Here is a 56953-nt window from a genome sequence, read left to right on the forward strand (position 1 = left end):
ATCGCCATGGTACGGATGTTCTGTGCACCGATGGAGTGCTGCGTCCAGCCAAGTGCATACAGGAACGACGCGGTTTTGTCTTTCGCGCTGGTTTCGGCGATAAGCTCGCACACCTTCAGGAAGTCCGCCTTCGGCGTACCGCAGATGTTTTCGACAACTTCCGGCGTGTAGCGGGAAACGTGTTCTTTCAGCAGGTTCCACACGCAGCGCGGGTGTTGCAGGGTGGTGTCGCGCTTCGCAAAGCCTTTCTCGTCCAGCTCGTAGTTCCAGCTGGTTTTGTCGTATTTGCGTTTCTCGGCATCGTAACCGCTGAACAGGCCATCTTCGAAGTGGTAATCCTCACGCACGATCAGGCTGGCGTTGGTATAGGCTTCGGTGTATTCGCGGTTATATTTTTCGTTGGTCATCAGGTACAGCAATACGCCTGACAGGAAAGTGATGTCAGTACCTGAACGAATAGGGGTGTAGAAATCCGCCACTGACGCAGTACGCGTAAAGCGGGGATCGATCACAATCAGTTTCGCACCGTTGTGGATTTTGGCTTCCATCGCCCAGCGGAACCCGACAGGGTGCGCTTCAGCGGCGTTACCGCCCATCACCACAATGAGGTTGGCGTTCTTGATGTCGACCCAGTGGTTGGTCATCGCACCGCGACCAAATGTTGGAGCAAGACTTGCTACCGTTGGTCCGTGTCAGACACGCGCCTGGTTGTCGACCGCGAGCATACCGAGTGCGCGCGTAAATTTCTGGGTTAAATAACCGGTTTCGTTGCTGGAAGCAGAGGCACACAGCATCCCGGTGGAAAGCCAGCGGTTGACCGTGACGCCGTCGGCGTTCTTCTCGACAAAGTTGGCATCGCGGTCTTCTTTAATATGTTTTGCGATGCGGTCGAACGCCTCTTCCCAGCTGATTTGCTGCCACTTGTCTGAGCCTGGCGCGCGGTATTCCGGGAATTTCAGGCGGCTTTCGGAGTGGATAAAGTCCACCAGACCAGCCCCTTTCGGGCACAACGCTCCACGGTTGACCGGATGGTCCGGGTCGCCTTCGATGTGGAAGATAGACGCTTTGGCATTTTTTGCACCGTCGCCGAGGCTATACATCAACAGCCCACAGCCGACGGAGCAGTACGTACAGGTATTACGGGTTTCACGGGTCCGCAGCAGTTTATACTGCCGCGTTTCCGCCAGCGCTACGCCGGGCGCGAAGCCCAGTGCCGCTGCCGTTGTGCCTGCCATACCGCCAGCGCAGATCTTAAAGAACTGCCTTCTGCTGACCTGCATGGGTCACTCCTTGTTTCGACATTGCTTACATATGTAGTTTTAACTTCGCGGTTGAGAATTGACCGCAAAGGAGAAAAATTTGCGTTAATCCCTCAATTCCACGAGGGATATCATCAGAATACCACAATGTCGGTACGACTGTTCCAATGGCGTTAAAACAAAGTGAACGTATTATCACCCTGTTGACTATAAAGTGTGATATTAATCACATTATTAACCCCGCATGTTAAAGGGGTGTAGCATGCGTTTTGTTGCACCTCTCACAAGTGAGTAGGTAAACTTGATGCTGAAAAGTTGATCCATACTATGCGTAAGCCCTGTTGTTTGTGATGCAATAGCAGGCTCACCTCCGTGGTTGTTCAGGAATACCGTCGTGTCTAAACAAAACCGTGTTACCCACCCGTCACCCCTGCCTGCGGGCGTTGTGGAACGGGTGGTACACAGACCGCCCCACATTACCCATGCCACGCCCGATTTTCTGGCGGAAGAGGTGCCCGTTGCGCTCGTTTACAACGGTATCTCGCACGTGGTGATGATGGCTTCGCCGAAAGATCTTGAGCTGTTCGCCATCGGTTTTTCCCTCTCGGAAGGCATCATCGACCATCCGCAGGAGATCTACGGCATGGACGTGGTGAAGGCGTGTAACGGCCTTGAAGTGCAAATCGAGCTTTCCAGCCGCCGCTTTATGGGGTTAAAAGAGCGTCGACGCGCGCTGGCCGGACGCACCGGCTGCGGCGTGTGTGGTGTTGAGCAGCTCAACGATATCGGCAAGCCCGTTACGCCACTGCCGTTTACCCAGACGTTTAACCTCGCCAACCTCGATAAGGCACTGGAACACCTCAACGATGTACAGCCCATCGGTCAGCTGAGCGGCTGTACGCACGCGGCGGCGTGGGTTCTGCCATCGGGCGACATTATCGGTGGTCACGAAGACGTGGGCCGCCACGTGGCGCTGGATAAGTTGCTCGGTCGCCGCGCGCGTGAAAGTGACGTCTGGCAGCAGGGGGCAGCGCTCGTTTCCAGCCGCGCCAGCTACGAGATGGTGCAGAAAGCCGCCATGTGCGGCGTGGAAATTCTGTTTGCGGTCTCAGCGGCAACGACGCTGGCGGTGGAAGTGGCAGAGCGCTGCAACCTGACGCTGGTGGGGTTCTGCAAGCCTGGAAGGGCGACGATTTACACGCACTCACAGCGACTAATTGTTGATCAGTAATTTTGAAAGAGAATAGCAAATCCTTCCGCTTTTAGTTGATCGGGATGAGGTCTAGTATTTATCTCATCAAGGCACGGTGCCTTACCTAAACAACTTAATGAAAGGGTTTATCTCATGAAAAGCATCAAAACTTTTGTCGCTGTAATCGCTCTGGCTGCTTCTTTCGGTTCTTTCGCTGCGCAGACAGTAACCGCTTCCGCCTCTACGCTGGACGGTGCAGAAGCAAAAATTGCTGCACAGGCTCAGGAAGCAGGTGCATCATCGTACAAAATTACCCAGGCATTCACCGGTAACCGCGTACACATGACCGCTGAACTGAATAAATAGGTCTTGTAGCCACTGTCCCTTGCTCTTCGGAGCAGGGACAGGTTGTTCTTCTGCTCCCTTCTGATTTCTCCTCCCTGCCAAAACAGTCATATCCTCCTGGATAATCCTGATTAACAAAATAAATAAAAGTAAAAATCCTGTTTCTGATGTAACTTTTGTTTAAAAAACAATAATCTTATAAATAAGTCAAATGAATGGTCTGGCCAGTTGATTTCATATATTCCTTTAGTGAATGATTTTGGTGGCTGCAATCTTTATTTTGAAGGTTTACATATATAATAATTATTATTGATCTTGAGATTTAAGGAATTCCTCAGGCGCTAATCCTAAAAGATTTTTGGGCTATTGATCTGAACTATCTGTAATGCTATTTTCCAAAATAATGCTTTGTAGCACTCCCTCAGGCCAAATATTAATTATTTGGCATATTTTGTATTTCACTTTTATAAGGAAATTAAATGAACGCGATGTTCAAAAAAGGAATGCTGGCGTCCGCGCTGGCTGTCGTGGCGTCCTCTGCTATGGCCGCTTCAAGTGTTGATATTCAGGTGACCGGTAAAATCGTTCCCGCTTCCTGTACGCCTGCATTTATTAGCGGTGGTGGTATTGCTGATTATGGCACGATAAGTGTGTCTTCACTGAATTCCACGTCGGCTACACCTTTGGCAGATGTGAAAATTATTCCTATTTCTATTACCTGCGAAGAGCCCACGCGCATTGCAGTAACGTTTAATGATGCCCATGCGGACTCAGGACCAACTCAAGTTTTGCCGACCAATTTTATTGATACGGAATTTGGCAGAGAGGCGTACCAAACCGCAGGGCTGGGTATGTACAATGGTAAGAAAATTGGTGCCTATTCATTAGCGATTCAGATGACGAAAGGCGCTGTCACGAACGACGCTGGCGATGAACTGTATCCTACCGCATCGCGCGATAACGGAACAACGTGGGCAACCACAGGCGGAGAGCGCTATTTAAAAGTTAGCACAGACAAAAGCGAATTATATTCCTTCAGTGACACCTTGGGCGGCACGCCTGTCGCACAAACCAACGTTAACTTTAACGTAGGTGTCGCCGCGATGATTAACCCAACTAACGATTTAAATATCACGGATGAAGCCACGCTTGACGGCTTAACCAACGTTGAGTTGGTTTATCTGTAATCGCTCCTCACGCATTTTGAAATACCTGACACCTCACTCCGGTGGGGTGTCATTTATCGATATTAATGGACTAATATTATGCTGCTTTTCAAGAGAACGCTGATCTGTGCCTGCCTGCTGGCCTCATTCAACGGTATGGCTGCCGGGATGGTGCCGGATACCTCGCTGCTTATTGTCAATGAAGACAAGCAGGGAGCCAGCATGGATGTCAAAAACACCGATGCTGAAGCACAGCTGCTGTACACCAAAATTATAGATCTCCCGGATGACCCAAAACCTGGCCTGATTGCCACGCAGCCGGTTGTGCGAGTAGATGCGGGTAAAACCCAGCGCGTACGCTTTGTCCTGAAAAGCAGCGCTGAGCCGCTGAAGGTGGAACATTTCAAGCGCGTTATTTTTACCGCCATCCCGCAGCGTGAAAAAAACAAAGTTAAAGTGGTGTTTAGCCAAAATCTTCCCGTCATTATTCACCCGGCAGGTCTGGCGGTAAATATTGAGCCCTGGAAGGCCCTCACCTGGCAGATTAACAATGGCAACGTGACGGTGGAGAACACTACGCCTTATGTGGTCCGCATGGAGCAAAAGGTAAAATTAATGGCGTCGGGTACGGTCGCGAAATTGAATAAGACTTATATTCTTCCTGGCGAAAAAATGACGGCCAGCGCGTCAGCCAAAATATCAGCATCCGAAAAACAAATCGAAATCTATCCGGCAACGCGCTATGGCTATAAGGCAAGTAGTTATATTGCCGACCTTAAGCAATAAAATCACTTAACGGTACATGGAGTAGTTATGTTAAACGGTTCCTGTAAAAAGGGAATGCTCGTGTTTTGCCTTAGCGCGTTGGCATTTAATATTCGGGCTGAAATCTCCTCTACGGCAAATGAATCAATGGAGCTGGCGCGAGCCATATTTGATGGTGATGCGTTAAAAAATAACGGGCTTGATCCGGCCATTGCGGATTACTATTCCCTTGCTCCCCGTTTTACCCCTGGCTACCATAATGTGACGGTTAATATTAACGGTAAGCCGCGCAATATTATGCCGGTGAAATTTGATGAAGAAGGAACGCCCTGTATTGATAAAGAGTTTCTGGAAAACGCGGGTCTGATTAAACAGATTAAAAGAGGGGCCTGCCCGAAGATTCATCAATACTGGTCCGGGTCAACGATTCAGACATCACCAGATATTGAAGAAATATCGGTGGTCGTTCCGCCGGAAGCGGTAGACCCTGATTACGGCCGCCAGTTCGCAGAGGTAAGCGGCGGACGTGCAGCCATGCTGAATTACTCCATGTTCGGCACCCATAATCAATATGATGGTGACAACGCCGACCGTTTCCAGTCGACCTTTGAAATGGGCTTTAACGCCGGCGACTGGATTGTACGCAGCACGCAGTTTATTAGCGACGGCAGCGATCAGGGTTTTGACGTCGAGTCTCTCTACACCTATGCCCAACGTACCTTTACCGATTACGGCGTCATGGTGCAGGGCGGTCAGATTAACGTCGCCAACAGCCGCTTCAGTATCCCGAGTATTTACGGGGTCCAGATGATGCCGGATACCGCACTCGCTTCCCAGACGGGTACAGGTGTCGAAGTCAGCGGTATTGCCCGTAATCCGCAGGCGCGCGTCGATATCCGCCAGGGCGGACAGCTCATCTACTCCACGTTGGTTCCCGCCGGGCCGTTTAACTTAGATGATGTGCCGCTGGCTAATCTTAATACCGACCTTAACGTAACCGTCACTGAGACTGACGGCAGCGAAAACCGGTTCACCGTCTCGGCAAGTACGTTCCGCAGTAATCATGTGGGGCGCGCACCGGGCTTTACGCTGGCTGCGGGTCGTGTGGAAGATATGGATTCGCGGTTCGAAAACCCGTGGGTAGTTTCAGCCAACAACGGCTGGTCTCTCAACAAGCGGATGAATTTCCTCGCCGGCATGGTCATGGCGGATAACCACTATTACGGCTTCTCCGGCAACCTGGATACCGTGCCCATGCAGAACCTGTATGCCTCGCTGGGTTTTCTGGCGTCAATCGACAACCAGACGCAAACCGACGGCAACAAAACGACGCTGGATTTAGGGTATGCCCTGCCATGGGGCATTGGACTTTCACTGGGCGGCAGCTACGGCACCCCTGATTATCGCGAGATGACGGAACTCTACGGTGACGATGACGATATGTCGCAAACCAAATACGACTCTACCGTCGGCATCAACTGGTCAAACGCGACGCTCGGCCGCTTCTCTCTAAGCTATTACCGCAATGAGAGCTGGAACAGCGAATACGACAGCCGCCGGTTTATCTCGTCGTGGTCACAAACCTTTAAATACTTCAACGTGAGCGTGAACTGGGAGTCGGATGTCAGCCGAAACGACAGTAGCGATAACGACCAGTTTTACGTCAACGTGTCGATCCCGCTGGGGCGGTCCGGGGTGACGACCAGCTCCTGGTATCGCGAGAGTGAAGGTAAGAGCTCCTACGGCACGCGGGCGATGGGCTCGCTCAACGCTGAGAACCAGTACATGGTTGGGGTCACTCAGGACCAGGATGAAAACACCACCAGTTGGGATAGTTCGTTGAACAGTAATCTGCATTACACCAACCTGGCGTTGGCCGCAGGGGGAGATAACGACAACAATACCAACTACTCTGCATCGTTAAGCGGTGGCATTGTCGCCCACAGCGACGGGGTGACCTTCTCGCCTTACCGCGTTAGCGATACCTATGCCATTGCCAGACTGGATAAACCGGTGGCCGGTATCGAGATTGACACCACGCGCGGCGCGGTATGGACGGACAAATGGGGCCGGGCAATTATTCCTGCGCTGACGCCGTTCCGTGAAAGCTCGATTGAGATCAACACGGAAAGTCTGCCAGGCAATCTGGACGTGAGAAACGGTCGAACGGCGATCAAAGCGTCTCACGGCGCCGTGGCGAAGTGGGAGTTTGCGACGTTAAGCCAGCGCCGCGTGCTGCTCAATATTCAACGTGCGGACGGCACGCCGCTGCCGGAAGGGGTCTCGATTGTAGACGCCGCAGGGGAGTATGTGACGAGCGCACCCGAAGATGGCGTGATCTTCCTGAACGATATCTCCGCCAGCCAGCAGCTGTATGCGAAGCTGGATGAAGGGCGTTGCAAGCTGACGTATACCCTGCCAGAGGCGGAACCAAATAAATTCTATGAAGAGGTGACAGGGAAATGTCTCTGAACAACGTTCGTCAATACGCGCTGATGCTTGTGTTGCTCTGCGGCGCATCGGGCCTTCCGGGGATGGCGAAGGCCGCTGAGGAAGACTGTGACATGATGTCGGCTGTGAAGAAAGTCGATTACGGGCGCTACCGTAAGGAGGATATGCGGAAGGCCTCCACTGAGCATGTGGGTAAGGTCTATAACGGTTATGCCTCGGTCACGCGCGAGTTTCAGGTTTCCGTCCTGTGCCCCGATGCGCGCAAAATGCGCATTTCCGTTGACGGTGCTGCCCGACAGAACATGGCGTATCGCTTTACGGACAGCGGCGCAATGAAAATCGAATTCAGGAATGGGCGCGTTGACGGGAGTCCGGTGCAACTGGCTGCGGTCGATATTGGTGCGGTTGCCGTTCAGGGTGGCGCATCACAGGTTACGCTGAAGCCTGAAAAAGCCCTGGCTGCGGTTAACGGCACGGAAGTGGTGGGCGAGCAGTTTACCGCCACCATGATGATTACGACCTATCTTTCTGACGAAGCATTTGGTGTTACCAACACCACGGATTTTAACGAGATGCTTACTCTTAACCTCGATACACTTCCTGCGCGATAACCTCTATGATGCCCGACAGACCTGTTCTGTCGGGCATTCTTCTTAGTGGAGTCCCGCCAGACGCAGCAGCGCCGTTACCACCGCTGCCGCTACGATCACCACAATTAAAGGCATCTTCCGCCAGGCCAGAAACACCGCAAACGCCACGCCCAGCACCCGCGCCATCCCGGCGAAATGTTCCCCTTCATAAAACGTGGTCGCCAGCGCCACCGAAAACAGCAACACCGTTGCCGCATCGGAAAGCAGGGCCTGTGATCGCTCGGAAAGCGCCAGCCGGTTGCCCAGTTTTGCCCCGCCGAGGCGCATCAAATACGTTCCCAGAGAAAGAACGGCGATGCCGAGAACAAAGACCGTCATGTTTCCCATTATTTTTTCCTCGCGGCAAGGCCGAGTAAAGAGAGCAGCACCGGCAGGCCCACCGGGGCAAACGGCACGGCGGCCAGCGACAATACGGCACCGCTGCAGGCGCGGATTAGCGTGGTGCGGTTTTTAAAAGCAGGCACCACTAACGCCAGCAAAATGGCGGGAAATACCGCATCCAGCCCAATGGTTTCCGGGTCTGGCAACAGTTTGCCGACCATGGCACCCAGCAGCGCGCCCAGCGGCCAGATGATTGCCACGCCCAAACCGCACAGCCAGTAGGCCGCTTTACGCTGTTCTGGGGTTTTCTGCGACAGGCCAAAGACCACGCTTTCATCGTTCATGATGTGGCAGCCCAAAAAGCTCAGGCCGCGTTTGCCCACCAGTTCCCGCACCGTCACGCCAAATGGCACGTGGCGGGCGTTCACCAGTAATCCGGCTGCCGCTGCGGCCAGCGGGTTCCCACCGCTCGCCACGATGCCGATAAACATAAATTCCGATGCGCCCGCCAGCACGGTAAGGGAGAGCACAAACGGCACCCACAGCGGGAAACCGTAGGCCATCGCCAGCGAGCCGTAGGACATCCCGACCACGCCCACCGCGAGGCAAACCAGGATGATTGCTTTGATCGTGTCGCCTTTCAGGCAGGAGAGATGATGCTTCATACAATTTTAGCCATATCGAACGTGTATCCATTATAATGAACGCAACAGAGACGTTTTTCAAGACGAACGATTCGTTCGATTTATAGAACAAAAAGGGCCGTTTTATGACGCAGCCAATCAGCGTGATCGCCAAAAGCCTGGTGCGAGAACGCCTGCGAACCGGGCTTTCACTGGCGGAAATTGCCCGTCGTGCCGGAATAGCAAAGTCCACGCTTTCTCAGCTGGAGTCCGGTAACGGTAACCCGAGCCTGGAGACGCTGTGGTCGCTTTGCGTGGCGCTGGATATCCCTTTCGCCCGCCTGCTGGAACCACAGCAGACGACAACACAGGTCATCCGCCGTGGAGAGGGAACGAAGGTCGTTGCCGGGCAGGCTAACTACGAAGCTATTTTGCTGGCGGCGTGTCCGCCGGGCGCGCGGCGCGACATCTATCTGCTGCTCACCCAGCCGGGCGCAGACCGTATATCCCAGCCGCATCCGCCGGGGTCCGTTGAACATATTATTGTGACGCAGGGGCGCGCGTTAGTCGGCCTGATCGACGCAGCGGAAGAGCTCGGCCCGGGGGATTACATCTGTTATCCCGCCGATCTGCCGCATATCTTTAAGGCGCTGGAGCCGGATACGCACGCGCTACTGGTGGCGGAACAGAACTAACAGAGATACGGAAACTCATGTCGCTTAAAGCCATTGCCAAAGAACTGGGGCTGTCAGTCACCACCGTCAGCCGCGCACTCAACGGATATGACGACGTCTCCGCCGAGACGCGCGCCCGCGTGGAAGCAGAGGCTCAGCGCCGTGGCTACCGACCTAACACCTTCGCCCGCCGCCTCAAGATGGGCAAAATCGACGCCGTCGGGCTGGTGTTCCCCGTGCATCCCGTTCCGCTCAATAATAGCGTTTTTATGGACATGGTCGGCGAAATTAGCCACGAACTGGCGCGACATGAAATCGATTTACTGCTGATTGCCGATGATGATTTGGCCGATAAGCACAGCTACATGCGCATGGTGCAGAGCCGCCGCGTGGATGCGCTGATCGTAGCGCACACGCTGGACCACGATCCGCGTCTTGAGCAGCTGCAGGCCGCCGGTTTTCCTTTCCTGGCGCTCGGGCGTAGCCACCTCCCGCAGCCGTACGCGTGGTTTGACTTCGACAACTACGCCGGTACGCATCAGGCTACCCGCTGGCTGATCGAGAAAGGCCATCAGCGCATCGCGCTGCTGGGCGAAAGCAACAATCAGGCGTTTATTACCCAGCGTCGTCAGGGCTTTCTCGATGCCCTGCGAGAAGCCGGGCTTTCCAGTGAATGGCTGCGCGCCATGCCGCCGTCGCGCCGCGTGGGGTATGCCACCACCAAAGAGCTTCTCGCTCTGCCGCAGCCGCCCACGGCCATCATTACCGACTGCAATACCCACGGCGACGGCGCGGCGATGGCGCTGGCGCAGATGGGGCGCTTATCCGGCGACAACGCCGTCTCGCTGGTGGTCTACGACGGCCTGCCGCAGGACAGCATTGTCGATATCGACGTAGCGTCAGTCATTCAGTCCACCCGTCAGGGCGTCGGAAAACAGATTGCCGATATGGTGCGCCAGCTGATTAACGGCGACGATATCGAGCAGCTTCAGGTGCTCTGGCAGCCTGAATTTTCTCCGGGCCAGACGGCCTAAACCCACTAAAATTCCAAACCCGATCACAGAACCGAAACGTTTTGGTTTGTATCCGAAACGTTTCGGATCAACACTCAGGACATCCCGACGACAGGAGATGTCTGATGCAAGATTCCATTTTTCGACTCGAAAGCAATACGGTAGACGTGGTGGTTAAAAGCCACCCATTCGCCGAAATTCTCTACTGGGGGCCGCACCTTCAGCACTTTTCGCCGCACGATGTGCTTAGCATTGCGCGCCCGGTCGCAAACGGCAGGCTGGATGTCGACTCCCCGGTCACGCTGATGGCGGAGCTGGGACACGGCCTGTTTGGCTCGCCGGGTATTGAGGGGCATCGCCAGGGGCTGGACGGCTCCCCGGTGTTCAAAACTACGCAGGTGCAGCAGGCGTTAAACACCCTGACGATTACCGCTGAAGATGAACATGCGGGTCTGCGCCTGACCAGCGAGCTGGCGCTGGACGCCAGCGGCGTGCTGGTCGTGCGCCACGGATTAACCAATCTGAAGGCGCAGCCGTGGCAGGTGGACCGTTTCGCCGTCACGCTGCCGGTGGCCGAGCGCGCGCAGGAGGTGATGGCGTTTCACGGACGCTGGATCCGGGAATTTCAGCCGCACCGCGTCAGGCTTGAACACGACAGTTTCCTGATTGAAAACCGCCGCGGAAAAACCTCCCACGAGCACTTCCCGGCGCTGATTGCCGGTACGTCGTCGTTTAGCGAAATGCAGGGCGACGTCTGGGGCGTGCATCTGGGCTGGAGCGGCAACCATCGCCTGCGCGCGGAAGCGAAAACCGATGGTCGTCGCTACCTGCAGGCCGAAGCGCTCTACTTGCCGGGGGAAATGGCGGTTGAGGAGGGCGACACGCTCTGGACGCCGCGCCTGTATGCCAGCTACTCCACGCGGGGCCTGAACGGCATGAGCCAGCAGTTCCATCGCTATCTGCGCAATAACGTTATCCGCTTCCCGGAAAACAAACCGCGCCCGGTGCACCTCAATACCTGGGAAGGGATCTACTTCAACCACGACCCGGACTACATCATGCGCATGGCCGACGAGGCCGCGGCGCTTGGGGTGGAACGCTTTATTATCGACGACGGCTGGTTCAAAGGCCGCAACGACGATCGCGCCGCGCTGGGCGACTGGTATCTGGACGAGAAAAAATACCCGAACGGCCTGACGCCGGTGATCGACCACGTTAAACGGCTCGGCATGGAGTTTGGCATCTGGGTTGAACCGGAGATGATCAACCCGGACTCCGATCTGTACCGCGCGCACCCTGACTGGGTGCTGGCGCTGCCGGGCTACGATCAGGCGACCGGGCGTCATCAGCTGGTGCTCAACCTGAACATCCCGGAAGCCTTTGACTACCTCGTGGAGCGCATGAGCTGGCTGCTGGGCGAACACGCGGTCGACTACGTGAAGTGGGACATGAACCGCGAGCTGGTGCAGCCGGGACACAAGGGTAAAGCCGCCGCCGACGCGCAGACCCGCCAGTTTTACCGCCTGCTGGACGTGCTGGGTGAGCGCTTCCCGCACATTGAGTTTGAATCCTGCTCGTCGGGTGGCGGGCGTATTGATTACGAAGTGCTGACCCGCAGCCACCGCTTCTGGGCGTCCGACAACAACGACGCCCTGGAGCGCAGCACCATCCAGCGCGGCATGAGCTACTTCTTCCCGCCGGAGGTGATGGGCGCGCATATCGGTCATCATAAATGCCACGCCACCTTCCGCCAGCATAGCATCCAGTTTCGCGGGCTGACGGCCCTGTTTGGCCATATGGGGCTGGAGCTGGATCCGCTTACCGTCGATGAAGATGAACGCGAAGGCTATCGGTACTACGCCGCGCTGCACAAACAGTGGCGCGAGGTGATCCACCATGGTACCCAGTGGCGTATTGATATGCCGGACGCTACCACCCTGGCACAGGGTATTGTGAGCAAAGACAAAGCGCAGGGGCTGTTTATGGTCAGCCAGCTTGCGATGCCGGATTACACCCTGATGATGCCGCTGCGCATGCCGGGGTTAAACGCCAGCGCGCAGTACCGCATCACGCTGCTCGATCACCCGAACATCCAGATTACGGGTGAGGGTGGACACACCATGCGCAAGCTGCCTTCGTGGATGGAAGCGCCGCAAACGGTGAGCGGCGAGTGGCTGATGCAGGCGGGTATTGCGCTGCCGATTCTGGACCCGGAGACCGCCATTTTGATTGGCGTCGAACGCGTGTAAGGTTGAAGGGCCGGGCAGCCGGCCCTCCGTTGAGGATAAAAATAATGAACACAACAACCTGTACCCACAAAGACAACCCTAACTTCTGGATCTTCGGGCTGTTCTTCTTTCTCTACTTCTTCATTATGGCCACCTGCTTTCCGTTCCTGCCGATCTGGCTGTCGGACATCATCGGCCTGAATAAAACCCATACCGGGATTGTCTTCTCCTGCATCTCGCTGTCGGCCATCGCCTTCCAGCCGGTGCTGGGGGTGATTTCGGACAAGCTTGGGCTGAAAAAACACCTGCTGTGGATCATCGCGGTGCTGCTGTTCCTGTTCGCGCCGTTCTTCCTGTACGTCTTCGCGCCGCTGCTGAAAACCAATATCTGGCTGGGCGCGCTGAGCGGCGGGCTGTATATCGGCTTTGTCTTCTCGGCGGGATCGGGGGCAATTGAGGCCTACATCGAGCGCGTGAGCCGCAACAGCTTCTTCGAATACGGCAAGGCGCGCATGTTCGGCTGCCTCGGCTGGGGGCTATGTGCCTCAACGGGCGGCATCCTTTTTGGCATCGATCCGTCGTACGTTTTCTGGATGGGCTCGGGAGCAGCGCTGTTGCTGATGCTGCTGCTGGTCGTTGCGAAGCCGAAGCCCAACCAGACGGCGCAGGTCATGAACGCCCTGGGCGCGAATCAGCCGCAGATCACTGCCAAAACCGTGTTCAACCTGTTCCGCCAGCGCAGAATGTGGATGTTCATTCTGTACGTGATTGGCGTGGCCTGCGTGTATGACGTTTTCGACCAGCAGTTTGCCACCTTCTTTAAAACCTTCTTCGCCACGCCACAGGAAGGCACCCGCGCCTTTGGCTTTGCCACCACGGCGGGGGAAATTTGCAACGCCATCATCATGTTCTGCTCGCCGTGGATCATTAACCGCATCGGCGCGAAAAACACGCTGCTGATCGCCGGAGTGATTATGGCGACGCGCATTATCGGCTCGTCGTTCGCCACCACCGCCGTGGAGGTGATTGCCCTCAAGATGCTGCACGCGCTGGAGGTCCCGTTCCTGCTGGTGGGTGCATTCAAGTACATTACGGGCGTGTTTGATACGCGGCTTTCGGCCACCATTTACCTGATCGGCTTCCAGTTTGCCAAACAGTCGGCGGCGATTTTTCTCTCCGCCTTTGCCGGGAATATGTATGACCGGATCGGCTTCCAGGAGACGTACCTGATGCTGGGATGTTTCGTGCTGGCGATTACGGTGGTGTCGGCGTTTACGCTGAGTGGCAGGCGGGAGATTGCTGCCGCCTCGGGGGCAGCAGCGTTAACACATCAGTCCAGGTAAAACACCTCTTTCAGCTCCGCGCTCACCGGGCTGTTATCCGGGTTCGACGGCATAACGTCACCCATATGCTTCCACCAGCGCTGGCAGACGTCGGTATTCGCTACCGCGTTCCAGCGCTCCTCCGATTCAATCTCCACGGTGGCAAACAGCAGGTTGCGGGCTTTGTCGAGATAGATGGCGTAGTGGTGCGCGCCGTGGGCTTTCAGCACCGCTTCCAGCTCGGGCCAGATAGGGTTGTGGCGGCGCGCGTACTCCTCGTGCGCGTCCGGGTTTACCTGCATCACAAAGGCTTTGCGGATCATAGTGCCTCCAGGTACAGCTCGCGGACCTCATCGCGGCTGGCGGTGCGCGGATTGCACGGCGCGCACGGGTCGGCGAGGGCTTTATCCAGCCAGCCTTCGATGTCCGCTTTGGTCACGCCGAGCTTGCTGAAGCCGGACGGAATGCCGACGCGAGCGCTCAGGTCGCGAATCGCCTGAATGGCCGACATGCTGGCGGCTTCATCGCTCATCCCCTGCGTATCGACGCCCATCGCCTGCGCCACGCGGGCAAAGCGGGCGACCGCGTGCGGACGGTTAAAGTTTTCGATGATCGGCAGCAGGATGGCGTTGCACACGCCGTGCGGCAGGTTGTGCGTCGCGCCCGGCTGGTGCGCTAAAGCATGCACAAGGCCAAGGCCCGCACTGTTAAACGCCATGCCCGCCAGATACTGACCAAACGCCATCTGCTCACGCGCTTCAAGGTGATGACCGTCCTCGACCGCTTTCGGCAGCCACAGGTTGATCAGGCGAATCGCCTCCAGCGCGTTGGCATCAGTGAGCGGGTGCGCGCCGACGGACACGTAGGCTTCAATCGCATGAGTCAACGCATCCATGCCGGTTGCGGCGGTCACGGAGGCGGGAATATCGAGCATCACGCTGGCATCGTCCACGGCGATATCCGGGATGATGTTCGGATCGATGATGACCTCTTTCACCTGCCGCGCGGAGTCGATGATCACCGCGTTGCTGGTCATCTCCGCCGCCGTGCCTGCGGTGGTGTTGATCGCCACCAGCGGCACGCCCGCGTTTTTCACTTTGCCGACGCCGGAGTAATCGGTTGACGGACCGGGATTGGCGGTGAGGATTTTGATCGCCTTGGCGGTATCAATCGGGCTGCCGCCGCCGAAGGCAATCACGTAATCACACTCCGCGTCCTGATATGCCGCATAGCCTTTCTGCACCAGCGCCTCCGTCGGGTTCGGGAACACCTCATCGAACAGGTGATACGACATCTGATGGGCATCCAGCGCGTTAAACAGGCTGTCGAGCAGGCCGAGTTTTACCAGCTGACCGTCGGTGACAACCAGCGCCTTTCCCCACTGCTTGCTCGCCACCAGGTTGACCATATCGCCGATTGCGCCCGCGCCGTGCAGGCTGATTTTTGGAAGCGCCAACATAAAGCTCATGATAATTCTCCTTAATTACTGTGATTTTTATGCCCGGCGGCGCTGCGCTTGCGCGGGCCTACGGTTAAGTAGGCCGGGTAAACGCAGTGCCACCCGGCTATGAGATCCGTCTTCGCTGCATTACCCGGCGGGTAATAATCGGCAGCGAAATCACCACGATCAGCATCGCGCCGATAATCACCGACATCACGATGCCGGGCACGTTGAGCAGGCTCAGGCCAAAGGTCACCAGTCCCATCAGGAAGGCGGCGATAATCACGCCCACCATGCTGCCGGACCCGCCGAGAATATTGACGCCGCCGAGCACCGCCATCGTCACCACCGCCAGCTCCCAGCCCATCGCAATCGTCGGGTGGGTGCTGCCCAGGCGCGAGGTGAGCAGCACCGACGCCAGGCCGGACATCAGCCCCACCAGCGCGAACAGGATCAGGTTGTGGCGCTTCACGTTGATGCCGGAATACCACGCGCCGGTCGGGTTATTGCCGATGGCGTAGGTGCGGCGGCCAAAGTTGGTGCGGTGCAGCACAAAGGCAAACACCGCGGCCAGCACGATAAACAGCGCGAACTCAAACGACAGCGCGCCCCAGACGTAGCCCTGGCCGAACCAGGCGAAGCTTTCCGGGTAGCTGTTCAGCGCCTTATCGCCGAGCAGGATGTAGGTGATCCCGCGGTACAGGCTCATGGTGCCGATGGTGATAACGATGGACGACAGGTTGAAGCGCGTCACCAGAATGCCGTTGAACAGTCCGCACAGCAGCCCCACGCCCAGCCCGACGCAGACCAGCAGCGGCGTATCCACGCCCGCCGCCGCGCAGAAGCCCATCATCGTGGAGCTAAGCGCAATGGTGGATGCCACCGACAGGTCAATTTCCCGGGCGATAATCAGCATCGCCATCGGCAACACGATGATCGCTTTTTCGGTGAAGTTGAACGTCGCGTCGGAGAGATTCCAGACGTTGAGGAAGTAGGGTGAGGCCAGCGCGTTCACCACGAACACCGCCAGCGTCACCGCCAGCAGGAATCCTTCCCAGCACAGCAGGCGCTGGAAAATGCCCGGCACAGCAGGCACGTTTTTGATCTCTTCAGAGGCCATCATTTTGCTCATGATTTCACCGCCATTTTCTGACGTGCCAGCGCCGCGTCGCGCAGAATCAGCCGTCCTTTACGCCTGTTGCTGCGTTCGTTCAGCAGCACCGCAATCACGATCACCGTGCCGGAAATTGCCATTTGCCAGAACGGGGAGACGCCGATCACTGGCAGGGCGTTGTTGATCACGCCGAGGAACAGCGCGCCGAACAGGCAGCCGAGCACGCGCCCGGTGCCGCCCATGGTGCTGATGCCGCCAATCACGCAGGCTGCAACCACCTGCAGCTCAAAGCCATTCGCCACGTCGACGTAGGCCACTGCGAAGCGCGAAATCCACAGATACCCGCAGAACCCGGCCAGCAGGCCGGAAAGGCAGAAGCTGACGAACTGCATTTTCCCGGCGTTGATCCCGGTGTAGTAGGCCGCTGTGGCGTTGCCGCCCGCGGTGTACAGCGCCCGTCCGGTACGGCTGTAGCGCAGGAAGTAGCCCACCAGCAGCAGCGCAGCAACGGCGCACCAGCTCAGCACCGGCAGGCCCAGCACCGAGGCGCGCGGCAGGCCGAGGAAGTCCGCGCCCATCTGGTTGGCGTTCACCCAGCCGCCGCCGGAGAGCAAAAAGATAATCCCGCGGTAGATGCTCATCGTCCCGAGCGTCACCACAATCGCCGGAATGCCCAGCTTCCACACCAGCAGGCCGTTAATCGCGCCCATCAGCAGCCCGAGCGCGCTGGCGAGGATCAGCAGCGCCCAGACCGGCACGTCCGGGTAATGGACGTTAATCAGGGCGACAATCATCCCGGTCAGCGCCAGGTTGGCCGCCATTGAGAGATCGATGCCTTTGGTGAGCAGCACCATCATCTGCCCGAGCGCGAGGACGATCAGGATGGCGGTATCGTTAAACATCTCCACCAGATTGCCCGGCGCGATAAACGACGGCACGCGGCTGCCGATGGCGATGACCATCAGCACAATCACCGCGCCCAGCAGGGCTTCGCGGTGTTTTAACAGCGAGTTAAGCATTATGCCGCCTCCTGTTTTGCACCGCTGGCGGCGCTGACGATGGTTTCCGCCGTCGCGTCACCCGCGCGGTATTCGGCCACCATCAGCCCTTCGTGCATCACGATGATGCGATCCGCCATGCCCATCACCTCCGGCAGTTCAGAGGAGACCATAATCACCGCCAGCCCCTGAGCGACCAGTTCAGACATAAATTGATGAACGGCGGCCTTTGAGCCGATATCGATGCCTTTTGTTGGCTCATCGAGGATGATCACGTCAGGATGCGTCGCCAGCCACTTGCCGATAACCACCTTTTGCTGATTGCCGCCGGAGAGGGTCTGCACCGCCTGCTTCCAGCTAAAGGCTTTCACCTGCAGACGTTTGGCGTATTCATCCGCCAGCCGCCATTCGCGGTCGTCGTGCAGCACGCCGCTCGGGTTGAGCTTGCCGAGCTGCGGCAGGCTGATGTTTTGGGCAATCGACAGTTCGATAATCGCGCCCTGCTTCTGCCGCTCTTCCGGCACGCAGACGATACCGGCTTTGATCGCATCCGCAGGCTGGCGGAAGCGCCGGGCCTGACCGTTAAGAATAATTTCGCCTGACGATGGCCGCGTGACGCCGGAAAGCGCTTGCATCAGCTCGGTACGCCCGGCGCCCACCAGCCCGTAGAAGCCGAGGATTTCCCCTTTACGCAGGGAGAAGGAGATATTGGCGAACTCGGTCGGGTGGCAGAGATTTTTTACCTCCAGCACCGTCTCGCCTTTTTCGCACGCCACCTTCGGGAAGGTCTGGGTGATGGCGCGCCCGACCATCATTGATACCATCCGCTCCTCGGTTATCCCACTCATCGCGCCTTCTCCGACGAACACGCCGTCGCGCAAAATGGTGTAGTGATCTGCAAGTTCGAAGATTTCGTCGAACTTGTGGGAGATAAACAGGATGGCCTTTCCCTCCTGCTTCAGGCGCTCAACGATTTGGTAAAACTCGAGGATTTCGTGCTGCGACAGCGCCGCTGTAGGTTCATCAAGAATAACCACCTGCGCCTCAAACGACAGCGCGCGGGCGATGGCAACCATGTGGCGCTGGGCGATGCTCAATGTTTTTAGCGTCGCGCGCGGGTCGATTTGCACTTCAAGGCGGCTGAGGATCGCCTGCGCCCGGCGGTGCATCTCCGGCCAGTCGAGCGTTTTCAGAAAGCCTTTGTAGAGGTACTGCCCGACAAAGATATTTTCGGTGACCGAGAGTTCATCGAACAGGACGGTTTCCTGATGAATAGCGGTGATGCCGATCTTATGCGCCGAGTCTGGCGTCGGGAGGTGAACGGGTATCGCCTTGTAGAGGATCTCGCCCTCGTCCGGCTGGTAAATGCCGGTCATCACTTTAACCAGCGTCGACTTGCCCGCGCCGTTTTCGCCGATAAGCGCCGTCACTTTACCGGGCCAGAGCGCAAGCTGCACGTTCTCAAGGGCACGCACGCCGGGGAACACCTTGGTGATGCCAGAAAGCTGTAGCAATGGGGTCATGATAGTTCTCCGTAGATTACCCCTCACCCTAACCCTCTCCCCGGAGGGGAGAGGGAACCGATCGAGCCCCTCGCCCCTTTGGGGAGAGGGGGTGAGGGGGGAAAGGATCAAAAGATTTTCGAGAACTTATCAATATTGCTGGCGTCGTAGACGAACGGCTCAGCCATCGCCCCGTTGCCGTCGGCATCCAGCTTCACTTTGCCCAGCTTGCCCATGCTGGCCTCGCCCTTCGTGGCGGTGCCTTTCACCAGATCGTCTGCTAAATAGGTTGCCGCATAGCCCAGGTCAATCGGGTTCCAGATGGCAAAGCTTTTGCTCGCGCCGGATTTCACCGCGCCCGCCATTTCAGACGGCAGGCCTAACCCGGTGACGTACACTTTGCCGATCTTGCCCTGGTCTTTCACCGCCTGCGCCGCAGCGACAATGCCCACGGACGACGGTGAAACGATCACTTTCAAATCAGGGTAGGTTTTCAGCAGGCCGACCGCCTCGCGATAGCTTTTATCAGAGAGATCGTCGCCGTAGGCCACGGTCACCAGATTGACCGACGGGTACTTCGGCAGCACCTTTTTCATCTCCGCAATCCAGGTGTTCTGGTTGGTGGAAGTTGGCGTTGCGCTCAGCACCGCCACGTCGCCTTTCTCGACGTTCAGCGCCTTCAGCGCGTCGGTGGCGAGCTTGACGTTGGTTTCACCAATCAGGGCGTTATTGGACGGGTTCAGGTGGATCTGACGCCCGGCTTTCGCTACGCCAGAATCCCACGACACCACCTTGATGCCGCGCTGCATCGCTTTTTTCAGCACCGGTACGACGGCGTCCGGATCGTTCGCGGAAATCGCGATCGCATCCACGCCCTGGGCGATCAGTCCGTTCAGCACCTCGATCTGCGCTTCTGCCGTGGTGGTGGTCGGGCCGGTATAAATCACTTTTACATCGCCTAACTCTTTGGCCGCCTCCTGCGCGCCGACGTTCGCTGCTTCGAAGAATCCATTCCCTAAGGACTTCGCCACCAGGGCGATTTTCACTTCAGCTAAAGCGGAACCGGACAACGCCAGAGCGGCAACGGTGAGGATCAAGCTTGTCTTTATTTTCATTGCTTTTACTCCACTGACTTGAGTTAGTTGTAGGGATTGCAGGTGGTTTTCGCCCCGTCTCGGTGAGCGGGGCGCGATGTTGTTATGGGTACAGATCTAACGCGGACTGCATCGGGGTGACGCCAAAGCGTTTGCCCAGGGCGATCAGCTCTTCCCGGGTGATGGTCTGCTTCATGCCGCCCATGGAATAGACCTTCACCAGCACCTCCGCGGATTTCTCGGCGGTGTCGATCAGGCCAAAGGTTTCATCAAGCGTAGGGCCGCTGCCGAAGACGCCGTGGAACGGCCATAGCACCAGGGCGTGTTTTTGCATATCCGTTGCGGTTGCCTGGCCAATTTCGTCGGTACCCGGCACCATCCACGGCAGAATGCCGACGCCGTCCGGGAACACCACCAGACACTCGGTGCTGCCTTCCCACAGCTTGCGGGTAATAAAATCAGCGCTGTTTTCCAGCACGTAGGTCAGGGCGATCAGGTTGGTGGCGTGACAATGCATGATCACGCGGTCTTTGCCGTTGGTGGCTTTAATGCGCTCGCAGTGGGAGAGGAAGTGCGCCGGCAGTTCAGAGGTTGGCACCGCTTCATCGGTCAGACCCCAAAGAATGTGGTAGCCCGCGCCGTCGCTGTCCACCTTCACCACGCCGAGGTTGGCCTGCGGGTCGAGCTGGACGTTACGGAAAAACTTCCCAGAACCGGTGACGATAAACGGCGTGTTGGCGAGCAGCGGCATCGGCTGGCTCAGTGCGATATAGCGCGGCTTCTGGTGGAAATCGGCCGCGAAGGGTTCGATATCCGCGTCGTCCAGGCGCAGCGTCAGGTTGCCGCCGTTGCGCTCGTCCCAACCCTTCAGCCAGGCGTCAGAGGTGGCTTTGATCATGCCCTGGACGAACCAGGAAGTGGTGATGGTCTGCATTCTGTGTTTCCTTTGAAAATGCCGGGTGGCGCTACGCTTACCCGGCCTACTTTTACCTGTAGGCCCGGCAAGCAACGCGCCGCCGGGCGATGTTTTTTTACTGACGAGCGGCAAGAACGTCTTTCTCATACGCCCGCACGTTGTCCAGCCACTGGCTGCCCGCAGGCGCATCGTTACGCTGGCAGTACATTTCCCACACCGCCTGCCACGGCAGGGATTTCTGCTCTTCCAGCAGCGCCAGACGCGCGGTGTAGTCACCGTTAGCCTCCAGCTGTTTCAGCGTGGCGACAGGCTCCAGCAGCGCCCGCAGCAGGGCTTTCTTCATGTTGCGGGTGCCGATAACCCACGCTGCGATGCGGTTGATGGAGGCATCGAAGAAGTCGAGGCCGATGTGGACGCGGTCAAAGAGGTCGTGGCGGATGATTTCGCTCGCAATTGCCTGGGTTTCGTCATCCAGCAGCACCACGTGGTCGCTGTCCCAGCGCACCGGGCGGCTGACGTGCAGCAGCAGGCGCGGCACGTAGAGCATGGCAGCGGAGATTTTGTCGGAGATCACCTCGGTCGGATGGAAGTGACCGGCATCCAGGCACAGCGCGGTCTGGCGGCTGGTGGCGTACCCCATGTAGAACTCGTTCGAGCCGACGGTGTAGCTCTCGGCGCCAATGCCGAACAGCTTGCTCTCGACGGCGTCGATGTGGTGCGCCGGGTCCAGCTTCTCGCTGATGGCCTCATCCAGCGCGGCCAGCAGGCGCTGGCGCGGAGCCAGACGGTCGACGGTGATGTCCTTCATGCCGTCCGGGATCCAGATGTTCATCACCGACGGCGTGCCAAGCTGCTCGCCAAAGTACGCAGACACGCGGCGGCTGGCCTTCACGTGTTCGATCCAGAACTGACGGATTTCATCGTCCGCGTGGGCGAGGGTAAAACCGTCCGCGCTCAGCGGATGCGAGAAGCAGGACGGGTTGAAATCCAGGCCCAGCTTATTGGCTTTTGCCCACTCCACCCAGTTCTTAAAGTGTTCCGGTTTGATTTCATTGCGCGCCACCGGCTCGTCCGATTCGAGGTAAATCGCGTGCAGGTTCAGGCGTTTTGGCCCCGGGATCAGGCTCAGGGCCTGCTCCAGGTCGGCGCGCAGCTCGGTCGCGTTACGCGCTTTGCCCGGATAATTACCCGTGGCCTGAATACCACCCGTCAGGGAACCGCCCGGGTTCTCGAAACCGGCGACGTCATCGCCCTGCCAGCAGTGCATAGAGACGGGCAGACGGTCGAGCTGGCGCAGGGCCTCTTCGACATCCACGCCGACGGCGGCGAAACGCTGTTTAGCCAGGTCCCAGGCTTGTTCTAATTGAGTGGTCATGCGCAAAGCTCCTTAGTCAGTCGTTTTTGCTGAAACTGCGCCCGGTGGCGGGCAATCTCATGGCAGGGATTGGGGGTGAAGGTGGTCAGGCTGGCGTTCGCCGCCACCACCGAACGGAAGTCGTCAACGTTGGAGAGTTCGTCCAGCGTCATCAGCTGAATGCCGATATTGCCGAGTGTGGAAGCCTCTACAGGGCCCGCCACCACGGTGATGCCGCAGGCATCCGCGCAAAGCTGGTTCAGCAGCTGGTTCTGGCAGCCGCCACCCACGATGTGCAGCTGGCTGAACGGCTTGCCGCGCAGATCGGCTAGCTCGCTGAGGATGTCGGCATACAGCAGGGCGAGGCTGTCAAAAATGCAGCGCGCGAGCTCTGCCGGGCTGGACGGCACCGGCTGCCCGGCGGCGAAACAGGCGGCCTGGATTTCGGCGCTCATGTGCGCCGGGTTGATAAAGCGGTCGTCGTTTGGGTTGATCAGGAAGGTGCAGGCCTTCAGCTTTTCGGTCTCCGCGATAAGCGCAGGCAGGTCGGTAACGTTTTGCTCTTTCAGAACGCGCTGAAGCAGCCACAGGCCCATGATGTTTTTCAGCACGCGATAGCGCCCTTCCGCACCACCTTCGTTAGTGATGTTCGCCGCCATCGCGGCATCGCTGGTGTACGGCGTTTTGCTCTCAAAGCCCATCAGCGACCAGGTGCCGGAAGAAAGGTACGCCGCGTCTTTGCTGGCGAGCGGCGAGGCAATGACCGCGCTGGCGGTATCGTGGCTGGCGACGGCAACGACGGGGATTTCATTCCCCTGCGGGCAAATCCACTGACCGATCACATTTCCGGGGTGCGTTGGCGTGCCGAACCAGGACGGCGATGCGCCCGTCCACGCCAGCAGGTTTTCGTCCCAGTTATCGGTGTTGATGTTCACCAGTTGGGTGGTGGTGGCGTTGGTGTATTCCCAGTTCATATTGCCGGTCAGGCGGTAGCTCAGGTAATCCGGGATCAGCAGCGCGTGGGCCACGTTCGCGACCAGCTCCGGCTGCTGCTCGACGAGAGCGCGCAGCTGGTACAGCGTGTTAAACGGCAGAAACTGAATGCCGCTGCGCCCGTAGATGTTGTCCTTGCCAAGCTGGGCGATGGCGTGCGCCATCAGGCCGTCGGTGCGGCTGTCGCGGTAGGAGACGGGCAGACCGACGCGCTCGCCGTTACCGTCCAGCAGCACGTAGTCCACGCCCCAGGTGTCAATGCCGATGCTATCGATGCGAATGCCGTCATTGCAGACGTTGTTCAGCCCGGTGCGGATCTCCGCCTCCAGGGCATCGATATCCCAGGTCTCAACGCCGTCCTGCTTTCTCAGGCAGTTGGCGAAACGGTGCATTTCGCGAAGCGAAAGTGTGCGCTGGCTACAGTCCCAGGTGGCGAGCATTACGCGGCCGCTGGATGCGCCTAAATCGACAGCCACACAATGGCGAAAAGTCATGGTCGGATCCTTTCTTAATTCATTAGCGGTGAGTGTAAGAAAGGGAAGAAAAAGGCACCTTCTCGCCACTGACAGGCCAAATCCGGCGCTGGCAAGAAAGCAAAGATGAACGTGAGGGAGTTCACAGTTTCCAGTAATAGCGGGGTTTTCAGGCAGTGTGACGCTTACCGCATTTCCCGATCTTTCCGCTGGTTTCTTGAAAAACGGACAGCTTTTGCGAGGTTTGCTGCCGAAAATTTAAGGTGAGGGCGCAAGGCCTTAATTACTATTTTGAGAACATTTCTCATTGGTGGGGGCCGTTATGACCGTACTACACAGCGTGGATTTTTTCCCTGCAGGAGGGTCGCCCGTCGCGATTGAGCCGCGGCTCCCTCAGGCCGCGTTCCCGGAGCATCATCATGATTTTCATGAGATTGTGATTGTTGAGCACGGGACGGGCATTCACGTGTTTAACGGCCAGCCGTACACCATCAGCGGCGGCACCGTGTGCTTCGTGCGGGACCACGACAGGCACCTGTATGAACATACCGACAACCTGTGCCTGACCAACGTGCTCTATCGTTCCCCGGACGCGTTCCAGTTTCTCTCAGGGCTGAATCAACTGCTACCGCAGGAGCAGGACGGACACTATCCGTCGCACTGGCGGGTGAATCAGTCCACCTTACAGCAGGTGCGACAGCTGGTGAGCCAGATGGAGCAGAGCGAGGACGGGCAGGAGACGCACGCCATTGCCACGCGCGAGCTGCTGTTCATGCAGCTGCTGGTGCTGCTGCGCCGCAGTAGTCTGGTGGAGGGGCTGGAAAATAACGACGCCCGGCTGAACCATCTGATGGCCTGGCTGGAAGACCATTTCGCCGAAGATGTCTGCTGGGAAACGCTGGCGGATGATTTTTCGCTGTCGCTGCGCACCTTGCATCGCCAGCTGAAGCAGCACACCGGGCTGACGCCGCAACGCTACCTTAACCGCCTGCGGTTAATCAAAGCGCGTCATCTTTTACGCCATACTGACGAAAGCGTCACGGATATCGCCTATCGCTGCGGTTTCGGCGACAGTAACCACTTTTCGACGCTTTTCCGTCGGGAGTTTAGCTGGTCTCCGCGCGATATTCGTCAGGGAAAAGACGCATTGCTTCAGTAACGCGAGGGCAGTCACCGTTTTATTGCCGCAATAAAGCTAATAATGTCAGGTTTTTCGGCACAGAGGTCGTGGTGTGGCTGCTCAGTTAATCCTTCGCAAAGATGATTTTTTTGCCTCCGCGAGTCAGGCCGTCGCGGTGGCCGATCGCTACCCGCAAAACGTCTTTGCCGAGCATACCCACGAGTTTTGCGAGCTGGTGCTGGTGTGGCGCGGCAACGGCCTGCACGTCCTCAACGACCGACCCTACCGCATCACGCGCGGGGATCTGTTCTACATCCGCGCCGAAGATAAACACTCCTACGCCTCGGTTAACGACCTGGTGCTGCAGAACGTCATCTACTGCCCGGACAGGCTCAGGCTTAACGTCGACTGGGCGGCCAACATCCCCGGTTTTCTTGATGCCCGAGGAGAACCGCACTGGCGCTTAAGCAGCGGCGGCATGACCCAGGTTCGGCAGGTTATCTCTCAGCTGGAGCAGGAGAGTCAGAAGAGCGACCCGGTCGCCAACCAGATGGCGGAGCTGCTTTTCGCCCAGCTGGTGATGACGCTGAAACGCTACCGTTACGCCACCGACAACCCCTCCGCCACCACGCAGGAAGCGCTGCTGGACAAGCTCATCACCACGCTTGCGGGCAGCCTGAACAGAAGCTTCGTGCTGGAGAAATTCTGCGAGCAGGAGCAGTGCAGCGAGCGCGCGCTGCGCCAGCAGTTCCGCACCCAGACAGGGATGACGGTGAACCACTACCTGCGCCAGCTGCGCATCTGCCACGCCCAGTATCTGCTTCAGCATACGGAGCTGATGGTGAGTGAAGTGGCGATGCGCTGCGGCTTTGAGGACAGCAACTACTTTTCGGTGGTGTTTAACCGCGAGGTGGGGATGACGCCGGTTCAGTGGCGTCATCGCAGTCGAAAGGTGGCGTAATCAGTTCGCCATGCCGAGGCCAACGATGTTGGCGGCAATGATAATCACCACGCAGCCCAGGCTCAGCACGCCCACCGGACGACGCCCGGCGTTGTTCCACTCCTTCAGCACCAGCCCCACCAGCCCGCCGCACAGCACGTAGAAGCTCATGTGCAGCATCCAGCTCATGTAGTCGTACTGCGCCGGAATGCTGGCGTGGCCCCAGGCGTAGAAGAAGAACTGCAGGTACCACATCAGGCCGCCGAGAGCGGAGAGTAGCACGTTAGTGATGATGAGCGGTTTTGCCAGCGAGAAATCGGCTTTTACCGACAGGTTCTTCACTTTTGCCAGACGAATGAAGCAGAAGCCGAGATTCACCAGGGCGCCGCCGCCCATGATCACCACGTAGCTTGGCAGGGCAGCGTACAGCGGGTCAACGCCCAGCGCCGCGGCCGCTTCGTGCATCGGTTTGGCGGCGTTCATGGCGAACGACATGCCTGCCGAGAAGATGCCGCACATCACCGCCAGCAGCAGCCCTTTCTTCAGGTTGAAGTCTTCGGCCCTGATGCCCATCTTGCGCTCTTTCAGCTGGCCCGCGCGGGTGACGATACCCACGCCGATCACCGCGACCAGCACGCCCAGCAGCGTCATTCGTCCGCCCTGGGTGTTGATCAGCACGTCGAAGTTGCCGTTGAGGATCGGCGTCATTAGGGTACCGACGATAAGCGTAATGCCAATCGCGATGCCGATGCCCATCGACATGCCGAGATAGCGCATGGTGAGGCCGTAGTTGATGTTGCCGATGCCCCACATCGCGCCGAACAGAAACACCGGCAGCAGGGTAGAGGCGCTGAAGGAGGAGAAGTAGCCCCAGAAATCCGGGAGCAGCATGGCGCTAATGGTCCACGGCAAAATCAGCCATGACACGGTTCCGCCAACGGACCACATGGTTTCCCATGACCAGCCTTTCACTTTTTTAAACGGGGCATAGAAACAGGCAGCACTGGCCGCGCCTATCAAATGCCAGAAGATACCCATCGTAATCGCATGATTCATTTTTACATCCTCATCGTTTTTATAGTCGGTGGCTTCCCGCCGACTTGATGAGTGTAAAAATTAGGCGGTTTGGGAACCTTCAGAAGGTTGCCGCACTTTTGTTCTGGATGGCAATCAGCACGTTAACCGCGTGAGCAGACTCACATTTCCGCCATTAATCGAAAACTGAATAACCTTATAAAAACTACGGCATTGATAATCATTTTCAATATCATTTAATTAACTATAATGAACCAACTGCTTACGCGGCATTAACAGCTGTGCCGCCCGACAATAATGGAGAGGATTATGAGTTATACACTGCCATCCCTGCCGTATGCCTACGACGCACTGGAACCGCATTTCGACAAGCAGACGATGGAAATCCATCACACTAAACACCACCAGACCTATGTGAACAACGCGAACGCCGCGCTGGAAAGCCTGCCTGAGTTCGCGAACCTGTCTGCTGAAGAGCTGATCACCAAGCTGGACCAGCTGCCAGCGGACAAGAAAACCGTTCTGCGTAACAATGCGGGCGGTCACGCTAACCACAGCCTGTTCTGGAAAGGCCTGAAAACCGGTACCACCCTGCAGGGCGACCTGAAAGCGGCTATCGAGCGCGACTTCGGCTCCGTAGACAACTTCAAAGCGGAATTCGAAAAAGCCGCCGCAACCCGTTTCGGCTCTGGCTGGGCGTGGCTGGTTCTGAAAGGCGACAAGCTGGCGGTTGTTTCTACCGCTAACCAGGACTCCCCGCTGATGGGTGAAGCAATTTCTGGCGCATCCGGCTTCCCAATCGTGGGCCTGGACGTGTGGGAACACGCTTACTACCTGAAATTCCAGAACCGTCGCCCGGACTACATCAAAGCCTTCTGGGACGTGGTGAACTGGGACGAAGCAGCAGCGCGTTTCGCCGCTAAAAAATAAGGTTGCATTGACGCCTGTGAGAAGCGAGTCTTATGACTCGCTTTTTTTGTATCTGCGTAATGGAGGCAGCAATGCATTACCCGGTGAATGTGTTTACAGGCAAGGTCAGGGAGTATGACGGCAGCCGCCCGAGCGCCATCGCTAAAATTCAGGTCGACGGCGAGCTGACGTTAACCGACCTCGGATTGGCGGGTGACGAGCAGGCCGAAAAGAAAATCCACGGCGGGCCCGAGCGCGCGCTGTGCCACTATCCGCGCGAGCACTATCAGCACTGGAAAGCCGAATTCCCCGAACAGGCGGATCTGTTTGTTGCCCCCGCGTTTGGTGAGAACCTCTCGACCGAAGGGCTGACCGAGAAAAACGTCTTTATCGGTGATATTTACCGCTGGGGCGACGCCCTGATTCAGGTGACGCAGCCGCGCTCGCCGTGCTTCAAGCTCAACTACCATTTCGGCATCAGCGATATGTCCGAGCAGCTGCAAAATGCGGGTAAAACCGGCTGGCTGTACCGCGTGGTGCTGGCCGGGCAGGTTTCTGCGGATGCGCCGCTGGAGCTGGCGTCGCGGCTGAGCGATGTTTCGGTGTATGACGCCTGCGCCATTGCGTGGCATATGCCGTTTGACGACGAGCAGTACCATCGCCTGCTGTCGGCGGCGGGGTTATCGACCAGCTGGACCAGAACGATGCAGAAGCGGCGCGTAAGCGGCAAGATCGAGGATAATTCACGGAGATTGTGGGGGAAATAGCCCACGGAAGAATGTAGGCCGGGTAAGGCGAAGCCGCCACCCGGCATTTTTGCCTCTGCGCTGTTATTGCCCGGTGGCGCTGCGCTTACCGGGCCTACAATACGGTGCCAGAGAACTACGAACGCTTATACAACGGTAGCCACAGCGTTAACCGCAACCCACCCAACGGGCTGTCGTCGGCTTTCACCCAGCCTCGGTGCTGCTGCATGGCGGTTTCAACAATCGCCAGTCCCAGCCCCGTGCCGCCTGATTCGCGGTCGCGCGCTTCGTCGGTACGGTAGAACGGACGGAAAATCTGTTCGCGATCTTCCGGGCTGACGCCAGGGCCGTCATCGTCCACGATGATGGTGATCCCGTCTTTATCCACCGAGAACGCCACCTCAATCTTCGTGTGCGAATAGCGCAGGGCGTTACGCACGATATTCTCCAGCGCGCTTTCCAGCGTGTTGGGGTTACCGTACAGCGGCCACGGGCCCGGCGGGAAGTTGACGGTGAAGGATTTACCCATCTGTTCCGCTTCAAACGCCGCGTTATCCAGCACCTCGTGCCACAGGTGATTGGCTTTGACCGTTTCGCTCACCAGCGCGTTTTTCTGCTGATTGCGCGACATCACCAGCAGGTCGTTAATCATGCTGTCCAGGCGGTGGGCTTCCGTCTCAATACGCTCCAGCTCTTTGCTCTCACCGCTGCGGCGTCGCAGCAGGGCGGTGCCGAGCTGTAAGCGCGTGAGCGGGGTGCGCAGCTCGTGCGAGATATCCGACAGCAGACGCTGCTGGGCGGTCATCATGCGATCCAGCGCGCTCACCATCTGGTTAAAACTGGTCCCGGCTGCAAGGAACTCCTGCGGCCCTGCTTCCAGTTCAGGGTGTTGTCGCAGGTTACCCTGAGCCACTTCATCCGCCGCATTTTTCAGCTTACGCGCCGGTTTTGCCAGGCTCCACGCCAGCCATAACAGCAGCGGCGAGCTGACCAGCATGGTGACAATCAGCAGTAGCAGAGGGCGGTCAAACAGCAGGTTGATGAAATCGGACTGGGAGTTGCTCGCGGGGCGAATCAGGTAGAGCTGATAGTTATCTTCCCCATCCCGTACCGAGAAAGGGCCGACCATTTCTACCCGACCATATTTCTTTTTCTGTGGGTGATCGGCGTTATCCGCCTGGCCAATGAAGTTACGGATAATCTGCATTTCATTGCGATCGGCCCCAATGACGCGGCCTTCGCTGGTGACCAGCAGCAGGCGTTGTCCGGGCGGCGCCCACTTGTCGATAGCGCGAAATAATCTGCGCCACCACATTAAATCGTTCGGCGGATCGTTTGCCAGCTCGGCTTCCACGTGCTGCTCGATCATCACGCCCTGACGTTGCTCGCTGTCGAGAAGCTCCGTCATCTGGCGTGAGTCGAGTTTTGGCAACATCAAAACGAGCATTAAAACCAGTGCCAGCGTCAGCCAGAAGATGGCGAAGATGCGGGCGGTTAGGCTGCCTATCATGAAGCGGAAACCATCAGATAACCGCGACCACGCAGGGTTTTAAACCATGGGTGACCGTCTTTACGCTCCGGCAGCTTGCGGCGCAGGTTAGAGATGTGCATGTCGATGGCGCGGTCAAACGGGGTAAGACGTTTGCCCAGCACTTCCTGACTTAAATGTTCACGCGATACCACCTGGCCGAGATGCTGCGCCAGCAGGTAAAGCAGGGTGAACTCGGTGCCGGTCAGTTCCAGCGTTTCACCGTCGAAGCTCGCTTCCTGACGGCCCGGGTTCAGGCTCAGGGAGTCCACTTCCAGCGTTGGTGAGCTGTTGTCGGTATTCTGCTGCTGCTCGCTCCAGTGGGAACGACGCAGGATCGCGCGAATACGGGCCACCAGTTCACGGTCGTTGAACGGCTTCGGTAAATAGTCATCCGCGCCCAGCTCAAGGCCGAGTACGCGGTCAAGTTCGCTGCCACGCGCGGTCAGCATGATAACGGGGGTCTGGTGTGTCTGGCGAAGCTCTTTCAACGTATCAATGCCGTTTTTCTTCGGCATCATCACGTCGAGCAAAAGTAAATCGATGCTGTCGTCAAGGAGACTCAGCGCCTGCTCGCCATCGTGGGCAACCAGGACGTTGAAACCTTCCATGTCGAGCAACTCCTTTAAAAGAGATGTGAGCTCTCGGTCATCATCAACTAACAGGATTTTATTCATTGTTTAAATACCTCCGAGGCAGAAATTACGACATCAAGGCTATCTAATCCATGACTTTACGTTGTTTTACACCCCCTGACGCATGTTTGCAGCCTGAATCGTAGACTGTCTCTCGTTGAATCGCGACACGAAAGATTTTGGGAGCAAGTGATGCGCAAAGTTACCGCTGCCGTCATGGCCTCAACGCTGGCGTTCAGTGCGTTTAGCCAGGCTGCTGTAGCTATCATCGGCGATAACAGTTCCTCGCAAGAGGGTGCAACGCAGCACAGCGGCCAAAGCCATATGTTTGACGGCATAAGTTTAACCGAACATCAGCGTCAACAGATGCGAGATCTGATGCAGAGGGCAAGACACGACCAGCCCCCTGTTAATGTTAGCGAAATGGAGACAATGCATCGCCTTGTCACCGCAGAAAATTTTGACGAAAGCGCTGTACGCGCTCAGGCAGAAAAAATGGCACAGGAACAGGTTGCCCGCCAGGTAGAGATGGCGAAGGTCCGCAACCAGATGTTCCACCTGTTGTCGCCTGAGCAGCAAGCGGTTTTGAACGACAAACATCAGCAACGGATGGACCAGTTGCGTAAGGTTGCACGGATGCAGCGAAGCTCAGAAACGACGCTTTTCAGTAGCAATAGCAGTACCCGTAGTAACCAGTAAACCCTGTTTTCCTTGCCATAGACACCATCCCTGTCTTCCCCCACATGATGTGGGGGTTTTTTTTGCCCGTCATTCTCTTTTGTTAACCGTTTATTCATCCTTTGACTCCGCAACCATCCGTTATACTAGCGCCATGGCATGACAGGAGTGTTTATGAATCAATCCTATGGACGGCTGGTAAGCCGGGCCGCAATCGCCGCGACGATAATGGCGTCGTGTTTGCTGGTTATCAAAATTTTCGCATGGTGGTACACCGGCTCGGTCAGTATTCTGGCGGCGCTGGTGGACTCTTTAGTGGATATTGCCGCCTCGCTGACCAACCTGCTGGTGGTGCGCTATTCGCTGCAACCGGCGGATGAAGAGCACACATTTGGACACGGAAAAGCAGAATCGCTCGCGGCGCTGGCACAAAGCATGTTTATTTCTGGCTCCGCGCTGTTCCTGTTTTTGACCGGTATTCAGCATCTCATTTCACCCTCACCGATGAACGATCCCGGTGTCGGCGTGATCGTCACGGTCATTGCACTTATTAGCACACTTGTTCTGGTAACGTTCCAGCGCTGGGTCGTGCGTAAAACTCAAAGCCAGGCTGTACGGGCGGATATGCTTCATTATCAGTCTGATGTTATGATGAATGGGGCTATTCTTATTGCGCTCGGTCTGGCCTGGTATGGCTGGCATCGGGCCGATGCATTGTTTGCGTTAGGGATAGGGGTCTATATCTTATATAGCGCCTTACGGATGGGATATGAAGCGGTGCAATCGCTTCTTGACCGTGCGCTGCCTGATGCAGAACGTGATGAAATTTTTGCCATCGTGACCCACTGGCCCGGCGTCAGTGGTGCCCACGATCTTCGTACGCGGCAGTCAGGGCCGACCCGCTTTATACAGATCCACATTGAAATGGAAGACAACCTGCCGTTGGTTCAGGCTCACGTTATAGCTGAGCAGGTCGAGCAGGCGATTTTGCAGCGTTTTCCTGGTTCGGACGTCATTATTCACCAGGATCCCTGCTCGGTTGTACCCGGACATGTTGAGCTTTCGTAATTCGTTGTAAAAAAGTGAGCCAGACCAGCATTTTGTGTATAAATTACCGCCATTTGGTCTGACCTGAATCAATTCAGCTGGAAGCGATTGATATACTATTTGCAGTATTCGTTGGTCGAACAGTTTCTTCCGGCAACAGATTTCAATTTTGCATTCCTAAGTTCAGAGGTAGTCATGATTAAGAAAATCGGTGTGTTGACAAGCGGCGGTGATGCGCCGGGCATGAACGCGGCAATTCGTGGTGTTGTCCGTGCAGCACTGACGGAAGGTCTGGAAGTGTTTGGCGTTTATGACGGTTACCTGGGTCTGTACGAAGACCGCATGGTTCAACTGGACCGCTACAGCGTGTCTGACATGATCAACCGTGGCGGTACCTTCCTCGGTTCTGCACGCTTCCCGGAATTCCGTGATGAACACGTTCGCGAAGTGGCTATCGAAAACATGAAGAAACGTGGCCTGGACGCGCTGGTTGTTATCGGTGGTGACGGCTCTTACATGGGTGCAAAACGTCTGACCGAAATGGGCTTCCCGTGCATCGGTCTGCCTGGCACCATCGACAACGACATCAAAGGCACTGACTACACCATCGGTTACTTCACTGCGCTGGGTACCGTTGTTGAAGCGATTGACCGCCTGCGTGACACCTCTTCTTCTCACCAGCGTATCTCCATCGTTGAAGTGATGGGCCGCTACTGCGGCGACCTGACGCTGGCGGCCGCTATCGCCGGTGGTTGTGAGTTCGTGGTGGTGCCGGAAGTGGAATTCAGCCGTGAAGATCTGGTGAACGAAATCAAAGCCGGTATCGCGAAAGGTAAAAAACACGCCATCGTCGCCATCACCGAGCACATCTGCGACGTTGACGAGCTGGCGAAGTACATCGAAACCGAAACCAAACGCGAAACCCGTGCGACCGTTCTGGGTCATATCCAGCGTGGCGGTTCCCCTGGCCCGTACGACCGTATTCTGGCCTCCCGTATGGGTGCGTATGCTATCGAACTGCTGCTGCAGGGGCATGGCGGTCGTTGCGTCGGTATTCAGAACGAACAGCTGGTACACCATGACATCATCGACGCGATTGAAAACATGAAGCGTCCGTTCAAAGGTGACTGGCTGGACTGCGCGAAAAAACTGTACTGATTGATTGACTCTGTTGCCCGGTGGCGCTGCGCTTACCGGGCCTACAAAAGCACGACTCGTAGGCCGGGTAAGGCGTAGCCGCCACCCGGCTTTTTTATGCGTGCACGCTTTTTTATTCCACTACGTTATAGCCAATCTTTTTTTATTCTTTAATGATCGATTCGCTTTCTGGCACGCTGCATTCATCAAAACACTACACAAGAGAGCTGGGCGATGAATAAATGGGGCGTGGGTTTAACATTATTGCTGGCATCGACCAGCGTTCTGGCAAAGGACATCCAGTTACTGAACGTGTCGTACGACCCGACGCGTGAGCTGTACGATCAATACAACAAAGCCTTCGCGGCGCACTACAAGCAGGAAACCGGCGATAACGTGGTGATTCGCCAGTCTCACGGCGGTTCGGGCAAACAGGCAACGTCTGTGATTAACGGCATTGAAGCCGACGTGGTGACCCTGGCGCTGGCCTACGACGTGGACGCAATCGCGGAACGTGGTCGTATTGATAAAAACTGGATCAAACGTCTGCCGGATAACTCCGCGCCATACACCTCGACCATCGTTTTCCTGGTGCGTAAAGGCAACCCGAAACAGATTAAGGACTGGAACGACCTGATCAAACCGGGCGTTTCCGTGATTACCCCGAACCCGAAAAGCTCCGGCGGCGCGCGCTGGAACTACCTGGCGGCCTGGGGCTACGCCCTGCACCACAACAACGGTGACCAGGCTAAAGCGCAGGAATTTGTGAAAGCGCTGTTTAAAAACGTCGAAGTGCTGGATTCCGGCGCGCGCGGCGCAACCAACACCTTCGTTGAGCGCGGCATCGGCGACGTGCTGATTGCGTGGGAAAACGAAGCCCTGCTGGCGACCAACGAGCTGGGTAAAGACAAGTTCGAGATCGTCACCCCAAGCGAATCTATCCTCGCCGAGCCGACCGTCTCCGTGGTCGACAAAGTCGTTGAGAAGAAAGACACCAAAGCGGTGGCGGAAGCCTACCTGAAGTATCTCTACTCACCGGAAGGTCAGGAAATCGCGGCGAAGAACTTCTATCGCCCGCGTGACCCGGCTGTGGCGAAGAAATACGACAGCGAATTCCCGAAACTGAAGCTCTTCACCATTGACGATGTTTTCGGCGGCTGGACTAAAGCGCAGAAAGAGCATTTCTCTAACGGCGGAACCTTCGACCAGATCAGCAAACGCTAAGCGCTACACAACGAACGACACGGTGACCCGGTGCGAGAAATCCGCCGGGTTTTTTATTTGGTCATCATTTTGCGTTACTCTTTCGCCTCTATCGAAAACGGGGAACGCGTTGTGAAAAAAATTATCGTATTGATCCTGATTGTCATCGCCCTGGCCGCTGGCGGCGCGTACTGGATGAAGGCGGGTAATCTGAACGCGTTGCGGCATATCGTTCTCGACCAGTGCGTGCCGAATCAGATCCAACACCGCAACCCCGCGCCGTGCGCGCAGGTGAAAACGGATGCAGGCTATGCGGTGTTTAAAGACCGCAACGGCCCGCTGCAGTATCTGCTGATGCCCACGTACCGCATCAACGGCACCGAAAGTCCCCTTTTGACTGAGCCTCACACGCCGAACTTTTTCTGGCTGGCGTGGCAGTCCCGCAGCTTTATGACGCTGAAGCGCGGCTCAGAGGTGCCTGACAGCGCCATTTCGCTGACGATCAACTCCCCAACTGGCCGCACGCAAAACCATTTTCATATTCATATCTCCTGCCTGCGCCCGGACGTGCGCGAGAAGCTCAATGCCGCTCAGGGGCAAATTAGCACCCAGTGGCTACCGTTCCCGGGCGGGCTGGAAGGGCATGAATATCTTGCCCGTCGGGTGACGGAGAATGAGCTGGTCCAGCGCAGCCCGTTTATGATGCTGGCAGAAGAGCTGCCGGAAGCGCGCGACCATATGGGGCGCTTTGCGCTGGCGATGGCGCAGCAGTCGGACGGTTCGTTTGTTTTGCTGGCGACCGAGCGTAATCTGCTGATGCTTAACCGCGCGTCGGCGGAGGAACTTCAGGATCATCAATGCGATATCCTGAAGTGACCCCACTATAAATGGCGTTTACTCGTCCTGCCTGTCGCCGTAGACTTGCTGAAAAATTCTACAGGAGACAGGTATGTCGCTCTGGTTAACGCATCCTCTGCTGCTGCCCTCACTGATTGTTGGCGTCACCATCGTGCTGTGGGCGACGTCGCTGCTGCCGGAATTTCTCACCGCGCTGCTGTTTTTCACGGTGGCGATGGTCGCCAAAATTGCCCCGCCGGAAGTGATTTTTGGCGGTTTTGCTTCGTCGGCTTTCTGGCTGGTATTTAGCGGTTTTGTCCTCGGCGTGGCGATCCGTAAAACCGGCCTGGCGGACAGGGCCGCCCGGGCGCTCTCCGCAAAGCTTACCGACTCCTGGCCGCTGATGGTGGCAAGCGTGGTGCTGCTGAGCTATGCGCTGGCGTTTGTGATGCCGTCGAACATGGGACGTATTGCGCTGCTGATGCCGATTGTCGCGGCGATGGCAAAACGCGCCGGTATCGCCGACGGCTCCCGCGCCTGGTTCGGTCTGGCGCTGGCCGTCGGGTTCGGCACATTCCAGCTTTCAGCCACTATCCTGCCTGCTAACGTCCCCAATCTGGTGATGAGCGGTGCGGCGGAGGGCTCGTACGGTATTCACCTGAACTATGTCCCGTATCTGCTGCTGCACACGCCGGTGCTCGGTATCCTCAAAGGCCTGATCCTGATTGGCCTGATCTGCTGGCTATTTCCCGGCAGCCCAAAACCACCGAAGGAACTAGCACCGTCTGAACCCATGGGGCGCGATGAAAAGCGTCTTGCCTGGCTGCTGGCGGTGGTGTTGGGAATGTGGGTGACGGAGAGCTGGCACGGCGTGGGGCCTGCGTGGACAGGACTGGCGGCAGCGGTCATCGTTATGCTGCCGCGCATCGGTTTTATCACCGGAGAGGAGTTTTCTGCGGGGGTGAATATGCGAACCTGTATTTACGTCGCGGGTATTCTCGGTCTGGCAATCGTGGTGACGCAAACCGGCATTGGAACGGCTGTGGGCGAGGCATTGCTTCGCATCATGCCGCTGGATGCAGACAGGCCGTTCACCAGTTTCCTCGCGTTGACCGGGATCACCACGGCGCTCAACTTCATTATGACCGCCAACGGCGTTCCTGCACTCTATACCACGCTGGCGCAAAGCTTCTCGGACGCGACCGGTTTCCCGCTGCTGTCGGTGATCATGATTCAGGTGCTGGGCTACTCCACGCCGCTGCTGCCGTATCAGGCGTCGCCGATTGTGGTGGCGATGGGCTTAGGAAAGGTGCCTGCAAGGGCGGGGATGGTGCTCTGTCTGGCGCTGGCCATTGCAACGTATCTTGTGCTACTGCCGCTGGATTATCTGTGGTTTAGTGTGTTAGGTAAGTTGTAGGGGGTTTGTAGGGCGGGTAAGCGCAAGCGCCACCCGCCACAAAGGCAATTACGCCTGTTTAGCCGCTTCTGCTGCTTTAACGATCACCGCGAAAGCGTCAGCTTTCAGGGATGCACCGCCAACCAGCGCGCCATCGATGTCTGGCTGGGTGAACAGCTCAGCAGCGTTGGCTGCGTTTACGGAACCACCGTATTGGATGATCACTTGCTCAGCCACTTTCGCGTCGGCTTTAGCAATGTGGTCACGGATGAATTTGTGAACCGCCTGAGCCTGCGCAGGGGTTGCAGATTTGCCGGTACCGATCGCCCAGACTGGCTCGTAAGCGATGACCGCGCCTTCGAACGCTGCTGCGCCCTGGGTTTTCAGCACGGCGTCGATCTGGCGTGCGCACACTTCTTCAGTTTTGCCCGCTTCGTTTTCCGCTTCGGTTTCACCGATGCACAGAACCGGGATCAGGCCCTGCTCTTTCAGCACGGCGAATTTCTTCGCGATGAACTCATCGGATTCTTTGTGGTAGGTGCGACGCTCAGAGTGACCGATGATGATGTATTTCGCGCCGATATCTTTCAGCATTTCAGCAGAGGTTTCACCGGTGAATGCGCCAGACAGGTTAACGTCAACGTTCTGCGCACCCAGCACGATGTGGCTGCCGTCAGCGGCGTGTTTAGCCAGGTCCAGATACATATCCGGCGGAGCGATAGCAACCGCGCAGCCCGTTACGCCAGCCAGCTCTTTACGCAGGTTCGCAACCAGCTCGTTTACCATGTGGCGGCTGCCGTTCAGTTTCCAGTTACCCATCACTAAAGGATGTCGCATTTCAATTCTCCACGCTAAATAAGCGAATTAAGGAATATGGCCGCCCTTATGGGCAGCATGGTCTGTGAATCAGTATAGAGATTTTCCCCTGAAAGGCTTTGCTTTTTGTCATTAATTCGCCCCTCCGAGTGAGTCTGATAGCGCCAGCTTAATCGGTTCAACAGCGAAGGTCAGGCCTTTTTCACCGTTATCCGCCACCACATAGCGAATGGCGCCTTCCGTCTCGGCGTAGTAACGCTTGTTTTTACCAGCCGTCAGCAATTTTTGCAGCTTTTGCTGGCTTTGCGTTTTCGTTAGCGCCGGGGTGAAGGCATGCAAAATGGCGCTCATATACTCCAGCGCTTTCGCCCTGGCCGCTTTCTGTTCCGGCCCCTGGATTGGCAGCCAGGTGATCTGCATGCTTTTAATTTTTAGCGTGCCACGTTCCAGCGCTGTCGATGCGTATAAGTTCTCGTTAATTTTGCTCGCTGCACGGGTCAGGGTTGGGGTATCTCGGGCGCTATCAATGGCGCGAAACTCGTCCAGCGGCAGCTTTGGGTTGGCCTGGTTAAAGGCTTCACGAAACTGGCTGATGGATTGGTCGAAGGAGGGCGCGCCCGCCAGGAGATACGGCGCTGTAGTGGGAGCGGTGGTTTCAGCGGCATGCAGAGAGCTGCCTGCGCTCAGCATCGCTAAACACAGGAATAGAGAGTGTGCCGTTAATTTCATCAATATTGCCCCTGGCCGTAAGTGCTCATGATTAAAACGATATCTGGTCGGCTTGTCAAAAGGTCACAACTCCAGGGTAAAATGCGCGCTATACGATAATAAGGAACCTTACATGACCATACAGCAGTGGCTGTTTTCATTCAAAGGGCGTATTGGACGCCGTGATTTCTGGGTTTGGATGGTGACGTGGGTTGTCGCCATGCTGATTCTGTTTTTTGTTGCTTATAACGCGTGGCTGAGCACGCAAACGGCGGCATTTGCGCTGGTCTGCCTGCTGTGGCCAACGGCCGCCGTGGTGGTGAAACGTCTGCACGATCGCGGCCGTTCCGGCGCATGGGCTTTTCTGATTATTCTGGCGTGGATGCTGGTGGCAGGAAACTGGTCAGTGCTGCCGTCTATCCTGCCGTGGGTCGTGGGCAGGATGGTGCCGAGCATTATCTTCGTGATGATGGTTGTCGATCTGGGCGCGTTTATCGGCACCCAGAGCGAAAACAAATACGGTAAAGATACCCTTGAGGTGAAGTACCGCTGATCACCAGTAGTGTTCAGCCGTCATATGGCCCGGTCGGCGACGAAGGTGTTTCGTCATCTGCCGGGTATCCTTCAGAAGCTGCTGCGTGTCACGAACCATCTGCGGGTTACCGCACAGCATCACATGGCTGGTTTCGATATTCATTGGCAAGCCAACCGCCTCCTCCAGCGCACCGCTCTCAATCAACGCCGGAACACGTCCGGTCAGTGAGCCTGACGCCGTTTCACGGCTGACCACGGTTTGAATTTTCAGCTTCCCGCCGTACTGCTGTTCCAGTGCCTGCATTTGCGGCAGGTAGCTCAGGTCTGCGGCGTAGCGCGCGGCGTGAACCAGCACGATGTTTTTGAAACGTTCCAGATCTTTGCCGTACTGCAAAATAGAGAGATAAGGGCCGATGGCGGTGCCGGTTGCCAGCATCCACAGGGTGTCACAGTCTGGAATTTCGTCGAGCACGAAGAAACCGGCCGCGTCTGCCACAATCTGCACATCATCGCCAGGCTTCAGCGCCGCGAGGCGTGGGCTGAGTTTGCCGTCCGGGACGGTGACCAGATAGAACTCGAGGTCCGGGTTATCAGGCGCGTTAACGTAAGAGTAGGCGCGCTGCACGCGTTCGCCGTCGACATCCAGCCCCAGCTTCGCAAATTGCCCGGCTGTGAACGGGTGGACGGGAGCATGCAGGGTGAGACTAAATAGCGCATCGGTCCAGAACTGTACCTTTGTGACTTTACCTGTTACCCAGTCCGCCATGATCTTCTCCTGTGCTGTTTCTCTGTTCTATCTTCCGTACTTAGCGGGGAGATTTCCAGCCCATTTGGGCCGGAAAGCTCAATCGATCAAACGGTTTTACAGAATGTGCGTCTGCACGTCCGGGTCTTTGCGGTCGAGATAGTGGATAGACTGAATGCGGCGAATGGTGCGCGATTTACCGCGGATCAGCAGCGTTTCGGTGGTCGCCATGTTGCCCTTGCGGGTGATGCCGTCCAGCAGATCGCCTTTGGTGATGCCGGTCGCAGAGAAGACAACGTTGTCGCTGCGCGCCATCTCGTCCAGAGCCAGCACTTTATTGGCCTCGATGCCCATCGCTTCGCAGCGTGCCAGCTCGTTTTCCCCGATACGGCGGTTCTCGTCGCTGTCGCCTTTCACCTCATGACGTGGCAGCAGACGCGCCTGCATATCGCCGTCCAGCGCGCGGATTACCGCCGCAGAGACCACGCCTTCCGGCGCGCCGCCGATACCGTACAGCACGTCTACTTCACTGTCCGGCATGCAGGTCAGGATCGAGGCGGCAACATCACCGTCAGGGATAGCAAACACGCGCACGCCGAGCTTTTGCATCTGCGCGATGGTGGCGTCGTGGCGTGGTTTCGCCAGAATCGTCACGGTCAGCTCGCTGAGCGGTTTGCCCAGGGCTTTGGCGATATTGCGCAGGTTCTCTTCCAGCGGCAGGCTGAGGTCGATTGCGCCCTTCGCGCCAGGACCGACAATCAGCTTTTCCATGTACATATCCGGCGCGTTGAGGAAGCAGCCCTTATCGCCCACGGCCAGCACTGCCAGCGCGTTGGCCTGGCCCATCGCCGTCATACGGGTGCCTTCGATTGGGTCGACGGCGATATCCACGGCATCGCCTTTGCCGGTACCGACTTTTTCACCGATATAGAGCATCGGCGCTTCGTCGATCTCGCCTTCGCCGATCACGATGGTGCCGTCGATGTTGACCTGGTTAAGTACAATACGCATGGCGTGGACGGCGGCGCCGTCGGCGGTGTTTTTGTCGCCACGACCCAGCCATTTATAGCCTGCAAGGGCGGCCGCTTCGGTGACGCGGGAAAACTCGATAGCAAGTTCACGTTTCATGAGGTACTCGTGCAATCAAAAGGAATTGCACGAAGTTTATCACAGAGTGGGGTTACGAGTTCCCTCTCCCCTAAGGGGAGAGGGTTAGGGTGAGGGGGATTACTCTTCGTGCTCTTCCCAAGCCAGAGCGCGTTTCACCGCTTTTTTCCAGCCGCTGTAGCGGAAGTTACGCTCGGTGGTTTCGATGCCCGGGCGGAATTCGCGTTCGATAACCGCTTTTTCCTGCAGCTCGTCCAGGTTCTGCCAGAAGCCTACCGCCAGACCGGCAAGGTACGCCGCACCCAGCGCCGTCACTTCGCGCACTTCAGGGCGCTCAACGCGGGTGCCCAGAATATCGGACTGGAACTGCATCAGGAAGTTATTCGCTACCGCACCGCCGTCCACGCGCAGGGCGTGCAGACGAATGCCGGAGTCAGCCTGCATCGCTTCCAGCACGTCGCGCGTCTGGTAGGCGATGGATTCCAGGGTGGCGCGAATAATGTGGTTAGAGTTCACACCGCGCGTCAGACCGAAAATCGCGCCGCGTGCATACGGATCCCAGTACGGTGCGCCCAGACCGGTGAACGCAGGCACCACGTACACGCCGTTGGTGTCTTTCACTTTGGTCGCGAAGTACTCGGAGTCGAACGCATCGCTGATCAGCTTCATTTCGTCACGCAGCCACTGAATGGATGCACCGGCCATGAACACCGCGCCTTCCAGCGCATAGTTCACTTCGCCGCGCGGGCCGCAGGCGATGGTGGTCAGCAGGCCGTTTTCTGATTTCACCGCTTTCTCGCCGGTGTTCATCAGCATAAAGCAGCCGGTGCCGTAGGTGTTCTTCGCCATCCCTTCCTTGACGCACAGCTGGCCGAACAGGGCCGCCTGCTGGTCACCGGCGATACCGGCGATAGGAATACGCGTGCCGCCTTTACCGCCGATGTTGGTCTGGCCGTACACTTCTGAAGACTTACGCACTTCAGGCAGCATCGCGCGCGGGATGTCCAGCGCGTCCAGCATCTTGTCATCCCACTCCAGGGTGTTGATGTTGAACAGCATGGTACGCGAGGCGTTGGTATAGTCGGTGACGTGAACGCGTCCCTGGGTCATTTTCCAGATAAGCCAGGTATCGACGGTACCGAACAGCAGCTCGCCGCGTTTAGCACGCTCGCGTGAGCCTTCCACGTGGTCGAGGATCCATTTCACTTTGGTGCCGGAGAAATACGGGTCAATCACCAGGCCTGTTGCGCTACGGATGTAATCTTCCATGCCCTCGCGCTTCAGTTTTTCGCAAATTTCTGCGGTACGACGGCACTGCCAGACAATGGCGTTGTAAATTGGCTTACCGGTTTCGCGCTCCCAGACCACGGTGGTTTCACGCTGGTTGGTGATACCGATGGCGGCAATTTCGTCGGAGCTGATGTCGGCTTTTGCCAGCACTTCGACCAGCGTGGAGCTTTGTGACGCCCAAATCTCCATTGGGTCATGCTCTACCCAGCCTGGACGAGGATAAATTTGCTCGAATTCGCGCTGTGACACGCTGACGATGTTCGCGTCATGATCCATTACGACAGCGCGGGAGCTGGTAGTGCCCTGGTCGAGCGCAACAATATATTTTTTTTCGGTCATGTTAGGTGTCCCGTAGTCAGATTACAGCGAAGCTTTTTGTTGTGCGGTAGACGTTGTTTCTTTCTCTTCTTCCACACAGGTGTCGCACGGTAAGTGGCGACCAATTAATTTGCGATAGCCGAATGCACCCAGCGCCGCCCCTACGATTGGCCCGAACAGCGGAACCAGGAAGTAAGGAATGTCTTTACCGCCGGTGAAGGCGACGTCGCCCCATCCAGCGAAGAAGGCGAAGGTTTTTGGCCCCAGGTCACGCGCCGGGTTCATCGCGAAGCCGGTCAGTGGACCCATTGATGCGCCGATAACCGCAATCAGCAGGCCAATCAGCAGCGGGGCCAGCGGGCCGCGCGGAATGCCGTTGCCGTCATCGCCCAGCGCCATAATGACGCCCATCAGAATAGCGGTAATTACCATTTCAACTGCGAACGCCTGCACAAAATTGATATGCGGGTTCGGATAGGTTGAGAAGATGCCAGCCAGATCCAGACTTTCGACACTGCCGCGCACCATATGATGCGTCTGTTCGAAGTCGATGAAAAGATTGTAATAAAGCCCGTAAACTAACGCCGCTGCGCAAAAGGCGCCGGCAAACTGAGAAATGATGAAAGGAACAACTTTGCGTCCATCGAAGCACGCGAACAGCCACAGCGCGATGGTCACCGCCGGGTTAAGATGTGCACCGGAAACCCCTGCAGTCAGGTAGATGGCCATCGCCACGCCCAGACCCCAGATGATACTGATTTCCCACTGACCAAAACTGGCACCCGCCACTTTCAGTGCAGCGACACAGCCCACTCCGAAGAATATCAACAACCCGGTACCAAGGAACTCGGCAATGCACTGGCCTTTTAAGGTTGATGTCTGACTCATAATCGGAATCCTGAAGAGATGAATGTTTATTGTTAGCATGGCCGCCCGTGACAGCCACGATGTCCTGTAGACATAGTGTTAATTTATCGTTAACGAGCAAAAACGAGAAATATCGAAATCAAAATGTGTGGTCTGCGTCAATAAAATGAGCGTTTTCGCGCCATAAAGCACATTTTTGCATCAGCCTCAGAATGTGAGCTGAATCATTTCATTAACGAATGAGTTAACAATTTAGGGGTATATGACGCGAACGCACCAGGACCAGACCTAAAAGTGTTGCAAACCGCGATCTGCGCGGTGTGTCGCTGGACACAGAGCGCCGCGCTCCATACAATCGACGGTATATGTCGTGCGCGTTTACGTTAAAGCGTCGCCTTGCAATTCAGGAGAGGTAGCATCATGTCTTTAGAAGTGTTTGAGAAACTGGAATCGAAAGTACAGCAGGCGATTGACACCATCACCCTGCTGCAGATGGAAATTGAAGAGCTGAAAGAGAAGAACAACAGCCTGGCGCAGGAAGTTCAGAACGCTCAGCACGGCCGCGAGGAACTGGAGCGCGAAAACAACCAGCTGCGCGAACAGCAGAACGGCTGGCAGGATCGCCTGCAGGCGCTGCTGGGACGTATGGAAGAGGTTTAATTCCCATTGGGATGAACTCAGTAGGCCGGGTAAGGCGAAGCCGCCACCCGGCTTTTTTTATATTTATCGCTAACACAATTAGGATTTTATAAAGGTTTTGAGGGGTTGCCCAAGGTGTAGACGAGAGTATGATGAAATTCCTTGGTGTTAGTCTGTAAGACTTCCCAACGGACCGCGAATCCCGAGGGACAAAAAAACCGCCACATTGCTGTTGGCGGTTTTTTTATGGTTCACGCTGACTGTTCTACTACTCGATATCCAGTGGATCTTCGGACAGGATAATACCGGTGTTATCAGCGTAGAGATGGTCCCCGGAGAAGAAGGTCACGCCGCCGAAATTGACTCGCACGTCGCTTTCGCCGATGCCGTCGCCCGCTGCGCCTACCGGTATGGCCGCGATGGCCTGAATCCCGATATCCAGGTCTTCGAGATCGTCCACCTGACGCACGGAACCGTACACCACAATGCCTTCCCACTCGTTCTGAACGGCAATTCCCGCCAGTTCAGCATCAATCAATGCACGGCGCACGGAACCGCCGCCGTCGACCACCAGAACGCGGCCACGACCATTCTGTTCGAGCAGATCGTACAGCAACCCGTTATCCTCGAAACATTTCACCGTGATGATTTGCCCGCCAAACGACGACCGCCCACCAAAGTTGGAGAACAGCGGTTCAACGACGTTGACATCTTCCTGGTAGATGTCACAAAGCTCGGAGGTATCGTATTTCATAGGTTTAACGCTCAGTTGCTGCGAATGTGTTCAGTATATCGTGCGAAATGCGTTGTTGGCAAAATCATCAATTGTTAATTGATATTTGTCAGCTAACTGAGCGTCTGGCTTAACACAATCCCGATGACGAACAACAGGTTAGTCAACAGCGCGCCTTTTACCGTACGTTCCAGCATTGGCGGCATGGCTGCCGGGCTGAGCTCACGCATCACAAAGCGGGCCTGCTTAACCAGCAACGGCGCGGCAAGCACAAACAGCCAGCCCCACAAGCTCTGCAAGGAAATCAGGTTAAACAGCGCCAGGCAAACCAGCGCGCCAATAAGCAGACAGGCATGATAGCGGCGCGCATTCACCGGCCCCAGACGCACGGCCAGGGTGTTTTTGCCGTTCTCGCGATCGCTGTCGATATCGCGTAGGTTGTTGATGTTGAGCACCGCCGTCGCCAGCAGGCCGCAGGCTGTAGCGGGCAGGAACAGGGCAGGGATGACCGTATGCGCCTGCAGATACCAGCTCCCCATCACGCTCAGCCAGCCGAAGAACACCAGCACGGAGATATCACCCAGCCCAATATAACCGTAAGGGCGCGTGCCAACGGTGTAGGTAATGGCTGCGATAATCGCGAGCAGACCCAGCACCAGGAAGCCGATGAAATCGCTGGTGGTCTTAGACGCGACCGTCACCAGCGCCAGGCCAGATACGCAAATCAGCACCACCGTGATAATCAGCGCGCGTTTCATCTGTGCCTGGGTAATGACCCCTTTCTGCATCCCGCGCAGCGGCCCGATGCGATCGGGCTTGTCGCTGCCTTTCACCGCATCGCCATAGTCGTTGGCGAGATTGGAGAGAATTTGCAGCAGGCCGGCGGTAATCAATGCCAGCGCGGCGACCAGCGGATCAAAATAACCTTGCCACCAGGCAAGCGCAGTACCGACGATAATCGCGGCAAAGGCCAGAGGAAGCGTTTTAGGGCGCAAACTTTCGAGCCACGCCTGAGTACGGCTGATGTCAGTCATAAGTATTTAGCCAATAAAAATGGGGGCATTAGCCCCCATTAAACGTGATGAGAATGCAGTAACCGCGATTATAGGATAAAACGGCTCAGATCTTCATCTGCCACTAACGCATCCAGATGTTTACTCACATATTCTGCGTCAATGGTGATGGTTTGACCGTTAAGGTCGCTCGCATCATAAGAGATATCTTCCACCAGGCGTTCCAGTACGGTGTGCAGACGACGCGCACCGATGTTCTCGGTGGTTTCGTTCACCTGCCATGCGGCCTGGGCGATACGTTTGATACCGTCTTCGGTGAACTCGAGGTTCACACCTTCGGTGGCCATCAGCGCTTTGTACTGCACGGTGGCAGAGGCGTTTGGCTCGGTCAGGATACGTTCGAAATCTTCGGTAGTCAGCGCCTGCAGCTCAACGCGGATGGGCAGACGGCCCTGCAGTTCCGGGATCAGATCCGACGGGCTGGCAACCTGGAACGCACCGGAAGCGATAAACAGGATGTGGTCCGTTTTCACCATGCCGTGCTTCGTGGAGACGGTGCAGCCTTCAACCAGCGGCAGCAGGTCGCGCTGAACGCCTTCGCGGGACACATCCGAGCCGGAGCTGTTGCCGCCGCGCTTACAAATTTTGTCGATTTCGTCGATAAACACGATGCCGTGCTGCTCAACCGCGTCGATAGCGTCCTGCTTCAGCTCTTCCGGGTTCACCAGCTTCGCCGCTTCTTCTTCAATCAGCAGCTTCATCGCGTCTTTGATTTTCAGCTTACGTGCTTTCTGCTTCTGGCCGCCCAGGTTCTGGAACATGGACTGCAGCTGGCTGGTCATCTCTTCCATGCCCGGAGGCGCCATGATTTCCACACCCATCGGCGCGGCAGCGAGATCGATCTCAATCTCTTTGTCGTCCAACTGGCCTTCACGCAGTTTCTTGCGGAATGCCTGGCGCGCTGCGGACGGTTCCGCCTGCTGCTCTGCCTGGCCCCAGTTGTTTTTAGCCGGTGGGATCAGCACGTCGAGAATGCGCTCTTCGGCCATCTCTTCCGCGCGGTAGCGGTTTTTCTCGATAGCCTGGACGCGCACCATCTTGATCGCCGAGTCGGTCAGATCGCGGATGATGGAGTCGACTTCTTTACCCACGTAGCCCACTTCGGTGAACTTAGTGGCTTCCACTTTGATGAACGGCGCGTTAGCGAGTTTCGCCAGGCGACGAGCGATTTCGGTTTTACCAACGCCGGTCGGCCCGATCATCAGAATGTTTTTCGGGGTCACTTCGTGGCGCAGCTCTTCGTCAAGCTGCATACGACGCCAGCGGTTACGCAGGGCGATAGCCACGGAACGCTTGGCGTTATCCTGGCCGATAATGTGTTTGTTCAGTTCGCTGACAATTTCGCGTGGGGTCATTTCAGACATGGGAGATCCTTACGCTTTGGAGGTCAATTCTTCGATGGTGTGGTTGTGGTTGGTATAAATGCAGATATCACCTGCAATATCCAACGCTTTCACCGCGATATCGCGCGCGTTCATGTCGGTGTTTTCCAACAGGGCGCGGGCTGCAGCCTGGGCGTACGGGCCGCCGGAGCCGATGGCAATCAGGTCATTTTCCGGCTGAATCACGTCACCGTTACCGGTGATGATTAACGAGGCGGTTTCATCGGCCACGGCCAGCAGCGCTTCGAGCTTGCGCAGCATGCGGTCGGTACGCCAGTCTTTCGCCAGTTCAACGGCGGCTTTCACCAGATGACCCTGGTGCATTTCCAGTTTGCGTTCAAACAGTTCAAACAGCGTGAAGGCATCCGCCGTGCCGCCTGCAAAACCGGCGATCACTTTGTCGTTGTAGAGACGACGCACTTTCTTCACGTTGCCTTTCATGACGGTATTACCCAGCGTGGCCTGGCCATCACCGGCGATTACCACATGGCCGTTACGGCGTACACTTACTATTGTTGTCACGAGCAGACCCCCTGGTTACAGATTCGGGAAACAGAAGCCCTGAGCCAGTGCTCAGGGCTGAATTAAATGATAGATGGGGGGGATTTTGGGGGTTTCAACCCCCGGAGGCGAGTCGAATGCAGTTTGTGTGACCGGCTACTTTCAAACGAGAGATAGTGCCATCGGCATTTTCTTTGCCTTTGACCGGGCCAATCACCACGCGGTTCCAGCCGTTGTTGGTGGTAATGCGTGAGTCAAATCCTTCGAACGCGAGCTGAGCACGCACGGTTTCGGCCTGCTCGGCGCCTTTAAACGAGCCGCACTGCACCATCCAGCGGCGTTCGTCTTTTTTCTCAGCCGTTTGCTTCGGCGCTTCGGTCTCTTTGGTCACCGGCGCGGCCTGCTGCGTTTTCGGCTGCTGCGCCGTGGTATGCGCTGGCGTCTGGAGCAGATCCTGATACGGCTGCGCCGCCTGCTTTTGCGGCTGCGCTTTTGGCTGTTGCTGAACAGGCTGCGATTGTACCGTACGCGTCTGCTGCTGTGGCTGCTGGTATGGCTGGGCCTTCGGCTGTTGTACCGGCTGGGTTTGCGTCCACTGCTGCTGTTGTTGCTGCTGAATTTGTGCCTGGCGCTGACGCTGCATCTGCAACGTTTGCTGACGCTGCGCAGGCGTTTGTTCGTTCCACGGCACTTCATTCAGCTGCGTAGGCTGCTGGCGCATATCGGCCTGCATCTGTGCCAGCAGCTGGCGCTGTTCGTTCGTCAGCTGATCGGCATTTTTCACTTCGCCACCTGCAGACGGTTCGGTAGGCGCACGCACGCCAGGCTGGCGGCTTTCCAGCTCTTTAATATAGCGCCAGCGCTCCTCAGGCTTCGGAGGAAGGCCATTACCGGCCACTTTGTTGCCCTGAAGCGCTTCAGATTCTTCTTTTTTATGGTGCGTAATGAAGTACAGGCCGCCAATAAAGGCCACCAGTACAGCCGCAGCAATAGCGACCATTGCTGGCGAGACGGCAGGCAGGTTCCGCTGCTTGCTTTTTGAACTACTCTTTTTGCGTCGCGAAGGTGCCGGCTGGCCGCGACGTACATAATCTCGTTGTGCCACTATCGTTTCGCTGTATTTATTCGTTCGTCAGCCCGCCATGTTACTTAAGCGGCGGGGCTTTGACCAGATAAGGGTGTCCGAAAGGCATTTACTTTAAGTCAATGCCTGGGTAGAGCCGCGAACAATCAGCTCGCAGTCGAGTAACCGCGAGCCGCTGCTAACCGTTTGACCCTGCAGCTGATCCAGCAAAAGCAGCATCGCTTCGCGGCCAATCTGATAGCGCGGTTGTGAAACGGTAGAGAGAGGTGGATCGCAAAACTCTGAAAGCGAAATATTATCGAAGCCGATAATCGACAGGTCTTTTGGCACGCGTAACCCACGACGTTTGGCGTGTGACAGCGCGCCCAGCGCCATCACGTCGCTGTGGCAGAACACCGCCGTTGGCGGCTGCGGCAGCGCCAGCAGTTTCTCCAGCGCTTGTCCGCCCGCTTCAAAGGTAAAATCACCGCGCGCAATATAGTGCGGATCAACGATGGCTCCGGTACGGCGCAGCGCCTGAACATAGCCCTGCAGGCGGTAGTGGCAAAGCGGCATCTCTTCCGGCCCGGCAATACAGCCAATACGCTTATGCCCCAGCTCCTGAAGATAGTTCACCGCATTGAACGAGGCCGTCAGGTTATCAATATGCACCGTCGGCAGTTCCAGCTCTGGCGCGAACTCGTTGGCCATTACCATCGGCGGTAAATTGCGTTGTTCTTCAATGCTGGCATCAAACGGCAGGCGGGAGCCAAGCAGCAACATGCCATCAATCTGCTTGGTGATAATGAGATCGATAAAGGTTTTTTCCTGCTGATTCTGGTGGGCACAGTCGCCAATCAGCACCAGATAGCCTTGTTCAGCCGCCGTCACTTCGATACCGCGAATGATCTCGCTAAAGAAGGGGTCGCAGATGTCCGGCACAATCACCAGAATAGTCCGCGATTCGTTGCGCTTTACGTTGCGCCCCATCGCCTGCGGGAAATAGCCCACTTCCAGCGCCGCCTGTTCAACCTTGTTACGGGTCGCCTGGGAGACTTTATCCGGGTTCATTAATGCGCGGGACACGGTTGCCGTAGAGACTTGTGCTTTCTCGGCAACGTCTTTCATGGTCGCCGTAGTGACCTCTTTCCTGGACTTCAACGTCTTCTCCTCGCCTGAACACCGAACTGCGGACATCACCATTTTTACAGATAGTTAATGGAATCGGTTACAGAATTTTCATAAAAAGTGTGAGGCGCGTTAAATTTTTCGATCCGTCTTCAGCCTTCGATGGGATCGACGTCCAGAACCCACTTCACTTTGCGCGCTTCCGGCAGGGTGTTGATCAGCGCCAGCGTGCCGCTGACGATATGCTGCAGGCGGATACGTGACGGGTGCTGAAGTAAGATTTGCCAGCGGAAACGTCCGCCGCGTTTCGGGGCCAGCGCTGGAACCGGACCCAAAATCCACAGCTGACTATCCACCAGCGGGCTGGCCTGCAGGAGGTTTCTCAGCTGTTGCAGGAAAAGCGGTGCCTGCTGGTTGTTATGGTCTTCCGCGCGGATGATGACGTGGCTGGTCCACGGCGGCAGCTGCATGGTCTGGCGTTCGGCCAGCGCCTGTTCGGCAAAGGCGTCATAGCCTTTATGCAGCAACGTTTGCAGCAGCGGGTGCTCAGGGTGGTGCGTTTGCAGCACCACTTCGCCTTGTTTTCCTGCGCGTCCGGCACGCCCCGCCACCTGGGTATAAAGCTGGGCGAAGCGCTCGGCGGAGCGGAAATCTGCCGAGAACAGCGCGCCGTCAACGTCCAGCAGGGCGACCAGCGTGACGTCCGGGAAGTGATGCCCTTTTGCCAGCATCTGGGTGCCAATCAATATGCGTGCCCCACCGCGATGTACTTCCGCCAACTGTTGTTCCAGCGCGCCTTTGCGGCTGGTGGTGTCCCGATCGATACGCGAAATCGGCACGTCCGGGAAGAAGGGGCCAAGGGCCTGTTCCAGCTGCTCCGTGCCCAGACCGACCGGCACAATATGCGTTGAGCCACACGACGGACACTGGCGCGGCACCGGGCGCTGGCTGTCGCAGTGGTGGCAGCGTAAATGACGCTGGGCCTGATGGAAGGTGTAGTAGTGGTCGCAGCGCGGGCACTCGGCAATCCAGCCGCAGTCGTGGCACAGCAGGGCGGGCGCGAAGCCGCGTCGGTTAAGGAACAGGATCACCTGGTTGCCCGCCTGCAAGTGCTGTCGCATTCGGGTAATCAATGCAGGCGCGAGCCCGGCCTGAACCTGCTGACCTTTCAGATCCAGCACGTGCTGAATCGCCGGACGGGCATTACCCGCGCGACGCGTCAGGCGCAGCATATGGTATTTACGCTGGCGCACGTTGTGCAGTGTTTCGAGCGCAGGCGTGGCGGAGCCAAGAATAATGGGAATTTGCTCGCTGTGCGCGCGGTATACCGCTAAGTCACGGGCGTGATAGCGCCAGCCTTCCTGCTGTTTATAGGAGCTGTCGTGCTCTTCATCTATTACGATAACGCCGAGATTTTTAAACGGTGTAAACAGCGACGAGCGGGTGCCGATCACAATCGCCGCTTCGCCGTTTTTGGCTTTCAGCCAGGCGCTGAGGCGCTCGCTGTCGTTAAGCCCTGAGTGCAGCACCTCAACCGGCGCGTTAAAGCGCTCGCGAAAGCGGGCGATGGTCTGCGGCGTCAGGCCGATTTCCGGCACCATCACCAGCGCCTGTTTGCCCTGTGCGAGCACGTTTTCCAGCACGCTCAAATAAACTTCGGTCTTGCCGGACCCCGTCACGCCCGCCAGTAGCCAGGCAGAGAAATGGTCCGAGGCGCTGTGAATCGCCCCCACGGCGGTAGCCTGCTCGGTGTTCAGACGCAGGCGATCGCCAGAGACGGAAAAGCCGTCGCGCCAGTCGTGAAGGGCGGGCGCTTCGCTTGCCAGTTCGCTCAGCCCTTTCTTTCTTAATGCCTGGAGCGCGGTTTCGCTGACCTCAAGCTCGTCGACCTGATGCCGCCAGATTTTTCCCTGACGCAGTGCCGCCAGCGCCTGCTGCTGTTTCTGCGAACGCTTCAGGCTGTTGATGTCCACGGCCTGACCCTGCTCGGTAGCAAACCAGTACCACATCGGCGCATGGCTGGCGCTTTTGCCCTGGCGCAGCATGATGGGCAGCGCGTGGAACAGGACATCGCCAATCGGATGGTGATAGTAATCCGCCGCCCACAGCAGCAGTCGCCAGGTGCTGGTGGAGTAAACCGGCTCGCTGTCCAGTACCTCAACAACCGATTTAAGTTCATTAAGCGGCAGCTCGCTTTTTTCACTCACGGAAACCACGATCCCCACGCGCTGCTGTTTGCCAAACGGCACGGTCACGCGACAGCCCGCTTTGGCGCTCATGCTGTCGGGCAGCAGGTAGTCAAAGGTGCGGGGAAGCGGAACGGGCAGGGCAACGTGAGCGACGGGCATCGAATCTTCCTGACTTGAAAAGTGGCGCGTTAGTATACACATTAGTGAAAGCGGCGTGCGGATCAGTTTGCATACGCTGGTCAAATTCTGTATGATTCGCCGCCTTTGGTGTATATTACGCCAAAGAAATTACATTCAACATCGCGTGGTGTCTGGCGTTAGGGCTGGAAGAGCGACGCGGCCTTAACTGAGGTTCTCCCATGAAAAAAGATATTCACCCGAAATACGAAATGATTACTGCAAACTGCTCTTGCGGTAACTCTATCCAGATCCGCTCCACCGTGGGTCACGATCTGAACCTGGACGTGTGCGGCAAATGCCACCCGTTCTACACTGGTAAGCAGCGTGATGTTGCAACCGGTGGCCGTGTTGACCGCTTCAACAAGCGTTTCAGCATCCCGGGCGCTAAATAAGCATCCAGAAGAAACCGCCTCCGGGCGGTTTTTTTGTGCCTGTAATTTCCCTCCTGAATAAATCCTTGTATTATATTTAACGCTTAAATAATTAATAACGCGCAGCCGTTTTTAATATATTTGTCTGGTGTATTCTTTAACGGATAGTGAACTGTATCTTCGTTTTCTTGAATTCTTTGCCACTGTTTTTCTTTGTGTGTCAAAAAATAAAAGGTTTCTCTCATTTCGTAAAATTACACTTCGCTCGTCATACATTCTTATTTGTCATTTTAACTGCGATGGCTTTCAGAGCGTGTTTACTTCGAGGGAAAGATTTTGAAAATTAAACATCTGTTATTCGTACTGCCATTATTGTCCTGTGCGGCACAGGCGGGATATGTTGATTATCGTCACGAGTATTATGACGATGGGCGTAACTACGACCGCGTGTACATGTCGCATCGCTTTGGCACCGGCTTCGGCGTGGCCGTGGAGGCGGTATCACGCTCCGATAATAAGCAGTCTAACGACGCGCTTAATAATATGGAAAGTAACAGCAACGAATATACGGCAAGCTATCAATTTACCTGGCAGGGTTTTATCTCGCAGCCGGGCGTCGCCGTTGAAATGGGCGATGATATGGCTATTTATAAGCCGTATTTGCGGGTGCAGTATAATATTGATGACAGCTGGTGGACAGCGTTCCGCTATCGTACCGAATACACTCGCCGCAATGCGGACGGAAAAGATGACCGTATGGTTTATCGCCCAGAAATGTGGCTGGGTTATAATATCGATAACTGGATGTTCGAACTGAACGGGATTTATAAGTTCGCCGATAACGAAGATCTGTATAACAACAAAAAAGAAGATTACGAATATAACTTCCGCGTGGCGTATAACATCGACTCGTGGATCCCGTTTGTGGAAGTGGGCAACGTCTCTTCCGGCTATAACACCGCCACCAGCGACGACCGCCAGACGCGTCTGCGCGTGGGATTAGGCTACAACTTCTAAAAAACCATCCCGCTGAGTCACCTCAGCGGGATCGTACCGCAGTTAGTATTCCCACGTATCCGGGTCAATGCCCAGTTCACGCATGATGATTTTCGCCTCTTCCGGGATCTCATCACTGCGCTCTTTGCGCAAATCGTCATCGTTCGGCAACGGTTGGCCGGTAAACGCATGCAGGAACGCTTCGCACAGCAGTTCGCTGTTGGTCGCGTGGCGCAGGTTGTTCACCTGACGACGCGTGCGTTCATCGGTGAGGATCTTCAACACCTTCAGAGGAATGGAAACCGTAATTTTCTTTACTTGCTCACTCTTCTTACCGTGCTCAGCGTATGGGCTGATATATTCGCCGCTCCATTCAGCCATGAGATACCTTTAATCCTCTCAGTCATTAATCTAAAGGTGCAGAACCGATAACCGCCGGTTTTGAACCGTAATCTTGCCTAGTTTACCGTAGAGACGATACCGTGGCACGGATATTGCCGCTGCAGCGTGCACTAAAGCATATAATTTTAACGGCTATTTGCGCATTGCTCAATCTATACGCAAAGAAGTTTAGATGTCCAGATGTATTGACGTCCATACTTTCAATGTTTACTCTGGTGCCTGACTTTTCACCTATTAAGCCAGGAAGCCCTCACCATGACGCGTAAACAGGCCACCATCGCAGTGCGTAGCGGATTGAATGATGACGAGCAGTACGGCTGCGTTGTCCCGCCGATTCATCTTTCCAGTACCTATAATTTCACCGGATTTAATGAACCCCGCGCGCATGACTATTCCCGTCGTGGCAACCCTACGCGTGACGTGACCCAGCGTGCCCTGGCAGAGCTGGAAGGGGGGGCGGGTGCGGTATTAACCAATACGGGTATGTCCGCAATCCACCTGGTGACGACGGTGTTCCTGAAGCCTGGCGACCTGCTGGTTGCTCCGCACGACTGCTACGGCGGCAGCTATCGCCTGTTTGATAGCCTGGCAAAACGCGGCTGCTATCGCGTGCTGTTTGTCGATCAAAACGACGAACAGGCGCTGAAACAGGCGCTGGCAGAGCAGCCGAAGCTGGTTCTGGTGGAAAGTCCAAGCAATCCATTGTTGCGCGTTGTCGATATTGCGAAAATTTGTCAGCTCGCAAGGGATGCGGGAGCGATAAGTGTAGTGGATAATACGTTCCTCAGTCCGGCCCTTCAGAACCCGTTAGCACTGGGTGCCGATCTGGTGTTGCATTCATGCACTAAATATCTGAACGGTCATTCTGATGTGGTGGCAGGCGTGGTGATTGCAAAAGATCCCGACGTTGTCACCGAACTGGCATGGTGGGCCAATAACATTGGCGTCACCGCGAGCGCCTTCGACAGCTACCTGCTGTTACGCGGCATTCGCACCCTGTCGCCACGCATGGAAGTGGCGCAGCGCAATGCCCTGGCGATCGTCGATTTCCTGAAAACCCAGCCGCTGGTGAAGAAACTCTATCACCCGTCGCTGCCGGAAAATCAGGGGCACGAGATTGCCGCGCGCCAGCAGAAAGGATTTGGCGCGATGTTGAGTTTTGAACTGGACGGTGACGAGCAAACGCTGCGTCGCTTCCTGAGCGGGCTGTCATTGTTTACGCTGGCGGAATCATTAGGTGGGGTTGAAAGCTTAATCTCCCACGCCGCGACCATGACGCACGCAGGTATGGCACCGGAAGCACGTGCCGCCGCCGGGATCTCTGAGACGCTGCTGCGTATCTCAACCGGCATTGAAGATTTTGAAGATTTAATTGCCGATCTGGAAAATGGCTTCCAGGTCGCAGCCAAGGGGTAATCATGAGTGTGATAGCGCAGGCAGGGGCGAAGGGTCGTCAACTGCACAAGTTTGGTGGTAGTAGTCTTGCTGATGTGAAGTGTTACCTGCGCGTTGCAGGGATCATGACCGAGTATTCACAGCCGGGTGACATGATGGTTGTCTCGGCGGCGGGCAGCACCACCAACCAGTTGATTAGCTGGCTGAAACTGAGCCAGACCGATCGCCTTTCTGCGCATCAGGTACAACAGTCTTTACGCCGTTACCAGAGCGAGCTGATTGCCGGCCTGCTGCCTGCGGACGTGGCGGATGGACTGATCAGCGCCTTTACCCATGACCTTGAGCGTCTGGCTGCCCTGCTGGACAGCGGTATTACCGACGCGGTCTATGCCGAAGTGGTGGGCCACGGTGAAGTGTGGTCCGCACGTCTGATGGCCGCCGTTCTGCAACACCTGGGCGTGGAGGCGGCCTGGCTCGACGCGCGTGATTTCCTGCGTGCCGAACGCGCCGCGCAGCCTCAGGTGGATGAAGGTTTGTCCTACCCGCTGCTGCAACAGCTGCTGGTGCAGCATCCGGGCAAACGTATCGTCGTGACCGGCTTTATCAGCCGCAGCAACGCGGGCGAAACCGTGCTACTGGGCCGTAACGGCTCGGACTACTCGGCAACGCAAATTGGTGCCCTGGCGGGCGTGTCCCGCGTCACCATCTGGAGCGACGTGGCCGGTGTCTACAGCGCGGACCCGCGTAAGGTGAAAGATGCCTGCCTGCTGCCGCTGCTGCGTCTCGACGAAGCCAGCGAGCTGGCGCGTCTGGCCGCGCCGGTACTGCACGCCCGTACGCTGCAGCCGGTTTCCGGTAGCGATATCGACCTGCAGCTGCGCTGCAGCTATACCCCGGATCAAGGCTCTACCCGTATCGAACGCGTACTGGCCTCCGGTACGGGCGCGCGTATTGTCACCAGCCACGACGACATCTGCCTGATTGAGTTCCAGGTGCCTGCGGGCCAGGACTTCAAGCTGGCGCATAAAGATATCGACCTGATCCTCAAACGTGCTCAGGTGCGCCCGCTGGCCGTCGGCGTTCACAACGACCGCCAGCTGCTGCAGTTCTGCTATACCGCAGAAGTGGCGGACAGCGCGCTGAAAATCCTCGATGAAGCGGGCCTGCCGGGCGAGCTTCGCCTGCGTCAGGGTCTGGCGCTGGTGGCGATGGTGGGCGCGGGCGTCACCCGTAACCCGCTGCACTGCCACCGTTTCTGGCAGCAGCTGAAAGGCCAGCCGGTGGAGTTCACCTGGCAGTCGGAAGAGGGAATCAGCCTGGTGGCCGTGCTGCGTAAAGGGCCAACCGAGAGCCTGATTCAGGGTCTGCATACCTCCCTGTTCCGCGCGGAAAAACGCATCGGCCTGGTGCT

At 56.8% G+C, this 56953-nt stretch carries 55 protein-coding genes (2 of these 55 only partly in view); 26 read left to right on the forward strand and 29 right to left on the reverse strand.

Annotated elements, in window-relative coordinates:
- Positions 1–1280 carry the start of a formate dehydrogenase-N subunit alpha gene (fdnG, locus tag HV355_RS12660; protein ID WP_159077899.1) on the reverse strand. The gene continues 1771 nt to the left of window position 1, outside the view, so only the first 1280 of its 3051 coding nucleotides appear in the window; it begins with the start codon at positions 1278–1280; its stop codon lies beyond the left edge, outside the window.
- Positions 1281–1653: 373 nt separating this feature from the next.
- Between fdnG and fdhD the strand changes: the two genes are divergently transcribed.
- The 6 genes from fdhD to HV355_RS12690 all read left to right on the forward strand — a co-directional run bounded on the left by fdhD (position 1654) and on the right by HV355_RS12690 (position 7789).
- Positions 1654–2490 (forward strand): formate dehydrogenase accessory sulfurtransferase FdhD, encoded by an 837-nt coding sequence (fdhD, locus tag HV355_RS12665; protein WP_182402096.1) that lies wholly within the window; start codon positions 1654–1656, stop codon positions 2488–2490.
- 114 nt (positions 2491–2604) lie between these two features.
- Positions 2605–2817: a DUF1471 domain-containing protein gene (locus HV355_RS12670; RefSeq protein WP_015569916.1), complete on the forward strand. Its 213-nt coding sequence runs from the start codon at positions 2605–2607 to the stop codon at positions 2815–2817.
- Between the two features lie 458 nt (positions 2818–3275).
- Complete coding sequence (locus HV355_RS12675) at positions 3276–3983, forward strand: DUF1120 domain-containing protein (protein WP_182402098.1); 708 nt, start codon at positions 3276–3278, stop codon at positions 3981–3983.
- Positions 3984–4061: 78 nt separating this feature from the next.
- Positions 4062–4748 (forward strand): fimbria/pilus chaperone family protein, encoded by a 687-nt coding sequence (locus HV355_RS12680; protein WP_182402100.1) that lies wholly within the window; start codon positions 4062–4064, stop codon positions 4746–4748.
- Between the two features lie 27 nt (positions 4749–4775).
- Complete coding sequence (locus HV355_RS12685; protein WP_182402102.1) at positions 4776–7199, forward strand: fimbrial biogenesis usher protein; 2424 nt, start codon at positions 4776–4778, stop codon at positions 7197–7199.
- Positions 7190–7789 (forward strand): hypothetical protein, encoded by a 600-nt coding sequence (locus HV355_RS12690; protein ID WP_182402104.1) that lies wholly within the window; start codon positions 7190–7192, stop codon positions 7787–7789. Before HV355_RS12685 ends, HV355_RS12690 begins: the two co-directional genes overlap by 10 nt.
- A 42-nt stretch (positions 7790–7831) precedes the next feature.
- On the opposite strand, the gene HV355_RS12695 is transcribed toward HV355_RS12690, so the two are convergent.
- A complete protein-coding gene (locus HV355_RS12695) occupies positions 7832–8155 on the reverse strand; it encodes an AzlD domain-containing protein (protein WP_182402106.1) in 324 nt (107 codons plus the stop codon).
- A complete protein-coding gene (locus HV355_RS12700) occupies positions 8155–8814 on the reverse strand; it encodes an AzlC family ABC transporter permease (RefSeq protein ID WP_010436869.1) in 660 nt (219 codons plus the stop codon). Before HV355_RS12700 ends, HV355_RS12695 begins: the two co-directional genes overlap by 1 nt.
- Before the next feature lie 104 nt (positions 8815–8918).
- Between HV355_RS12700 and HV355_RS12705 the strand changes: the two genes are divergently transcribed.
- The 4 genes from HV355_RS12705 to HV355_RS12720 all read left to right on the forward strand — a co-directional run bounded on the left by HV355_RS12705 (position 8919) and on the right by HV355_RS12720 (position 14030).
- Positions 8919–9467 carry an XRE family transcriptional regulator gene (locus HV355_RS12705; RefSeq protein ID WP_010436871.1) on the forward strand — a complete coding sequence of 183 codons (549 nt, stop codon included), beginning with the start codon at positions 8919–8921 and terminating at the stop codon, positions 9465–9467.
- Positions 9468–9484: 17 nt separating this feature from the next.
- Positions 9485–10480, forward strand: coding sequence for a LacI family DNA-binding transcriptional regulator (locus HV355_RS12710; RefSeq protein WP_059311778.1), 996 nt, complete (start codon positions 9485–9487; stop codon positions 10478–10480).
- Between the two features lie 104 nt (positions 10481–10584).
- Entirely contained in the window at positions 10585–12708 is a 2124-nt protein-coding gene (locus HV355_RS12715; protein ID WP_182402108.1) for an alpha-galactosidase, read from the forward strand.
- Positions 12709–12752: 44 nt separating this feature from the next.
- Positions 12753–14030 (forward strand): MFS transporter, encoded by a 1278-nt coding sequence (locus tag HV355_RS12720; RefSeq protein WP_042716414.1) that lies wholly within the window; start codon positions 12753–12755, stop codon positions 14028–14030.
- Here the strand turns inward: HV355_RS12720 and rhaM are convergent.
- The 9 genes from rhaM to rhaB all read right to left on the reverse strand — a co-directional run bounded on the left by rhaM (position 14018) and on the right by rhaB (position 23915).
- Complete coding sequence (rhaM, locus tag HV355_RS12725) at positions 14018–14332, reverse strand: L-rhamnose mutarotase (protein ID WP_120159766.1); 315 nt, start codon at positions 14330–14332, stop codon at positions 14018–14020. The two genes, HV355_RS12720 and rhaM, sit on opposite strands and share 13 nt — an antisense overlap.
- Positions 14329–15477 (reverse strand): lactaldehyde reductase, encoded by a 1149-nt coding sequence (gene fucO, locus HV355_RS12730; RefSeq protein ID WP_089599303.1) that lies wholly within the window; start codon positions 15475–15477, stop codon positions 14329–14331. Before fucO ends, rhaM begins: the two co-directional genes overlap by 4 nt.
- 97 nt (positions 15478–15574) lie before the next feature.
- Positions 15575–16582, reverse strand: coding sequence for an ABC transporter permease (locus HV355_RS12735; RefSeq protein ID WP_182402110.1), 1008 nt, complete (start codon positions 16580–16582; stop codon positions 15575–15577).
- Positions 16579–17583, reverse strand: a complete 1005-nt coding sequence (locus HV355_RS12740) for an ABC transporter permease (protein WP_182402112.1) — start codon at positions 17581–17583, stop codon at positions 16579–16581. Before HV355_RS12740 ends, HV355_RS12735 begins: the two co-directional genes overlap by 4 nt.
- Positions 17583–19085 carry a sugar ABC transporter ATP-binding protein gene (locus HV355_RS12745; protein ID WP_182402114.1) on the reverse strand — a complete coding sequence of 501 codons (1503 nt, stop codon included), beginning with the start codon at positions 19083–19085 and terminating at the stop codon, positions 17583–17585. Before HV355_RS12745 ends, HV355_RS12740 begins: the two co-directional genes overlap by 1 nt.
- A gap of 107 nt (positions 19086–19192) precedes the next feature.
- A complete protein-coding gene (gene rhaS / locus HV355_RS12750) occupies positions 19193–20179 on the reverse strand; it encodes a rhamnose ABC transporter substrate-binding protein (protein WP_182402116.1) in 987 nt (328 codons plus the stop codon).
- A gap of 82 nt (positions 20180–20261) precedes the next feature.
- Positions 20262–21092, reverse strand: a complete 831-nt coding sequence (gene rhaD, locus HV355_RS12755; RefSeq protein ID WP_042716420.1) for a rhamnulose-1-phosphate aldolase — start codon at positions 21090–21092, stop codon at positions 20262–20264.
- 97 nt (positions 21093–21189) lie between these two features.
- A complete protein-coding gene (gene rhaA, locus HV355_RS12760; protein ID WP_182402118.1) occupies positions 21190–22449 on the reverse strand; it encodes an L-rhamnose isomerase in 1260 nt (419 codons plus the stop codon).
- Positions 22446–23915, reverse strand: coding sequence for a rhamnulokinase (rhaB, locus tag HV355_RS12765; RefSeq protein WP_182402120.1), 1470 nt, complete (start codon positions 23913–23915; stop codon positions 22446–22448). The genes rhaA and rhaB overlap by 4 nt, the downstream gene beginning before the upstream one ends.
- Before the next feature lie 301 nt (positions 23916–24216).
- On the opposite strand from rhaB, the gene rhaS (HV355_RS12770) reads away from it, so the two are divergent.
- Positions 24217–25053 carry an HTH-type transcriptional activator RhaS gene (gene rhaS / locus HV355_RS12770; protein WP_010436901.1) on the forward strand — a complete coding sequence of 279 codons (837 nt, stop codon included), beginning with the start codon at positions 24217–24219 and terminating at the stop codon, positions 25051–25053.
- 73 nt (positions 25054–25126) lie between these two features.
- On the forward strand, positions 25127–25975 hold the full coding sequence (gene rhaR / locus HV355_RS12775) for an HTH-type transcriptional activator RhaR (protein WP_182402122.1): 849 nt from the start codon (positions 25127–25129) through the stop codon (positions 25973–25975).
- Here rhaR and rhaT read toward each other — a convergent pair whose 3' ends face one another.
- Entirely contained in the window at positions 25976–27010 is a 1035-nt protein-coding gene (gene rhaT, locus HV355_RS12780) for an L-rhamnose/proton symporter RhaT (RefSeq protein WP_010436905.1), read from the reverse strand. It lies immediately after the preceding gene.
- Between the two features lie 288 nt (positions 27011–27298).
- Here rhaT and sodA point away from each other — a divergent pair, with 288 nt between their 5' ends.
- Positions 27299–27919: a superoxide dismutase [Mn] gene (gene sodA / locus HV355_RS12785; RefSeq protein ID WP_010436906.1), complete on the forward strand. Its 621-nt coding sequence runs from the start codon at positions 27299–27301 to the stop codon at positions 27917–27919.
- Between the two features lie 71 nt (positions 27920–27990).
- The gene (gene yiiM / locus HV355_RS12790; RefSeq protein WP_120159759.1) at positions 27991–28665 is read left to right on the forward strand and encodes a 6-hydroxyaminopurine reductase; all 675 of its coding nucleotides are present in this window, start codon (positions 27991–27993) and stop codon (positions 28663–28665) included.
- Positions 28666–28780: 115 nt separating this feature from the next.
- Here yiiM and cpxA read toward each other — a convergent pair whose 3' ends face one another.
- The gene (cpxA, locus tag HV355_RS12795; protein WP_010436910.1) at positions 28781–30154 is read right to left on the reverse strand and encodes an envelope stress sensor histidine kinase CpxA; all 1374 of its coding nucleotides are present in this window, start codon (positions 30152–30154) and stop codon (positions 28781–28783) included.
- The gene (cpxR, locus tag HV355_RS12800) at positions 30151–30849 is read right to left on the reverse strand and encodes an envelope stress response regulator transcription factor CpxR (protein WP_003862004.1); all 699 of its coding nucleotides are present in this window, start codon (positions 30847–30849) and stop codon (positions 30151–30153) included. Before cpxR ends, cpxA begins: the two co-directional genes overlap by 4 nt.
- 150 nt (positions 30850–30999) lie before the next feature.
- On the opposite strand from cpxR, the gene cpxP reads away from it, so the two are divergent.
- From cpxP to HV355_RS12830, 6 genes are all read left to right on the forward strand, one after another.
- Positions 31000–31506, forward strand: a complete 507-nt coding sequence (gene cpxP / locus HV355_RS12805; protein WP_010436915.1) for a cell-envelope stress modulator CpxP — start codon at positions 31000–31002, stop codon at positions 31504–31506.
- A gap of 153 nt (positions 31507–31659) precedes the next feature.
- Complete coding sequence (fieF, locus tag HV355_RS12810; RefSeq protein WP_010436917.1) at positions 31660–32553, forward strand: CDF family cation-efflux transporter FieF; 894 nt, start codon at positions 31660–31662, stop codon at positions 32551–32553.
- Between the two features lie 174 nt (positions 32554–32727).
- On the forward strand, positions 32728–33690 hold the full coding sequence (gene pfkA, locus HV355_RS12815) for a 6-phosphofructokinase (RefSeq protein ID WP_010436919.1): 963 nt from the start codon (positions 32728–32730) through the stop codon (positions 33688–33690).
- Positions 33691–33903: 213 nt separating this feature from the next.
- Positions 33904–34893 carry a sulfate ABC transporter substrate-binding protein gene (locus tag HV355_RS12820; protein ID WP_042718182.1) on the forward strand — a complete coding sequence of 330 codons (990 nt, stop codon included), beginning with the start codon at positions 33904–33906 and terminating at the stop codon, positions 34891–34893.
- Positions 34894–35004: 111 nt separating this feature from the next.
- Complete coding sequence (locus tag HV355_RS12825) at positions 35005–35748, forward strand: CDP-diacylglycerol diphosphatase (RefSeq protein ID WP_182402124.1); 744 nt, start codon at positions 35005–35007, stop codon at positions 35746–35748.
- A gap of 73 nt (positions 35749–35821) precedes the next feature.
- On the forward strand, positions 35822–37126 hold the full coding sequence (locus HV355_RS12830) for an SLC13 family permease (protein ID WP_182402126.1): 1305 nt from the start codon (positions 35822–35824) through the stop codon (positions 37124–37126).
- A gap of 48 nt (positions 37127–37174) precedes the next feature.
- On the opposite strand, the gene tpiA is transcribed toward HV355_RS12830, so the two are convergent.
- Positions 37175–37942, reverse strand: a complete 768-nt coding sequence (tpiA, locus tag HV355_RS12835) for a triose-phosphate isomerase (RefSeq protein ID WP_010436926.1) — start codon at positions 37940–37942, stop codon at positions 37175–37177.
- Between the two features lie 111 nt (positions 37943–38053).
- Entirely contained in the window at positions 38054–38650 is a 597-nt protein-coding gene (locus HV355_RS12840; protein WP_126816750.1) for a DUF1454 family protein, read from the reverse strand.
- 112 nt (positions 38651–38762) lie between these two features.
- Here HV355_RS12840 and HV355_RS12845 point away from each other — a divergent pair, with 112 nt between their 5' ends.
- Entirely contained in the window at positions 38763–39182 is a 420-nt protein-coding gene (locus HV355_RS12845) for a DUF805 domain-containing protein (RefSeq protein ID WP_126816751.1), read from the forward strand.
- On the opposite strand, the gene fpr is transcribed toward HV355_RS12845, so the two are convergent.
- From fpr to HV355_RS12865, 4 genes are all read right to left on the reverse strand, one after another.
- Positions 39183–39929, reverse strand: a complete 747-nt coding sequence (fpr, locus tag HV355_RS12850; protein ID WP_120159755.1) for a ferredoxin--NADP(+) reductase — start codon at positions 39927–39929, stop codon at positions 39183–39185.
- A gap of 96 nt (positions 39930–40025) precedes the next feature.
- On the reverse strand, positions 40026–41036 hold the full coding sequence (gene glpX, locus HV355_RS12855; RefSeq protein WP_108417942.1) for a class II fructose-bisphosphatase: 1011 nt from the start codon (positions 41034–41036) through the stop codon (positions 40026–40028).
- A gap of 99 nt (positions 41037–41135) precedes the next feature.
- Positions 41136–42644, reverse strand: coding sequence for a glycerol kinase GlpK (glpK, locus tag HV355_RS12860; protein WP_063144383.1), 1509 nt, complete (start codon positions 42642–42644; stop codon positions 41136–41138).
- A gap of 21 nt (positions 42645–42665) precedes the next feature.
- Positions 42666–43511: an MIP/aquaporin family protein gene (locus HV355_RS12865; RefSeq protein ID WP_010436934.1), complete on the reverse strand. Its 846-nt coding sequence runs from the start codon at positions 43509–43511 to the stop codon at positions 42666–42668.
- 399 nt (positions 43512–43910) lie between these two features.
- Between HV355_RS12865 and zapB the strand changes: the two genes are divergently transcribed.
- Positions 43911–44150 carry a septal ring assembly protein ZapB gene (zapB, locus tag HV355_RS12870; protein WP_010436935.1) on the forward strand — a complete coding sequence of 80 codons (240 nt, stop codon included), beginning with the start codon at positions 43911–43913 and terminating at the stop codon, positions 44148–44150.
- Between the two features lie 247 nt (positions 44151–44397).
- Here zapB and rraA read toward each other — a convergent pair whose 3' ends face one another.
- From rraA to priA, 7 genes are all read right to left on the reverse strand, one after another.
- On the reverse strand, positions 44398–44883 hold the full coding sequence (gene rraA / locus HV355_RS12875) for a ribonuclease E activity regulator RraA (RefSeq protein WP_010436943.1): 486 nt from the start codon (positions 44881–44883) through the stop codon (positions 44398–44400).
- A gap of 92 nt (positions 44884–44975) precedes the next feature.
- Entirely contained in the window at positions 44976–45896 is a 921-nt protein-coding gene (gene menA / locus HV355_RS12880; protein WP_023333855.1) for a 1,4-dihydroxy-2-naphthoate polyprenyltransferase, read from the reverse strand.
- Between the two features lie 68 nt (positions 45897–45964).
- Positions 45965–47299: an HslU--HslV peptidase ATPase subunit gene (gene hslU, locus HV355_RS12885; protein WP_182402128.1), complete on the reverse strand. Its 1335-nt coding sequence runs from the start codon at positions 47297–47299 to the stop codon at positions 45965–45967.
- A gap of 9 nt (positions 47300–47308) precedes the next feature.
- Positions 47309–47839 carry an ATP-dependent protease subunit HslV gene (gene hslV / locus HV355_RS12890; protein ID WP_008501802.1) on the reverse strand — a complete coding sequence of 177 codons (531 nt, stop codon included), beginning with the start codon at positions 47837–47839 and terminating at the stop codon, positions 47309–47311.
- A 94-nt stretch (positions 47840–47933) separates the two neighbouring features.
- On the reverse strand, positions 47934–48923 hold the full coding sequence (gene ftsN, locus HV355_RS12895; protein ID WP_089599285.1) for a cell division protein FtsN: 990 nt from the start codon (positions 48921–48923) through the stop codon (positions 47934–47936).
- 93 nt (positions 48924–49016) lie between these two features.
- Entirely contained in the window at positions 49017–50042 is a 1026-nt protein-coding gene (gene cytR, locus HV355_RS12900) for a DNA-binding transcriptional regulator CytR (RefSeq protein ID WP_108417940.1), read from the reverse strand.
- A gap of 119 nt (positions 50043–50161) precedes the next feature.
- Complete coding sequence (priA, locus tag HV355_RS12905) at positions 50162–52357, reverse strand: primosomal protein N' (protein WP_108417939.1); 2196 nt, start codon at positions 52355–52357, stop codon at positions 50162–50164.
- 200 nt (positions 52358–52557) lie between these two features.
- Here priA and rpmE point away from each other — a divergent pair, with 200 nt between their 5' ends.
- Together rpmE and HV355_RS12915 are read left to right on the forward strand one after the other, a co-directional pair.
- A complete protein-coding gene (rpmE, locus tag HV355_RS12910) occupies positions 52558–52770 on the forward strand; it encodes a 50S ribosomal protein L31 (protein ID WP_003862040.1) in 213 nt (70 codons plus the stop codon).
- A gap of 315 nt (positions 52771–53085) precedes the next feature.
- Positions 53086–53766 carry an oligogalacturonate-specific porin KdgM family protein gene (locus tag HV355_RS12915; RefSeq protein WP_182402130.1) on the forward strand — a complete coding sequence of 227 codons (681 nt, stop codon included), beginning with the start codon at positions 53086–53088 and terminating at the stop codon, positions 53764–53766.
- 42 nt (positions 53767–53808) lie between these two features.
- On the opposite strand, the gene metJ is transcribed toward HV355_RS12915, so the two are convergent.
- Positions 53809–54126, reverse strand: coding sequence for a met regulon transcriptional regulator MetJ (metJ, locus tag HV355_RS12920; RefSeq protein WP_010436961.1), 318 nt, complete (start codon positions 54124–54126; stop codon positions 53809–53811).
- 276 nt (positions 54127–54402) lie between these two features.
- On the opposite strand from metJ, the gene metB reads away from it, so the two are divergent.
- Together metB and HV355_RS12930 are read left to right on the forward strand one after the other, a co-directional pair.
- Positions 54403–55563 (forward strand): cystathionine gamma-synthase, encoded by a 1161-nt coding sequence (gene metB / locus HV355_RS12925; protein WP_182402132.1) that lies wholly within the window; start codon positions 54403–54405, stop codon positions 55561–55563.
- A gap of 2 nt (positions 55564–55565) precedes the next feature.
- On the forward strand, positions 55566–56953 hold the 5' portion of the coding sequence (locus HV355_RS12930; RefSeq protein WP_108417936.1) for a bifunctional aspartate kinase/homoserine dehydrogenase II. Its footprint extends 1045 nt past the window's final position; 1388 of the gene's 2433 nt are visible here — the first part of the coding sequence; it begins with the start codon at positions 55566–55568; its stop codon lies off the right edge, out of view.

The sequence above is a fragment of the Enterobacter sp. RHBSTW-01064 genome, assembly GCF_014103035.1.
In the GTDB taxonomy this organism is placed as follows: domain Bacteria; phylum Pseudomonadota; class Gammaproteobacteria; order Enterobacterales; family Enterobacteriaceae; genus Enterobacter; species Enterobacter mori.

What these genes read in the sequence shown, in the direction of transcription:
- rhaA (WP_182402118.1), bottom strand. Translation starts at nt 22,449, where the DNA reads ATGACCACTCAATTAGAACAAGCCTGGGACCTGGCTAAACAGCGTTTC.
- fpr (WP_120159755.1), bottom strand. Translation starts at nt 39,929, where the DNA reads ATGGCGGACTGGGTAACAGGTAAAGTCACAAAGGTACAGTTCTGGACC.
- cpxR (WP_003862004.1), bottom strand. Translation starts at nt 30,849, where the DNA reads ATGAATAAAATCCTGTTAGTTGATGATGACCGAGAGCTCACATCTCTT.
- HV355_RS12830 (WP_182402126.1), top strand. Translation starts at nt 35,822, where the DNA reads ATGTCGCTCTGGTTAACGCATCCTCTGCTGCTGCCCTCACTGATTGTT.
- HV355_RS12675 (WP_182402098.1), top strand. Translation starts at nt 3,276, where the DNA reads ATGAACGCGATGTTCAAAAAAGGAATGCTGGCGTCCGCGCTGGCTGTC.
- HV355_RS12710 (WP_059311778.1), top strand. Translation starts at nt 9,485, where the DNA reads ATGTCGCTTAAAGCCATTGCCAAAGAACTGGGGCTGTCAGTCACCACC.
- HV355_RS12840 (WP_126816750.1), bottom strand. Translation starts at nt 38,650, where the DNA reads ATGAAATTAACGGCACACTCTCTATTCCTGTGTTTAGCGATGCTGAGC.
- rhaM (WP_120159766.1), bottom strand. Translation starts at nt 14,332, where the DNA reads ATGATCCGCAAAGCCTTTGTGATGCAGGTAAACCCGGACGCGCACGAG.
- HV355_RS12680 (WP_182402100.1), top strand. Translation starts at nt 4,062, where the DNA reads ATGCTGCTTTTCAAGAGAACGCTGATCTGTGCCTGCCTGCTGGCCTCA.
- HV355_RS12670 (WP_015569916.1), top strand. Translation starts at nt 2,605, where the DNA reads ATGAAAAGCATCAAAACTTTTGTCGCTGTAATCGCTCTGGCTGCTTCT.
- zapB (WP_010436935.1), top strand. Translation starts at nt 43,911, where the DNA reads ATGTCTTTAGAAGTGTTTGAGAAACTGGAATCGAAAGTACAGCAGGCG.
- HV355_RS12745 (WP_182402114.1), bottom strand. Translation starts at nt 19,085, where the DNA reads ATGACCCCATTGCTACAGCTTTCTGGCATCACCAAGGTGTTCCCCGGC.
- HV355_RS12690 (WP_182402104.1), top strand. Translation starts at nt 7,190, where the DNA reads ATGTCTCTGAACAACGTTCGTCAATACGCGCTGATGCTTGTGTTGCTC.
- HV355_RS12685 (WP_182402102.1), top strand. Translation starts at nt 4,776, where the DNA reads ATGTTAAACGGTTCCTGTAAAAAGGGAATGCTCGTGTTTTGCCTTAGC.
- pfkA (WP_010436919.1), top strand. Translation starts at nt 32,728, where the DNA reads ATGATTAAGAAAATCGGTGTGTTGACAAGCGGCGGTGATGCGCCGGGC.
- HV355_RS12820 (WP_042718182.1), top strand. Translation starts at nt 33,904, where the DNA reads ATGAATAAATGGGGCGTGGGTTTAACATTATTGCTGGCATCGACCAGC.
- rhaT (WP_010436905.1), bottom strand. Translation starts at nt 27,010, where the DNA reads ATGAATCATGCGATTACGATGGGTATCTTCTGGCATTTGATAGGCGCG.
- HV355_RS12865 (WP_010436934.1), bottom strand. Translation starts at nt 43,511, where the DNA reads ATGAGTCAGACATCAACCTTAAAAGGCCAGTGCATTGCCGAGTTCCTT.
- fucO (WP_089599303.1), bottom strand. Translation starts at nt 15,477, where the DNA reads ATGAGCTTTATGTTGGCGCTTCCAAAAATCAGCCTGCACGGCGCGGGC.
- priA (WP_108417939.1), bottom strand. Translation starts at nt 52,357, where the DNA reads ATGCCCGTCGCTCACGTTGCCCTGCCCGTTCCGCTTCCCCGCACCTTT.
- yiiM (WP_120159759.1), top strand. Translation starts at nt 27,991, where the DNA reads ATGCATTACCCGGTGAATGTGTTTACAGGCAAGGTCAGGGAGTATGAC.
- hslU (WP_182402128.1), bottom strand. Translation starts at nt 47,299, where the DNA reads ATGTCTGAAATGACCCCACGCGAAATTGTCAGCGAACTGAACAAACAC.
- HV355_RS12740 (WP_182402112.1), bottom strand. Translation starts at nt 17,583, where the DNA reads ATGCTTAACTCGCTGTTAAAACACCGCGAAGCCCTGCTGGGCGCGGTG.
- HV355_RS12705 (WP_010436871.1), top strand. Translation starts at nt 8,919, where the DNA reads ATGACGCAGCCAATCAGCGTGATCGCCAAAAGCCTGGTGCGAGAACGC.
- HV355_RS12845 (WP_126816751.1), top strand. Translation starts at nt 38,763, where the DNA reads ATGACCATACAGCAGTGGCTGTTTTCATTCAAAGGGCGTATTGGACGC.
- glpK (WP_063144383.1), bottom strand. Translation starts at nt 42,644, where the DNA reads ATGACCGAAAAAAAATATATTGTTGCGCTCGACCAGGGCACTACCAGC.
- HV355_RS12720 (WP_042716414.1), top strand. Translation starts at nt 12,753, where the DNA reads ATGAACACAACAACCTGTACCCACAAAGACAACCCTAACTTCTGGATC.
- fieF (WP_010436917.1), top strand. Translation starts at nt 31,660, where the DNA reads ATGAATCAATCCTATGGACGGCTGGTAAGCCGGGCCGCAATCGCCGCG.
- cpxP (WP_010436915.1), top strand. Translation starts at nt 31,000, where the DNA reads ATGCGCAAAGTTACCGCTGCCGTCATGGCCTCAACGCTGGCGTTCAGT.
- rpmE (WP_003862040.1), top strand. Translation starts at nt 52,558, where the DNA reads ATGAAAAAAGATATTCACCCGAAATACGAAATGATTACTGCAAACTGC.
- cpxA (WP_010436910.1), bottom strand. Translation starts at nt 30,154, where the DNA reads ATGATAGGCAGCCTAACCGCCCGCATCTTCGCCATCTTCTGGCTGACG.
- glpX (WP_108417942.1), bottom strand. Translation starts at nt 41,036, where the DNA reads ATGAAACGTGAACTTGCTATCGAGTTTTCCCGCGTCACCGAAGCGGCC.
- menA (WP_023333855.1), bottom strand. Translation starts at nt 45,896, where the DNA reads ATGACTGACATCAGCCGTACTCAGGCGTGGCTCGAAAGTTTGCGCCCT.
- sodA (WP_010436906.1), top strand. Translation starts at nt 27,299, where the DNA reads ATGAGTTATACACTGCCATCCCTGCCGTATGCCTACGACGCACTGGAA.
- HV355_RS12700 (WP_010436869.1), bottom strand. Translation starts at nt 8,814, where the DNA reads ATGAAGCATCATCTCTCCTGCCTGAAAGGCGACACGATCAAAGCAATC.
- HV355_RS12715 (WP_182402108.1), top strand. Translation starts at nt 10,585, where the DNA reads ATGCAAGATTCCATTTTTCGACTCGAAAGCAATACGGTAGACGTGGTG.
- HV355_RS12695 (WP_182402106.1), bottom strand. Translation starts at nt 8,155, where the DNA reads ATGGGAAACATGACGGTCTTTGTTCTCGGCATCGCCGTTCTTTCTCTG.
- rhaS (WP_010436901.1), top strand. Translation starts at nt 24,217, where the DNA reads ATGACCGTACTACACAGCGTGGATTTTTTCCCTGCAGGAGGGTCGCCC.
- rhaB (WP_182402120.1), bottom strand. Translation starts at nt 23,915, where the DNA reads ATGACTTTTCGCCATTGTGTGGCTGTCGATTTAGGCGCATCCAGCGGC.
- rhaD (WP_042716420.1), bottom strand. Translation starts at nt 21,092, where the DNA reads ATGCAGACCATCACCACTTCCTGGTTCGTCCAGGGCATGATCAAAGCC.
- tpiA (WP_010436926.1), bottom strand. Translation starts at nt 37,942, where the DNA reads ATGCGACATCCTTTAGTGATGGGTAACTGGAAACTGAACGGCAGCCGC.
- rraA (WP_010436943.1), bottom strand. Translation starts at nt 44,883, where the DNA reads ATGAAATACGATACCTCCGAGCTTTGTGACATCTACCAGGAAGATGTC.
- HV355_RS12735 (WP_182402110.1), bottom strand. Translation starts at nt 16,582, where the DNA reads ATGAGCAAAATGATGGCCTCTGAAGAGATCAAAAACGTGCCTGCTGTG.
- metJ (WP_010436961.1), bottom strand. Translation starts at nt 54,126, where the DNA reads ATGGCTGAATGGAGCGGCGAATATATCAGCCCATACGCTGAGCACGGT.
- metB (WP_182402132.1), top strand. Translation starts at nt 54,403, where the DNA reads ATGACGCGTAAACAGGCCACCATCGCAGTGCGTAGCGGATTGAATGAT.
- rhaS (WP_182402116.1), bottom strand. Translation starts at nt 20,179, where the DNA reads ATGAAAATAAAGACAAGCTTGATCCTCACCGTTGCCGCTCTGGCGTTG.